General features: G+C 60.6%; 53 protein-coding genes (2 of these 53 running past the window's edge). 26 read left to right on the plus strand and 27 right to left on the minus strand.

The features are described from left to right. From HCI85_RS18430 to rpsU, 4 genes are all read right to left on the minus strand, one after another. Nucleotides 1-1937 carry the 5' portion of a bifunctional diguanylate cyclase/phosphodiesterase gene (locus HCI85_RS18430; protein WP_167146942.1) on the minus strand. It extends 1798 nt beyond the left edge of the window, so only the first 1937 of its 3735 coding nucleotides appear in the window; its start codon is at nt 1935-1937; its stop codon lies beyond the left edge, outside the window. Between the two features lie 105 nt (nt 1938-2042). Beyond that, nucleotides 2043-3887 (minus strand): RNA polymerase sigma factor RpoD, encoded by a 1845-nt coding sequence (gene rpoD, locus HCI85_RS18435; RefSeq protein WP_090256058.1) that lies wholly within the window; start codon nt 3885-3887, stop codon nt 2043-2045. Nucleotides 3888-3954: 67 nt separating this feature from the next. Further along, nucleotides 3955-5931, minus strand: coding sequence for a DNA primase (gene dnaG, locus HCI85_RS18440; RefSeq protein ID WP_160089462.1), 1977 nt, complete (start codon nt 5929-5931; stop codon nt 3955-3957). A gap of 139 nt (nt 5932-6070) precedes the next feature. Next, on the minus strand, nt 6071-6286 hold the full coding sequence (gene rpsU / locus HCI85_RS18445; protein WP_003296736.1) for a 30S ribosomal protein S21: 216 nt from the start codon (nt 6284-6286) through the stop codon (nt 6071-6073). Nucleotides 6287-6490: 204 nt separating this feature from the next. On the opposite strand from rpsU, the gene tsaD reads away from it, so the two are divergent. Next, complete coding sequence (gene tsaD / locus HCI85_RS18450) at nt 6491-7516, plus strand: tRNA (adenosine(37)-N6)-threonylcarbamoyltransferase complex transferase subunit TsaD (RefSeq protein WP_167146945.1); 1026 nt, start codon at nt 6491-6493, stop codon at nt 7514-7516. A 24-nt stretch (nt 7517-7540) separates the two neighbouring features. On the opposite strand, the gene plsY is transcribed toward tsaD, so the two are convergent. After that, the gene (gene plsY / locus HCI85_RS18455) at nt 7541-8110 is read right to left on the minus strand and encodes a glycerol-3-phosphate 1-O-acyltransferase PlsY (protein ID WP_167146948.1); all 570 of its coding nucleotides are present in this window, start codon (nt 8108-8110) and stop codon (nt 7541-7543) included. A 74-nt stretch (nt 8111-8184) separates the two neighbouring features. Here plsY and folB point away from each other — a divergent pair, with 74 nt between their 5' ends. Both folB and folK read left to right on the plus strand, forming a co-directional pair. Beyond that, complete coding sequence (gene folB, locus HCI85_RS18460; protein ID WP_090256062.1) at nt 8185-8541, plus strand: dihydroneopterin aldolase; 357 nt, start codon at nt 8185-8187, stop codon at nt 8539-8541. Continuing rightward, on the plus strand, nt 8532-9068 hold the full coding sequence (folK, locus tag HCI85_RS18465; RefSeq protein ID WP_167146951.1) for a 2-amino-4-hydroxy-6-hydroxymethyldihydropteridine diphosphokinase: 537 nt from the start codon (nt 8532-8534) through the stop codon (nt 9066-9068). Before folB ends, folK begins: the two co-directional genes overlap by 10 nt. Here folK and HCI85_RS18470 read toward each other — a convergent pair. The 12 genes from HCI85_RS18470 to HCI85_RS18525 form a co-directional block, all read right to left on the minus strand. After that, entirely contained in the window at nt 9065-10309 is a 1245-nt protein-coding gene (locus tag HCI85_RS18470) for a multifunctional CCA addition/repair protein (RefSeq protein ID WP_167147103.1), read from the minus strand. The genes folK and HCI85_RS18470 overlap by 4 nt on opposite strands. A 103-nt stretch (nt 10310-10412) precedes the next feature. After that, on the minus strand, nt 10413-10925 hold the full coding sequence (locus tag HCI85_RS18475) for a DUF4136 domain-containing protein (protein WP_167146954.1): 513 nt from the start codon (nt 10923-10925) through the stop codon (nt 10413-10415). A 62-nt stretch (nt 10926-10987) separates the two neighbouring features. After that, nucleotides 10988-12556: a SpoVR family protein gene (locus HCI85_RS18480; RefSeq protein ID WP_167146957.1), complete on the minus strand. Its 1569-nt coding sequence runs from the start codon at nt 12554-12556 to the stop codon at nt 10988-10990. After that, nucleotides 12553-13824: a YeaH/YhbH family protein gene (locus tag HCI85_RS18485; protein ID WP_167146960.1), complete on the minus strand. Its 1272-nt coding sequence runs from the start codon at nt 13822-13824 to the stop codon at nt 12553-12555. Before HCI85_RS18485 ends, HCI85_RS18480 begins: the two co-directional genes overlap by 4 nt. Nucleotides 13825-13920: 96 nt before the next feature. Next, nucleotides 13921-15843, minus strand: coding sequence for a PrkA family serine protein kinase (locus tag HCI85_RS18490; RefSeq protein ID WP_160089444.1), 1923 nt, complete (start codon nt 15841-15843; stop codon nt 13921-13923). Nucleotides 15844-16117: 274 nt separating this feature from the next. Next, entirely contained in the window at nt 16118-16447 is a 330-nt protein-coding gene (glpE, locus tag HCI85_RS18495; RefSeq protein WP_090256069.1) for a thiosulfate sulfurtransferase GlpE, read from the minus strand. After that, a complete protein-coding gene (locus tag HCI85_RS18500) occupies nt 16444-17265 on the minus strand; it encodes a symmetrical bis(5'-nucleosyl)-tetraphosphatase (RefSeq protein ID WP_167146963.1) in 822 nt (273 codons plus the stop codon). The genes glpE and HCI85_RS18500 overlap by 4 nt, the downstream gene beginning before the upstream one ends. Next, the gene (gene apaG / locus HCI85_RS18505) at nt 17265-17645 is read right to left on the minus strand and encodes a Co2+/Mg2+ efflux protein ApaG (RefSeq protein ID WP_090256071.1); all 381 of its coding nucleotides are present in this window, start codon (nt 17643-17645) and stop codon (nt 17265-17267) included. The genes HCI85_RS18500 and apaG overlap by 1 nt, the downstream gene beginning before the upstream one ends. Before the next feature lie 39 nt (nt 17646-17684). Next, nucleotides 17685-18488, minus strand: a complete 804-nt coding sequence (gene rsmA / locus HCI85_RS18510; protein WP_090256072.1) for a 16S rRNA (adenine(1518)-N(6)/adenine(1519)-N(6))-dimethyltransferase RsmA — start codon at nt 18486-18488, stop codon at nt 17685-17687. A 108-nt stretch (nt 18489-18596) separates the two neighbouring features. Further along, on the minus strand, nt 18597-19598 hold the full coding sequence (gene pdxA, locus HCI85_RS18515) for a 4-hydroxythreonine-4-phosphate dehydrogenase PdxA (RefSeq protein ID WP_167146966.1): 1002 nt from the start codon (nt 19596-19598) through the stop codon (nt 18597-18599). A 174-nt stretch (nt 19599-19772) separates the two neighbouring features. Next, entirely contained in the window at nt 19773-21065 is a 1293-nt protein-coding gene (locus HCI85_RS18520; RefSeq protein ID WP_167146969.1) for a peptidylprolyl isomerase, read from the minus strand. Beyond that, complete coding sequence (locus HCI85_RS18525) at nt 21046-23841, minus strand: LPS-assembly protein LptD (RefSeq protein ID WP_167146972.1); 2796 nt, start codon at nt 23839-23841, stop codon at nt 21046-21048. The genes HCI85_RS18520 and HCI85_RS18525 overlap by 20 nt, the downstream gene beginning before the upstream one ends. Before the next feature lie 125 nt (nt 23842-23966). On the opposite strand from HCI85_RS18525, the gene HCI85_RS18530 reads away from it, so the two are divergent. The 3 genes from HCI85_RS18530 to HCI85_RS18540 are packed head-to-tail and all read left to right on the plus strand — an operon-like array spanning nt 23967 to nt 26414. Beyond that, complete coding sequence (locus HCI85_RS18530; RefSeq protein WP_167146974.1) at nt 23967-24983, plus strand: aminoglycoside phosphotransferase family protein; 1017 nt, start codon at nt 23967-23969, stop codon at nt 24981-24983. Then, nucleotides 24980-25651 (plus strand): N-acetylmuramate alpha-1-phosphate uridylyltransferase MurU, encoded by a 672-nt coding sequence (gene murU, locus HCI85_RS18535; RefSeq protein WP_167146977.1) that lies wholly within the window; start codon nt 24980-24982, stop codon nt 25649-25651. Before HCI85_RS18530 ends, murU begins: the two co-directional genes overlap by 4 nt. A gap of 1 nt (nt 25652) precedes the next feature. Continuing rightward, entirely contained in the window at nt 25653-26414 is a 762-nt protein-coding gene (locus tag HCI85_RS18540) for a DnaJ domain-containing protein (protein WP_167146980.1), read from the plus strand. Between the two features lie 2 nt (nt 26415-26416). Here the strand turns inward: HCI85_RS18540 and HCI85_RS18545 are convergent, their stop codons facing one another. Further along, nucleotides 26417-27445 (minus strand): alpha/beta hydrolase family protein, encoded by a 1029-nt coding sequence (locus HCI85_RS18545; RefSeq protein WP_167146983.1) that lies wholly within the window; start codon nt 27443-27445, stop codon nt 26417-26419. 177 nt (nt 27446-27622) lie between these two features. Between HCI85_RS18545 and HCI85_RS18550 the strand changes: the two genes are divergently transcribed. From HCI85_RS18550 to trpC, 14 genes are all read left to right on the plus strand, one after another. Further along, nucleotides 27623-29995, plus strand: coding sequence for a PAS domain-containing sensor histidine kinase (locus HCI85_RS18550; protein WP_446730797.1), 2373 nt, complete (start codon nt 27623-27625; stop codon nt 29993-29995). Next, complete coding sequence (locus HCI85_RS18555) at nt 29992-30621, plus strand: response regulator (RefSeq protein ID WP_160089422.1); 630 nt, start codon at nt 29992-29994, stop codon at nt 30619-30621. Before HCI85_RS18550 ends, HCI85_RS18555 begins: the two co-directional genes overlap by 4 nt. Nucleotides 30622-30854: 233 nt before the next feature. Then, nucleotides 30855-31964 carry an ABC transporter ATP-binding protein gene (locus HCI85_RS18560; RefSeq protein WP_167146991.1) on the plus strand — a complete coding sequence of 370 codons (1110 nt, stop codon included), beginning with the start codon at nt 30855-30857 and terminating at the stop codon, nt 31962-31964. 44 nt (nt 31965-32008) lie between these two features. Continuing rightward, complete coding sequence (locus HCI85_RS18565; RefSeq protein ID WP_167146994.1) at nt 32009-33043, plus strand: ABC transporter substrate-binding protein; 1035 nt, start codon at nt 32009-32011, stop codon at nt 33041-33043. A gap of 91 nt (nt 33044-33134) precedes the next feature. Next, nucleotides 33135-34394 carry an ABC transporter permease gene (locus HCI85_RS18570; protein WP_160089416.1) on the plus strand — a complete coding sequence of 420 codons (1260 nt, stop codon included), beginning with the start codon at nt 33135-33137 and terminating at the stop codon, nt 34392-34394. Nucleotides 34395-34479: 85 nt separating this feature from the next. Then, nucleotides 34480-35307, plus strand: a complete 828-nt coding sequence (locus tag HCI85_RS18575) for an ABC transporter permease (protein ID WP_167146997.1) — start codon at nt 34480-34482, stop codon at nt 35305-35307. A gap of 29 nt (nt 35308-35336) precedes the next feature. Then, on the plus strand, nt 35337-36788 hold the full coding sequence (gene gabD, locus HCI85_RS18580) for an NADP-dependent succinate-semialdehyde dehydrogenase (RefSeq protein ID WP_176600654.1): 1452 nt from the start codon (nt 35337-35339) through the stop codon (nt 36786-36788). Nucleotides 36789-36868: 80 nt separating this feature from the next. Continuing rightward, entirely contained in the window at nt 36869-38149 is a 1281-nt protein-coding gene (gene gabT, locus HCI85_RS18585) for a 4-aminobutyrate--2-oxoglutarate transaminase (protein ID WP_167147003.1), read from the plus strand. A gap of 179 nt (nt 38150-38328) precedes the next feature. Then, on the plus strand, nt 38329-39003 hold the full coding sequence (gene rpe, locus HCI85_RS18590) for a ribulose-phosphate 3-epimerase (RefSeq protein ID WP_167147006.1): 675 nt from the start codon (nt 38329-38331) through the stop codon (nt 39001-39003). Continuing rightward, nucleotides 39000-39695 (plus strand): phosphoglycolate phosphatase, encoded by a 696-nt coding sequence (locus tag HCI85_RS18595; RefSeq protein ID WP_167147008.1) that lies wholly within the window; start codon nt 39000-39002, stop codon nt 39693-39695. The genes rpe and HCI85_RS18595 overlap by 4 nt, the downstream gene beginning before the upstream one ends. Before the next feature lie 236 nt (nt 39696-39931). Continuing rightward, entirely contained in the window at nt 39932-41425 is a 1494-nt protein-coding gene (gene trpE / locus HCI85_RS18600; protein ID WP_167147011.1) for an anthranilate synthase component I, read from the plus strand. Nucleotides 41426-41436: 11 nt separating this feature from the next. Further along, nucleotides 41437-42030 carry an aminodeoxychorismate/anthranilate synthase component II gene (locus HCI85_RS18605; RefSeq protein WP_090256090.1) on the plus strand — a complete coding sequence of 198 codons (594 nt, stop codon included), beginning with the start codon at nt 41437-41439 and terminating at the stop codon, nt 42028-42030. Next, nucleotides 42030-43079: an anthranilate phosphoribosyltransferase gene (gene trpD, locus HCI85_RS18610; RefSeq protein ID WP_167147014.1), complete on the plus strand. Its 1050-nt coding sequence runs from the start codon at nt 42030-42032 to the stop codon at nt 43077-43079. The genes HCI85_RS18605 and trpD overlap by 1 nt, the downstream gene beginning before the upstream one ends. Next, complete coding sequence (gene trpC, locus HCI85_RS18615) at nt 43076-43912, plus strand: indole-3-glycerol phosphate synthase TrpC (protein WP_090256092.1); 837 nt, start codon at nt 43076-43078, stop codon at nt 43910-43912. The genes trpD and trpC overlap by 4 nt, the downstream gene beginning before the upstream one ends. A 63-nt stretch (nt 43913-43975) precedes the next feature. On the opposite strand, the gene crp is transcribed toward trpC, so the two are convergent. Beyond that, on the minus strand, nt 43976-44620 hold the full coding sequence (crp, locus tag HCI85_RS18620) for a cAMP-activated global transcriptional regulator CRP (RefSeq protein ID WP_090256093.1): 645 nt from the start codon (nt 44618-44620) through the stop codon (nt 43976-43978). 230 nt (nt 44621-44850) lie between these two features. Between crp and HCI85_RS18625 the strand changes: the two genes are divergently transcribed. Further along, complete coding sequence (locus tag HCI85_RS18625) at nt 44851-45276, plus strand: OsmC family protein (protein WP_160089400.1); 426 nt, start codon at nt 44851-44853, stop codon at nt 45274-45276. A 68-nt stretch (nt 45277-45344) separates the two neighbouring features. Here HCI85_RS18625 and coq7 read toward each other — a convergent pair whose 3' ends face one another. The 3 genes from coq7 to HCI85_RS18640 form a co-directional block, all read right to left on the minus strand. After that, entirely contained in the window at nt 45345-45992 is a 648-nt protein-coding gene (gene coq7, locus HCI85_RS18630; RefSeq protein WP_160089398.1) for a 2-polyprenyl-3-methyl-6-methoxy-1,4-benzoquinone monooxygenase, read from the minus strand. A gap of 96 nt (nt 45993-46088) precedes the next feature. Further along, complete coding sequence (locus HCI85_RS18635; protein WP_167147017.1) at nt 46089-46919, minus strand: formylglycine-generating enzyme family protein; 831 nt, start codon at nt 46917-46919, stop codon at nt 46089-46091. Further along, a complete protein-coding gene (locus HCI85_RS18640) occupies nt 46904-47242 on the minus strand; it encodes a histidine triad nucleotide-binding protein (RefSeq protein WP_167147020.1) in 339 nt (112 codons plus the stop codon). The genes HCI85_RS18635 and HCI85_RS18640 overlap by 16 nt, the downstream gene beginning before the upstream one ends. A gap of 57 nt (nt 47243-47299) precedes the next feature. Between HCI85_RS18640 and HCI85_RS18645 the strand changes: the two genes are divergently transcribed. After that, on the plus strand, nt 47300-48781 hold the full coding sequence (locus HCI85_RS18645; RefSeq protein WP_167147023.1) for an AAA family ATPase: 1482 nt from the start codon (nt 47300-47302) through the stop codon (nt 48779-48781). Here the strand turns inward: HCI85_RS18645 and HCI85_RS18650 are convergent, their stop codons facing one another. The 5 genes from HCI85_RS18650 to hemJ form a co-directional block, all read right to left on the minus strand. Continuing rightward, nucleotides 48782-49576 carry an SDR family NAD(P)-dependent oxidoreductase gene (locus tag HCI85_RS18650; RefSeq protein ID WP_167147027.1) on the minus strand — a complete coding sequence of 265 codons (795 nt, stop codon included), beginning with the start codon at nt 49574-49576 and terminating at the stop codon, nt 48782-48784. A 57-nt stretch (nt 49577-49633) separates the two neighbouring features. Continuing rightward, nucleotides 49634-50578, minus strand: a complete 945-nt coding sequence (locus HCI85_RS18655; protein ID WP_167147030.1) for a DUF805 domain-containing protein — start codon at nt 50576-50578, stop codon at nt 49634-49636. Between the two features lie 107 nt (nt 50579-50685). After that, a complete protein-coding gene (locus HCI85_RS18660) occupies nt 50686-51948 on the minus strand; it encodes an alanine racemase (RefSeq protein WP_167147034.1) in 1263 nt (420 codons plus the stop codon). After that, a complete protein-coding gene (locus tag HCI85_RS18665) occupies nt 51945-52907 on the minus strand; it encodes an NAD(P)H-dependent flavin oxidoreductase (RefSeq protein ID WP_167147037.1) in 963 nt (320 codons plus the stop codon). Before HCI85_RS18665 ends, HCI85_RS18660 begins: the two co-directional genes overlap by 4 nt. Nucleotides 52908-52928: 21 nt before the next feature. Next, complete coding sequence (gene hemJ, locus HCI85_RS18670) at nt 52929-53357, minus strand: protoporphyrinogen oxidase HemJ (RefSeq protein WP_090256103.1); 429 nt, start codon at nt 53355-53357, stop codon at nt 52929-52931. Nucleotides 53358-53503: 146 nt separating this feature from the next. Between hemJ and argC the strand changes: the two genes are divergently transcribed. From argC to erpA, 4 genes are all read left to right on the plus strand, one after another. Continuing rightward, entirely contained in the window at nt 53504-54538 is a 1035-nt protein-coding gene (gene argC / locus HCI85_RS18675) for an N-acetyl-gamma-glutamyl-phosphate reductase (RefSeq protein ID WP_167147040.1), read from the plus strand. Continuing rightward, on the plus strand, nt 54538-55269 hold the full coding sequence (locus HCI85_RS18680) for a DUF6776 family protein (RefSeq protein ID WP_167147043.1): 732 nt from the start codon (nt 54538-54540) through the stop codon (nt 55267-55269). Before argC ends, HCI85_RS18680 begins: the two co-directional genes overlap by 1 nt. Nucleotides 55270-55278: 9 nt before the next feature. Then, a complete protein-coding gene (locus HCI85_RS18685; protein ID WP_160089380.1) occupies nt 55279-55689 on the plus strand; it encodes a bactofilin family protein in 411 nt (136 codons plus the stop codon). A gap of 76 nt (nt 55690-55765) precedes the next feature. Next, nucleotides 55766-55982, plus strand: the 5' portion of a protein-coding gene (gene erpA, locus HCI85_RS18690) for an iron-sulfur cluster insertion protein ErpA (protein ID WP_090256106.1). Its footprint extends 134 nt past the window's final position; 217 of the gene's 351 nt are visible here — the first part of the coding sequence; the start codon lies at nt 55766-55768; its stop codon lies beyond the right edge, outside the window.

Consider the following 55982-nt stretch of genomic DNA (forward strand, 5'->3'; position numbering starts at 1 on the left):
AGCGAGCCGTTGCGGGTGCGAATAAGCGCGCGGAAGTCGCGGACCGATCCGTGCTGTTGCACGTGCTCGAACATCCGTGTGCGGTCATCCGGGTTGTCCCAAATGCCCAGTTGCAGGGTCGAGCTGTCGGTTGCCTCGTTCGTGCTGTAGCCGGTGATGCGGCTGAAGCCTTCGTTGACATCGAGCAATCGACCATCACTTAAGCGGGTGATCAGCAGGCCATCTGGTGAGGCATGGAAGGCCTTGGCGAATTTGTCTTCGGAGAGTTTAAGGCGCTGTTGGGTATCTTTCAGTTCGCTGATGTCGCGTACGGCCACGACCAGCGTAGTGGTGTCATCCACGGTGACCGGTTGCGCGGAGATGAGTGCAGTGAACTGGCTGCCGTTGCGACGGCGAAAGGCGCTCTCGATGTTGTGCACGTTGCCTTGGCGCAGCATGTCCAGAATGCGCGGGCCGATGCCTTGCTCGCTCCACAGATCGAGCTCCGAGCTTGTATGGCCGATGGCCTCGGCGGCGCTGATGCCGAACTGTTGTTCGAAGGTTTTGTTGACAGCGAGCAGGCGGCCGTCGTGCTGATTGAGCAGGGCGATGATGTCCGGGCAGTTGTGGAAGACTGAGGCAAACTTCTGCTCCGAGAGTGCCAGGGCCTGCTCGGTGCGTTTGGTTTCCGTGATGTCGATCAGCAGGCCACGCAGCGTCTGGCTGCCATCTAGGGGTGACAGCGTGACAATGTCGCGTACCCAAACTTCACGGCCGTCCGCAGCGAGCATGCGGTAATCCATGCTGTGATCGCGGCCAGCTTGGGTTTCGCTGCGGCAATAGTCGATGGCGCAGCGTGCATCATCCGGGTGCAAGACGCGCTCGACAAAACCAGGCGTTAGCCAATCGTGCGCGGGGTAGCCGAGGAGCTTTTCCGCCTGGGGGGCAACGTAAGTGTAGCGAAGGTTGCTAGGGTCCATCTGCCAGGCGACTGCGTTGAGGCTTTCCACCAGACCACGGTAATGCTGCTCGCTGTTGCGTAGTTCGTTTTCCAGCTGTTCGCGGTTGTGCATTTCACTGCGCAACCGATGGTTGATGCGCAGGATGCTGACGATGATCAGCAGGGCTGCCAGCAGGCCTGGAAGGCCAAACAGCAGTAGGCTGCGCCAGAATGGTCGTGAGTCGAGTGGATCACTCACCCAGCGCTGCTGAATTTCGGCGATTTCACTGGGTGTGAGTTCGGCCAAAAGTCTGTCGAGTATCCCGGCCAGGATGGCTTGATCTTTGGGCACGGCCATGGCCAGTTGATAGCGGAGTGGGGTTTGGCCGCTGATGACAATGCCGTCGAGCTTGAGTTGGCGCAGGTGCCAGATGCTGGAGGCGAGGTCACCGACCATGGCATCGGCCTGTCCTGAGGCCAGTGCTTGTAAGGCAGCGGCTACGCTGGGGCGCGGCCAGAGGCGCAGCTCGGGGTGTTTGTCGCGCAGAAGTTCGTGGGTGGCGTAGCTGTCGACCACGGCTACACGCAGCCCTCGTAGGTCACGGATTTTGCTGGGTTGCGGGCCTTGTTCCTGGCTCAGGATGACAATCGGGAAGTCGAGGTAGGGGTGTGTGAACGTCAGATACTGCTCGCGCTCGGGGGTGGCCATCAGGCTGGGCAGCAGGTGCAGCTTGCCGGTTCGGGCATCGGCCAGCACTTCGCTCCAGTTCTGCGCGGGAGCCGGGCGCAGAGTAATGGCCAGGCGCTCCTCGATCAGCCGTACATAGTCGGCGGCGAGTCCCTGGTACTGTTCGTCACTATCGATGAACTCGTACGGCGGCCAGTCACGGTCCACGCCCAAGCTCAGTTGCGGGTTTTCGGCTAGCCAGGCCTGTTCTGTGGGCGTCAGTTCAAGGCTGAGGACGGGCGCAGCCCAGCATGCCAAACACAACAGGAGGGTGGCTGCAACACGCGGCATGGATGGGCTCGTTCGCTAGGCAATAAGCAAAAGTGTAGACCTGCCTGGCAAGCCTTGGTAGTTGCCCAGAATGCAAAACCCCCGGCAGGGCCGGGGGTTTTGGTGTTACTCGTCGAGGAAGGAGCGCAGATGCTCGCTTCTCGTCGGGTGGCGCAGCTTGCGTAGCGCCTTGGCTTCGATCTGACGAATCCGCTCACGGGTTACATCAAACTGCTTACCGACTTCCTCAAGGGTGTGATCGGTATTCATGTCGATGCCGAAGCGCATGCGCAGTACCTTGGCTTCACGCGCGGTGAGGCCGGAGAGTACTTCGCGGGTCGCTTCTTTAAGGCTCTCAACGGTGGCGACATCGATTGGCGACTGCATGGTCGAGTCTTCGATGAAGTCGCCCAGATGAGAGTCTTCGTCATCACCGATTGGGGTTTCCATGGAGATCGGCTCTTTAGCGATCTTCAGTACCTTGCGGATCTTGTCCTCGGGCATTTCCATGCGTTCACCCAGCTCTTCCGGCGTCGGTTCGCGACCCATTTCCTGCAACATCTGCCGGGAAATACGGTTGAGCTTGTTGATCGTCTCGATCATGTGCACCGGGATGCGGATGGTCCGCGCCTGGTCAGCAATCGAGCGGGTGATCGCCTGGCGAATCCACCAAGTGGCGTAAGTCGAGAACTTGTAACCGCGACGGTATTCGAACTTGTCCACCGCTTTCATCAGGCCGATGTTGCCTTCCTGAATCAGGTCGAGGAACTGCAGGCCACGGTTGGTGTACTTCTTGGCAATCGAGATCACCAGGCGCAAGTTCGCTTCAACCATCTCTTTCTTCGCGCGACGGGCCTTGGCCTCGCCGATCGACATGCGACGGTTGATGTCCTTGATTTCAGCCAGGGTCAGTTCGCACTCGGCTTCCAGTGCCGTCAGCTTCTGCTGGCAGCGCTGGATGTCAGCTTGCACATTACCAATGGCTTCGGCGTATTTAGCCTTGCCTTTGGCCAGGCCAACGGACCACTCGGCATCAATTTCATTGCCAGGGAACAGCTTGAGGAAATCGGCGCGCGGCATACGTGCATCACGCACGCAGAGTTGCATGATGGCGCGTTCCTGAGCGCGCAGGCGCTCAAGGGAGCTACGTACGCGGACAACCAGAGCGTCGTACTGTTTAGGTACCAGCTTGATCGGCATGAACAGCTCGGCCATTTCTTTCAGCGCGGCAGTGCCTTGCTTGCTGTTACGGCCATGCTTTTTCAGGGCTTTCTTGGCGAGTTCCAGGGCGTCACCGATCGCGGTGAAGCGGCGCAGAGCCTCTTCAGGGTCCGGGCCGCCGTCGCCTTCTTCTTCCTCGTCATCGCTGGCTTCGGCGTCGTCGTCGTCAGTCTCTTCGGCGGCATCGCCGTCTTTAACTGGAACAGGCGCAGCCGCTTCAGCGGGAACAATGCCGTCATCCGGATCGATATAGCCGCTGAGGACTTCAACCAGGCGACCACCATCGGTGGTGACACGGGTGTACTCGGCCAGAATGCTGTCGACTGTGCCGGGGAAATGGGCGATAGCGCCCATCACTTCACGGATGCCTTCCTCGATGCGTTTGGCGATTTCGATCTCGCCTTCGCGGGTCAGCAGTTCCACGGTGCCCATTTCACGCATGTACATGCGCACTGGGTCCGTCGTGCGGCCGATATCGGTCTCCACCGCTGCCAGCGCTGCAGCGGCTTCTTCAGCGGCTGCCTCGTCGGTATCGGCGTCGGCCAACATAAGGGCGTCCGCATCCGGAGCACTCTCGTGTACGGGGATCCCCATGTCGTTAATCATGCGGATGATGTCTTCCACCTGCTCCGGATCAGAAATATCTTCCGGTAGGTGGTCGTTGACCTCTGCGTAAGTCAGATACTTCTGCTCACGACCCAGGGTGATCAACTCTTTGATACGAGACTGCTGTTGCGCTTTTCCGGACATAACACCCTATCCACTGAAGGTCTTGGCGGGCAAAAAACAAGCCGCGGATTATACCCGAGTAACACCCCTAAGCGCCAGTTGAGCTCGGGATTACCGGTGATGCATTACGGCTCAGCAAGCTGCGCAGCTGGTCTTTCTCTTCTGCGCTCAACTCACTTTGACGGGCTTTGCGCAGCAAATGTTCCAGGCTGCGCTCGCGTTGGCGGGCTACTAGACTAGTTATAGTGTCGAAAAACTGTTGTTCAAGGTTGTCGGCTGAAATCAGCCACTCCTTTTCTGCCAGGGCGCGTAATAGGCGGCCCTGTTCGGTGCCGTGCCAGCGTGCGATCAGTTGCAGTGAGCGCAGGTTGGGGCTCTTTTGCAGGGCGCCAAGCAGGGCGACCAGCAGCTGGGCGTAAGTGTCGTCTTCGGCGGCGAAGTGGCTGACATCTTCGACTTTCTGTGCCAGTTGCGGGTGATGCAGCAGGGTGCGCAGGGCGCTCAGGTGCGGCGATTCGACGCTGACGGCAGTGCGTGGTGCGCGTGGTGCGAACTCACCCTGGCCCTTCTTGCTCCACTTGCCGCCGTCTTTCTTCCAGTTGCCCTTGCCTTTATTGCGTTCAAATTCCGGGGCGGGGCTGGGGTTTTCGTATTCGTTGCGGCTTGGCTCGACATCGTAATAGGCGCTGTCGGGAATATCGGGGTAATCCGGGTAGTCGCTGAGTGGGGCGCTGTTCTGGCTCGACTGGCTGCTGCGGGCGGTTGGCGCCATTTGCTGCAGGGCTTCGCTGGATAAACCGGTAATTTCGCTCAGGCGCTGGCGCATCAGGGCGCGCAGGTTGTTGCCGGGGATCTTGTCGATCAGTGGCGCGGCCAGGGTCATCAGGTGCGCCTTGCCTTCCAGTGAGCGCGGGTCGGCCTCTTCGCTCAGCTGCTGGAAGAAGTAGTCGGCCAGTGGCTGCGCGTGTTGGTTGATCCGTGCGCGGAAGGCGTCAGTGCCTTCGCTGCGTACCAGGGTGTCCGGGTCTTCGCCGTCAGGCAGAAACAGAAAGCGCGCGCGGCGCCCGTCCTGCAGGCTCGACAGGGTCGCCTCCAGAGCGCGCCAGGCGGCGTTGCGGCCGGCTGCGTCGCCATCGAAGCAGAACAATACGCTCGGCACGACGCGAAACAGGCGCTTGAGGTGTTCTTCGCTGGTGGCGGTGCCGAGGGTGGCGACGGCGTTGCGCAGGCCTTGTTGGGCTAGGGCGATGACGTCCATATAGCCTTCGACCACCATGATCTCGTCGAGATCGCGATTGTGCTTGCGTGCCTCGAACAGGCCGTAAAGCTCCTGGCCTTTGTGGAATACCGGGGTTTCCGGGGAGTTCAGGTATTTCGGTTTTTCGTCACCCAGCACCCGGCCGCCGAAGGCAATCACTCGGCCGCGGCTGTCGCGGATCGGGAACATGATGCGGTCGCGGAAGCGGTCGTAGCGCTTGCCGCTTTCGGCATTCTCCACCAGCAGGCCGGCGTCAATCATCGCCTTCTGCTGCAGGCTGTCGCTGGCCAGGTGCTTCAGCAGGTTGTCCCAACCAGGCGGGGCGAAGCCCATGCCGAAGTCGCGGGCGATCTCGCCGGACAGGCCGCGGCCTTTCAGGTAGTCAATCGCGGCTTTGCGCTGCGGATGACTTTTCAGTGCCTGTTTGTAGAACTCGGCGGCAGCAGTCAGCAGCGGGTAAAGCGGTGAGTCGGTGGGTTGGCGCGGTTTGTTGTTGCGTCCGCCTTCCTCGCGAGGCACTTCCATGCCGGCGCGCTTGGCCAGGTCCTCGATTGCCTGGGGGAAGTCCAGTTGGTCGTGGTCCATGATAAAACCCAGTGCGTTGCCGCCGGCGCCGCAGCCAAAGCAGTAATAGAACTGTTTGTCCGGGCTGACGCTGAACGAGGGGGTTTTTTCTTTATGGAAGGGGCAGCAGGCGGTGTAGTTTTTGCCGGCTTTTTTCAGCTGAATGCGCGAGGCGACCACGTCGACGATGTCGGTGCGGTTGAGCAGATCATCGATAAAAGACTGTGGGATCAGGCCGGCCATAGGCGCTCAGAATACTGTCATGCGCTGGGGCAGAACAGGGTGGGGCAAAAACTAAAAGACTCCGATCGTCACCCGAGGGTGGCGCGGAGTCTAAAAGCGAAACCCGGCCAGGCCGGGTGTCAGGCGTTGCTTGTACTGATTAGTACAGGCGAACGCTGCGGCGCTGCTCGCGCTGCACTTTCTTGGCGTGACGCTTAACAGCGGCTGCTGCTTTACGCTTACGCTCGGAAGTTGGCTTTTCGTAGAATTCACGGCTGCGAACTTCAGCCAGAACACCGGCTTTTTCGCAGGAGCGCTTGAAACGACGCAGAGCTACGTCGAAGGGTTCGTTCTCTTTAACTTTGACGGCTGGCATCCAGGGCTTACCTTCTTTATTACCGGGGGTAACGTTACTCCTGGCAGATGGCGCTGGAGAACGTAGGTTTTTAAGGGTTGCGGATGTTACCGCCTCATCGCGAGGAATGCAAAGCCTCTGATCGAAAAGCGCTGGCCGGCTCGCGCTAGCGGCCATTATCATGCGCGCCTTCGAAGTTGCACACACTACTACAAGGCACTGCCCATGCTGGTTCTGGGATTGGAAACCTCCTGCGACGAAACCGGTGTCGCGCTGTATGACAGCGAGCGCGGCCTGCTGGCCGATGCGCTCTTCAGCCAGATTGATCTGCACCGTGTGTATGGCGGCGTAGTGCCGGAGCTGGCTTCGCGCGATCACGTCAAGCGCATGCTGCCGTTGATCCGCCAGGTGTTTAGCGAGGCCGGCTGCGTTGCGACTGACATCGACGCTATCGCCTATACCGCCGGCCCCGGCCTGGTAGGTGCACTCCTCGTGGGGGCGTCCTGTGCTCAGGCATTGGCGTTTGCCTGGGATATCCCTGCGCTCGGTGTGCATCATATGGAAGGCCATTTGCTGGCGCCGATGCTGGAAGAACAGCCGCCGGCTTTTCCGTTCGTCGCTTTGTTGGTGTCGGGCGGGCATACCCAGTTGGTTCGGGTCGATGGCATCGGTCAGTACCAACTGCTCGGCGAGTCTCTGGATGATGCGGCGGGCGAGGCATTCGACAAGACCGCCAAGTTGATGGGGTTGCAGTATCCCGGTGGTCCGGAGATTGCCCGTTTGGCGCTGAGCGGTACGCCTGGGCGCTTCAAGTTTCCTCGGCCAATGACTGATCGCCCGGGGCTGGAGTTCAGCTTCAGCGGCCTGAAGACCTTTACCCTGAATACCTGGCAGCAGTGTCAGGCGGCGGACGACAATTCCGAGCAGACTCGCTGCGACATCGCCCTGGCGTTCCAACAGGCCGTGGTCGACACCCTCACTATCAAATGCAAGCGTGCCCTCAAGCAAACAGGGTTGAACAACCTGGTGATCGCCGGCGGTGTGAGTGCCAACCAGGCGCTGCGGCAGTCGCTGGAAAAGATGCTCGCTGAGCTTAAGGGCGGCGTGTTCTACGCTCGTCCAGCGTTCTGCACCGATAACGGCGCAATGATCGCCTATGCCGGCTGCCAGCGTTTACTGGCGGGGCAGCATGAGGATTTGAGCATCAAGGTGCAGGCACGCTGGCCGATGGAGCAACTGCCGGCGCTGTAAGCCGGCTGGGTTCGTTCATTCGATTTAGAAATGCCGCTCACGGCCGGCGAACAGATCGCGTAAATTGCTGCGGTGGCGCCAGACGATCAGTCCGGTCAGCGCGCAGACCGGCAACAGGGCGTCGGGTTGTTGCCACGCCAGCAGCGGCAGGGTCAGCGGTGTGGCGATCAGTGCAGCCAGCGAGCTGGTGCGAGTCAGAACAAAGGTCAGTAACCAGGCGCCAACGGCCAGTAAAGCGGCTGGCGGGTAAAGCCCCAAGAGCATGCCGGCGGCCGTGGCGACACCTTTGCCGCCACGGAAGTTGAAGTACAGTGGGTATAGGTGACCGACAACGGCGGCCATGCCAACCCAAGCTTGTTGTTGCAGATTCAAGTTGAGCAGGCTGGCGATCAGCACCGGCAGCAAGCCCTTGAGCAGGTCGCCGATCAGCGTGAGGACAGCCAGGCGTTTACCGGCGACCCGAAGCATATTGGTGGCTCCGGGGTTGCCCGAGCCGCTGGCGCGCGGGTCCGGCCCGCCGCTTAGGCGGCTGAGCAGGATGGCGAAGGACAACGAGCCGAGCAGGTAGGCGAAGGACGCCAACAGCCAAAACATGGTATCCATTCCGGGGCAAGGGAGCCCTGATTCTAACTAGGTGCGACAGCCTTGTCGTGCCACGGAGAGCGTGCTTGGACACAGTTTTTATCGAGGGCCTGGAAGTCGATACGGTGATTGGTGCCTACGACTGGGAGCGTACCATTCGCCAGTGTTTGCGCCTGGACCTGTACCTGGGCTGGGATAATCGTCCCGCTGCTGCCGGTGACGAGCTGGACAAGGCGTTGGATTACGCCAAGGTTTCGCAGCGGATTCAGGCATTTGCCAGCGAGTCGCAGTTTATCCTGGTGGAAACCTTTGCCGAGCGGTTGGTCGAGTTGCTGATGGCTGAGTTTCAAATCCCTTGGGTGCGGCTCAAGCTGACCAAGCCCGGTGCCGTGCCGGCGGCCAGTGGTGGGGTAGGCGTGGAGATCGAGCGCGGATGTCGCTAACTCCCGTACTACTCGGTCTGGGCAGCAATATCGGCCGCGAAGCACACCTGTGTGCCGGCCTCGATGCGCTTGATGGTCTGCTCAGTGAGATGCGCTGCTCGCCGGTATTCGAAAGCCAGGCGGTGGGCATCAAGAGCGGGCCATTTTTCAATCTGGTGGTGGCCGGCTATAGCGACCTGCCGTTAGGTGAGCTGGACCGTCGGCTGAAATTTATCGAAGCCGATAACGGTCGCTATGCGCCTGAGCGCAAGGGACTGCCGCTGGATATCGACGTGCTGCTGTATGGCGACCGGGTCGGCAACTTCGACGGCTTGATCCTGCCGCGTGCAGAAATCCTCAAGAACGCTTTCGTCCTTTGGCCCCTGGCCCTGTTGGTGCCGGATGTTCTGCACCCTGCGCAGCAGCGCAGCTTTGTCGAGCTCTGGCATGCGGCGCAGATTGACCAGCAGCTGTGGCCGGTGGCATTCAGCTGGCGTGAGCAAGCGCTCACCCCGACTGAACTGATAGCCGCTTACCCGGCTTCTTAGTCTGGAGTGAGGCTGGCGCAAGCGGCAGCTTTGAATGTTGTCAGTGCCTTCAGGCGCTCTTTGTTGAGCGCTTCACCTAACTCGGCGCCTTTCAAACCTTGCGCCAGTAGGGGTTGCACTGCCACTGCACGGGCGGCGTGCATGGCGGCCCGCAGGTGGTCAGCCTGCGGGTAGGCGCGTTGTTCCAGGCCGAGGCGGCCGCGGGCGTCCATTTCACAAGCCGCGATAAATTCTTCGAAGCGTTGCGGGCGACGGAACACGTCGAAGCCTTGCAGCAGTTTGAGCAGGGTCGAAGCCTTCAGCTCCAGAGCGCGGTGGCCGTGGGTGTGGAATTCGCCGACCTGCAAAGCCAGTTCCTGGCAATCCTTGGGCGCCTTGCAGCGCTGGTTGATCGCGCGGATCAGCTTCAGTCCGGTGTGTTCATGGGCGATATGCCGGGGCCATTCAGCCTCCGGCGTCAGACCTTTGCCGACATCGTGCAGCAGGCAGGCCCAGCGTACGGTCAGCGGCTGCTGGTGCTCGGCGCACTGGCGCAGCACGCTGAGTACATGCTCGCCGGTGTCGATCTCCGGATGATGGGCGGCGGGTTGTGGCACACCGAACAGCGCGTCGACCTCGGGCAGCAGTTCGCGCAAAGCGCCGCAGTCGCGCAGCACCTGGATAAATACATCCGGGCGCGGCTCCATCAGGGCGCGGGAGATTTCTTTCCAGCTGCGTTCCGGTGTCAGCGCGTTGAGTTCGCCGGACTCGCTCAGTTCGCGCATCAGCACCAGGGTTTCAGGCGCTACGCTGAAGCCCAGAGGTGCGTAACGGGCGGCAAAGCGGGCGACGCGCAGCACGCGCAGCGGATCTTCGGCGAAGGCCGGGGAAACATGGCGCAGCAGTCGGGCGTCGAGGTCGCGCTGACCACCGTAGGGGTCGATCAAGTTGCCCTGATCGTCCTCGGCCATGGCGTTGACGGTCAGGTCGCGGCGGATCAGGTCTTCTTCCAGCGTCACTTCCGGGCTGGCGAAGAAGGTGAAACCGCCGTAACCGCGCCCGCTTTTGCGCTCGGTGCGGGCCAGGGCGTATTCCTCGCCTGTCTGCGGGTGCAGAAATACCGGAAAGTCCGCGCCCACTGGGCGATAGCCCAACTCAAGCATCTGTTCGGCGCTGGCGCCGACGACGACCCAGTCGATCTCGCTGACTTCACGACCCAACAGGCGATCACGTACTGCTCCGCCGACTTTGTAAATCTGCATCATGGTTCCTCCGCTGAGTGCGGAGGATAGCGGCTGGCCACTGACGAGGGGTAGCCTGGATGCAGTTCTGAGTGGTCCAGCGTATTCCCGGATTGCATCTGGACTACTGGCTGGCTAGGGGGATTTGCTGCAAGAGTGCTTGGGTGGCGCGTTCGAGCAGTTCAGCGCTGTCTTTGGCGGGGCTCAGGCCGGTATTGACCAAGCCTTCCCAGAGGATGTGCTGCGCCGGAGTGGTCAGGCGGACGCGCAAGGTGCCGGTTTCATCGCGCAGGCGGTGGATCGCCTGGTAGGGGCCAAGCGGGGTAGGTGGGGCGGCCTCAACCTTGAAGTCCAGTGGGCTGTCCTGCACTGCCAGCCAGTAATACACCTGAATCTCTGCCTGCGGGGTGGCCCGGTAACCACGGGCGCTCAAGCCCTCGCGCAATAACTGTTCAAGCTGTGTATAGCGCTCGGAAAAGGGCACATCGCCGTCTACGGCCTGTTCGGCGGCGATCAGGCTGAAGCTATGTCTGCCGGTCAGTTCGGCGCTGGCGGGTGTCAGTACCTGGGCGCGCGGCAGCTGGCTGCTGCAGGTGGCCAGTGCCAGGCACAGCAGTAATACGATAAACAGGCGCATCAGCAGATTCCCGGTTGGTCTGCTGCGCATGCTGGTGCTTGGCATCGTGGGCGCGCAACCGATCAAATGGGCGGGATCATAAGGTCGAGACGCGGGTAGTCGCTGTCATGTTCGGTTTCATGCTTTGGCGGTACATGCTGGGTGCCGATCAGTTGTTCGCCCTGGTACATCTCCAGATGAATATTGAAACCCCATAGGCGGTGCAGGTGTTTCAGCACTTCCTCGGTGGAGTTGCCCAGCGGTTTACGATCATGCTGCTGGTGGCGCAGGGTCAGTGAGCGGTCGCCGCGGCGGTCGATACTCCAGATCTGCACATTGGGTTCACGGTTGCCCAAGTTGTATTGCGCGGCCAGGGTTTCCCTAATCTGCTGGTAGCCGGGCTCGTCATGGATCGCGGGTACAACCAGCTCGTCTTTCTGGTCGTCATCAAGGATGCTAAACAGCTTGAGGTCGCGGATCACTTTGGGTGACAGATACTGCAGGATAAAGCTCTCGTCCTTGAAGCTGTTCATGGCGAATTTCAGGGTTGTGAGCCAGTCGCTGCCGGCAATGTCGGGGAACCAGCGGCGATCTTCCTCAGTAGGCGCTTCGCAGATGCGGCGAATATCGCGGTACATGGCAAAGCCCAGCGCATAGGGGTTGATGCCGCTGTAATAGGGGCTGTCGAATGGCGGCTGATAGACCACGCTGGTGTGCGACTGCAGGAACTCCATCATAAAGCCTTCGGTCACCAGGCCTTCGTCGTACAGATCGTTCATGAGGGTGTAGTGCCAGAAGGTCGCCCAGCCTTCGTTCATCACCTGCGTTTGGCGTTGTGGGTAGAAGTACTGGGCAATCTTGCGCACGATGCGAATAATCTCGCGCTGCCAGGGCTCGAGCAGCGGGGCGTGTTTTTCCAAGAAGTAGAGGATGTTTTCCTGTGGCTCGGCAGGGAAGCGTTTGTTGTCTTTGCCGTCGCCTTTACTGGCGCTTTTCGGAATGGTCCGCCAGAGGTCGTTGATCTGCTTCTGCAGGTGTTCTTCACGGTCCTTCATGCGCCGCCGTTCTTCCTCGGCGGAAATCGGGTAGGGGCGTTTGTAGCGGTCGACACCGTAGTTCATCAGCGCGTGGCAGGAGTCGAGCAGGTCCTCCACCGCGTCGATGCCGTGGCGCTCTTCGCACTGCATGATGTACTGCTTGGCGAACACCAGGTAGTCGATGATCGAGCTAGCATCGGTCCAGGTGCGGAACAGGTAGTTGCCCTTGAAGAAGCTGTTGTGGCCGTAGCAGGCATGGGCGATCACCAGGGCCTGCATGCAGATGGTGTTTTCTTCCATCAGGTAGGCGATGCACGGGTCGGAGTTGATCACGATCTCGTAGGCCAGGCCCATCTGCCCCCGCTTGTAGCCCTTCTCGGTGCTGAGGAAGTGCTTGCCGTAGGACCAGTGGTGGTAACCCAGCGGCATGCCGACCGAGGCGTAGGCGTCCATCATCTGCTCGGCGGTGATCACCTCGATCTGGTTGGGGTAGGTGTCCAGCGCATAGCGTTCGGCGATGCGGCCGATTTCGCGGTCGTACTGGCGGATCAGCTCGAAGGTCCACTCCGAACCCGTGGAGATCGGCTGGCGGCGCTTGTCTTTGCTCGTACTCATGTGGCTAGCCTCCGCTGGAACAGGTCGCGGAATACCGGGTAAATGTCACCGGCCGCCACCAGCTGCTGCTGGGCAAAGGTGTCGGCGAATGTCTCACTCACGTGCTCATACTCAAACCACAGCGCCTGATGCTCGCGCGGGGTGATCTCTACGTAAGTGAAGTACTGCACGAACGGCATAATCTGGTTGATCAATATGTCCCTGCAGATCGGCGAGTCATCATTCCAGTTGTCACCATCCGACGCCTGGGCGGCGTAGATATTCCATTCGTTGATCGGGTAGCGCTCGACCATGATCTCCTGCATCAGTTTCAGCGCGCTGGAAACGATGGTGCCGCCGGTTTCCCGTGAATAGAAAAACTCTTCCTCGTCGACCTCTTTGGCACTGGTGTGGTGGCGGATAAACACCACCTCGATCTTGTCGTAGTTCCGCTTGAGGAACAGGTACAGCAGGATAAAGAAGCGCTTGGCGATGTCCTTGGTCGACTGGGTCATGGAGCCGGAGACGTCCATCAGGCAGAACATCACCGCCTTGGAACTGGGGTTGGGCTGTTTGACCAGCAGGTTGTACTTGAGGTCGAAGGTATCGAGGAAGGGAATGCGTTTGATCCGCGCACGCAGCTTGCTGACTTCTTCTTCCAGTGCGTGGATATCGCCAAGGTTATCCGGCTGCTCCAGCTTCAGACGTTCCAGTTCGGCCTGAGCGCTCTTGAGTTTGTTGCGGCTGCTGCCGGACAGAGCAATGCGCCGCGCGTGGGCCGAGCGCAGGGTGCGCACGATATTGATGCGCGAGGGGTTGCCTTCATTGCTGATGCCGGCGCGTACGCTCTTGAAGGTGTCGCAGCCGGTAAGGTGGCGTTTGATCAGGTTAGGTAACTCAAGGTCCTCGAACATAAAGTCGAGGAATTCTTCCTGAGTGATCTGGAAGACGAACTCATCCATGCCTTCGCCCGAGTTGCTCGCCTTGCCGGCGCCCTGGCCGCTGCCTCCACCTTGCGGGCGGGCAATCTTCTCGCCGGTGGTGAATTCACGGTTGCCCGGGTGCACGGTGGTCTGGCGGCCGCCGCGACCATGGTGCAGCACTGGCTCGTCGATATCGCGGCCGGGAATGCTGATCTGCTCACCGTGCTCCATATCAGTGATGGAGCGGCGGCTGACCGCCTCTTCCACTGCCTTCTTGATGTGGTCACGGTAACGCCGCAGGAAGCGCTGGCGGTTCACCGTGCTCTTGTTCTTACCGTTCAGGCGTCGGTCGATCACATGGCTCATAACTGCCCTCCGTGCACTGCAGGCATCAGGCGCAAACGCGGGCAGGGCACTGTGCCGCGCGCTGCGCTGCTGCGTGGTCTGTTGCGTCAGGCCGCTCTATTGCGATTTACGAACCCGCAGATACCACTCGGAGAGCAGGCGTACCTGCTTGTCGGTGTAACCGCGCTCGACCATGCGGGTGACGAAGTCGTTGTGCTTCTGTTGATCCTCCTTGCTTGCTTTGGCGTTGAAGCTGATGACCGGCAGCAGGTCCTCGGTGTTGGAGAACATCTTCTTCTCGATCACCACCCGCAGTTTTTCGTAGCTCAGCCACGTCGGGTTCTTGCCATTGTTGTTGGCACGGGCGCGCAGCACGAAGTTGACGATCTCGTTGCGGAAATCCTTCGGGTTGCTGATGCCGGCTGGTTTTTCGATCTTTTCCAGCTCTTCATTGAGGGCTACACGGTTGAGAATCTCGCCGGTTTCCGGATCGCGGTATTCCTGATCCTGAATCCAGAAATCGGCGTACAGCACGTAGCGGTCGAAGATGTTTTGCCCGTACTCGCTGTAGGACTCCAGATAGGCCGTTTGGATTTCCTTGCCGATAAACTCGATGTAGCGCGGCGCCAGGTACTCCTTGATAAAGCGCAGGTAGCGCTCACGCGTTTCTGCCGGGAACTGTTCCTGCTCGATCTGCTGCTCCAGCACATAGAGCAGATGCACCGGGTTGGCGGCCACTTCATGGGGGTCGAAGTTGAACACCTTGGACAGGATCTTGAAGGCGAAACGGGTCGACAGGCCGTTCATCCCCTCATCGACGCCCGCCGTATCGCGGTACTCCTGAATCGACTTGGCCTTAGGGTCGGTGTCCTTGAGGTTTTCGCCGTCGTACACGCGCATCTTCGAATAGACGTTGGAGTTTTCCGGCTCCTTCAGGCGGCTGAGGGTGGAGAACTGCGCGAGCATCTTCAGCGTGTCCGGTGCGCAATGGGCTTTGGCCAAGGAGCTGTTGAACAGGAGCTTGTCGTAGATTTTGATCTCGTCACTTACGCGCAGGCAGTACGGCACCTTGACGATATAAATGCGATCAATGAACGCTTCGTTGTTCTTGTTGTTGCGGAAACTGTGCCATTCCGATTCGTTGGAGTGCGCCAGCAGGATGCCGCTGTAGGGAATCGCACCGAGGCCTTCGGTGCTGTTGTAGTTGCCTTCCTGAGTGGCGGTGAGCAGTGGGTGCAGCACCTTGATCGGTGCCTTGAACATCTCGACGAATTCCATCAGGCCCTGGTTGGCCCGGCACAGTGCGCCTGAATAGCTGTAGGCGTCGGCGTCGTTCTGCGGGTATTCCTCGAGCTTGCGGATGTCCACCTTGCCGACTAGGGCGGAGATGTCCTGATTGTTCTCATCGCCTGGTTCGGTTTTGGCGACGGCGATCTGGTTAAGGATCGAAGGGTAGAGTTTGACCACGCGGAACTGGCTGATGTCGCCGCCGAATTCCTGCAGGCGCTTGGTGGCCCAGGGCGACATGATGCTATTCAGGTAGCGCCGGGGGATGCCGTAGTCCTCTTCGAGGATGGCGCCGTCTTCGGCGTCGCTGAACAGGCCGAGCGGTGACTCGAACACCGGGGAGCCCTTGATCGCATAGAACGGCACTTTCTCGATGAGGTGCTTGAGCTTCTCCGCCAGCGAGGATTTACCGCCGCCCACTGGGCCAAGTAAGTAGAGGATTTGTTTCTTCTCTTCGAGGCCTTGGGCTGCATGGCGGAAGTAGGACACGATCTGGTCGATGCACTCTTCCATGCCGTGGAAGTCAGCAAAAGCCGGGTAACGGCGAATCACCTTGTTGGAGAAGATGCGCGATAGCCGTGGATCAGTCGAGGTGTCGAGCAGTTCAGGCTCGCCAATGGCCAGCAACAGGCGTTCGGCTGCCGAGGCGTAGGCGCTGCGATCCTGTTTGCACAGTTCGAGGTACTCCTGGAGGGTGAACTCCTCCTGGCGAGTCGCTTCGAAACGTTGTTGGAAGTGGCTGAAAATGCTCATGACTTCACCTCGCTCGATGCGCAGAGCCGGTGCGGGGTCGGTCAGGTGCTTGGCAGCTCCGGTGCGGATGCAGCCGGGTAAAACCCCCAGAACACCAAATAGTCATACCGATGGCCCGATGCCGTTTGGCCGGCTCTACCTTGTTTTGGATGGCCTGGGCTAAAGGATAGTTCGGAATCGGCGGGGTCAAGTGGCGGGGAACGATAACAGGATATTACCGTTGGTCAGTGGAGGCCGGCAGGCCGCTGCTGGTGCGGCCTGTGCGGTGAAAAAATTATTCTTCGGCGGCTTGTGCGGTGTCGCTGGGGAAGGTCGCACGCCACAGCTCGAAACCACCATCGAGGCTGTAGACATCACTAAAGCCCTGGCCGACCAGATAGGCCGCGGCGCTTTGGCTGGAGTTGCCGTGGTAGCAGGTGACGATCAGCGGCGCATCGAGATCAGCTTGAGTGATAAAGGCATGCAGTGAGTGGTTGTCGAGGTGCTGCGAGCCGCTGATGTGGCCGGCGGCGAAGCTCTGCGGGTCACGGATGTCGACCACTACTGCGCCTTGCTGGCGCAGGGCCTGAGCCTGCTCGGGGGGGATGCGTTTGAATTCGCTCATGCTTGCTCCTTACAGTCGCAGCTGTATTTTTCGCCACTATCGATATTCATCAAGGTCATGCTCGCGCCCCATACGCAACCGGTATCCAGGGCAATTACGTCGGGTTCAGTGGATTGTCCTTCGAGCGCCGCCCAGTGGCCGAAGATGATCCGTTGGCCACGGGTTTTGCGCTGTTTGTAGCTGAACCAGGGGGCGTAGCCCGGTGGTGCTGAGCCGACGCCTTCCTTGCTTTTCAGGTCGAGGGTGCCGTCGGCTTTACAGAAACGCATGCGGGTGAAGTAGTTGGTGATAACCCGCAGGCGCGTAATGCCTTGCAGGTCGCCGTGCCACTTGGCCGGTTCGTTGCCGTACATGCCGTCGAGAAACAGCGGCAGGCGCGCGTCATCACGCAGGGCTTCTTCCACTTCGGCAGCGCGGCGGAGGGCTTTGTCCATGTTCCACTGTGGCGGGATGCCCGCGTGCACCAGGGCGGTATCGCGGGCTTCATCGTAATGCAGGAGTTTCTGCTGGCGCAGCCAGTCGAGCAGGTCAGTCGCATCCGGCGCGTCGATGATTTCGCGCAGGGTATCGCCTCTCTTCAGTCGCTCGATATTGTGCGCTACGGCCAGCAAGTGCAGGTCGTGGTTACCCAATACGCAGGTCAATGCATCGCGGATGCTGTAGAGGAAACGCAGCGTCGCCAGGGATTCAGGGCCGCGGTTAACCAGATCACCGACCAGCCATAGTTTGTCCTTCGCTGGATCAAAGGCCACGCGTTCAAGCAGGCATTGCAACGGTTTCAGACAGCCTTGCAGGTCGCCGACAGCGTAGGTGGCCATCAGTGCAGCGAGCCCGGCACCGCAAGACGGAAGGGCGCGATCAGTGCGTCAAAGCGTTTACCGTCTTCGGCGAGCATCTGATAGCTGCCCTGCATGATTCCGACGCGAGTGGCCATCACCGTGCCGCTGCTGTAGGTGTGGCTGGCGCCTGCCTCGATCAGCGGCTGTTGGCCGATGACGCCGGCGCCACGCACTTCCTGCACACGGCCGTCACCGTCGGTGATCACCCAGTGGCGCGAGAGCAGTTTGGCTGGCAGTTCACCCTTGTTGCTCACCGTGACGGTGTAGGCGAACGCAAAACGGTTCTGCTCCGGCTGCGATTGCTCCGGCAGGTAGCGGGTAACGACGCTGACGTCGATGTTGTAGCGCGAATCGCTCATGCGTAATTAACTCGGTAGGCAGAAGCAGTCTAGCCGCTGTCAGTCGGCGTTGGGGTGTTCGGCCAGTTTGTCCGCCAGGCGTACAAACGCAGCCAGATCCAGTTGCTCAGGGCGCAGGCTGCCATCGACGCCCGCCGCTTCGATGGCATCGGCCGGCAGTAAGTTCTTCAAGGTGTTGCGCAGGGTCTTACGCCGTTGGTTAAAGGCTTCGCGCACCACACGCTCAAGCAGGTGGTGGTCCTTGGCCGGGTGCGGCAGCACCTCGTGTGGCACCAGGCGGACGATCGCCGAATCAACCTTTGGCGGCGGATTGAACGCGCCAGGACCGACATTGAAAAGGTGCTCCACACGGCAGTGGTACTGCACCATGATCGACAACCGGCCCCAGTCACCGCCGCCGGGCACTGCTGCCATGCGCTCGACCACTTCCTTCTGCAGCATAAAGTGCATGTCGCGAATCAATGCGGCATTGCTCAGCAGGTGGAAGATCAGTGGCGTGGAGATGTTGTAGGGCAGGTTGCCGACCACACGCAGGCTGCGTGGTGCAGCCTGCAGCTGGTTGAAATCGAATTTGAGGGCGTCGCCCTGGTTCAGGCGAAAGCGCGGGTTGCTGCCGAACTGGTGTTGCAGGATCGGCACCAAGTCACGGTCGAGTTCAATCACGTCGAGCTGCGCGCCGCTGCTCAGCAACCCTTCGGTCAATGCGCCCTGGCCTGGGCCGATTTCCAGCATGTGTTCACCTTCGCGGGCGAAGATGGCGCGCAGAATGCGGTGAATCACCCCGGCGTCATGCAGGAAGTTCTGGCCGAAACGCTTGCGCGCGCGGTGTTGGTATTCGGACATGCAGCAGCTCCAGGCTTCAAAGCATCGGCTTGAAGCGAATTTAACGCGGGTAGAAAGCCCGACAGTTTAACAGCATTGGCGGCGTACGCCCCGTGCCGGGCGTTGCAGTCAGGCGCTTTTCACCTGGCTGGCGGCCATTTGATAGGCCGTTTGCAGGGCGACCTGCAGGCTGCCGCTGTCAATTTTGCCGCTACCCGCCAGGTCCAGCGCCGTGCCGTGATCGACCGAGGTGCGGATGATCGGTAGCCCCAAGGTGATGTTCACCGCAGCGCCAAAGCCTTTGTATTTGAGTACCGGCAAGCCCTGGTCGTGGTACATCGCCAGCACCGCATCGCAGTGCTCAAGGTGTTTGGGAGTGAACAGCGTGTCGGCGGGTAGTGGGCCGATCAGGTTGATACCTTCGCTTCGTAACTGCTGCAGGGTGGGCTCTATCACCTCGATTTCTTCCATGCCCAAATGGCCGCCTTCACCGGCGTGCGGGTTGAGACCGCAAACCAGAATACGCGGGGCAGTGATGCCGAATTTCGTGCGCAGGTCATGGTCGAGAATACGTGTGACGCGACTGAGACGCTCTGGGGTGATGGCTGCTGCTACATCCTTGAGTGGCAAGTGTGTGGTCACCAACGCCACACGCAGGCCGTGGGTAGCGAGCATCATCACCACCTGCTCGGTGTGGGTCAGTTCGGCGAGAAACTCGGTGTGCCCGGAGAAGGCAATCCCGCTTTCGTTGATCATGCCCTTGTGCACGGGGGCGGTAATCATGCCCGCGAAGTGGCTGTCGAGGCAGCCCTGGCCGGCGCGGGTCAGTGTTTCCAGTACGTAGGGCGCGTTACATGCGTTCAGCTGGCCAGCAACCACGGCCGCGGCGAGTGGTGTATCCCAGACGTACAGACTACCTGCCGCCGCAGCCTGGCTTGGCCAGGCACCGGGGCTGACGTTGATCAGGTCAATGCTTAACCCAAGCAGCTGGGCGCGCTCAGCTAACAAGTCGCGACTGGCGATGGCAATCAGCGCATGCGGCTGTGCGTGACGCGCCAGCAGTAGGCAGAGGTCGGGGCCTATGCCGGCTGGTTCGCCAGGTGTTAGCGCAAAAAGACGGGCGGTGTTCATGGAGGAGCTCTCACGTCTGTGCCATAAGGGTTAGCCCATCAGGTGGCGAGGGCGGTGAGGCATTATGCGTTGCCCTGGCGAGTAGCTGCCAGGTTTGAGCGGCCACAAAAAAGCCTGGCTCTGCAGATGCATCAGCCAGGCTTTTCGGTTGTCTGCGCGAGCGCGATGCGCCTGTCAGAGTTTGGTTTCGACGTAGGCTTCGTCGCGGATCTGGCGCAGCCACGCTTGCAGCTCTTCATCATACTTGCGGTTACGCAGTACGGTCATTGCCTGCTGCTCGCGGTACTGTGCGCTGCTGTCCGTGGCGCGGCGGCCCATGACTTCGAGAACATGCCAGCCGTAAGGGCTCTTGAAAGGTTTGGACAGCTCGCCAGCTGGCGTGTTGTTCATCACTTCGCGGAATTCAGGCACCAGTACATTTGGGTCGATCCAGCTCAGGGTGCCGCCGTTCAGCGCCGAGCCTGGGTCTTCGGAGAAGTTCTTCGCCAGTTCGGCGAAATCTTCCCCGGCCAGGATCCGCTGGTGCAGACGTTCAACCAGGCGTTTGGTTTCAGCTTCGCTACGGATTTCGCTGGGTTTGATCAGGATGTGGCGAACGTTCACTTCGTCGCGTACCTGGCTGTCACCGCCGCGCTTTTCCAGCAGCTTGATCATGATAAAGCCGCCGGGAGTCCGCATCGGCTCTGTCACCTGGCCAACCGACAAGGCGCTAAGCATGCTGTCGAAAGGCGGTGGCAACTGCCCGGCTTTACGCCAGCCCATTTCGCCACCTTCCAGCGCGGTTTCGCTGGCCGAGCGTGCAATAGCCAGCTGGGCGAAGTCGGCACCCTGTTGCAGCTGCTGGTACAGCTCACGAGCCTGACGCTCTGCCGCCTGAATATCTTCCGGAGATGCAGCTTCAGTGACCGGGATCAGGATGTTAGCCAGGCGGAATTCTTCCGACAGCTGCATCTTGCCCATGTCTGAGGCGAGGAAGTTTTGCACTTCCTGATCGGTGACCTGGATGCGTTCAGCCACGCGACGTTGACGCACGCGGCTGATGATCATCTCGCGGCGCACTTGGTCACGGGCATCGGTGTACGAGAGGCCATCTGCCGCCAAGGCGGCGCGGAACTGCTCGATGCTCATGCCATTACGCTGGGCGATGGTACCAATGGCCTGGTTCAGCTCTTCATCCGTGATGCGAATGCCAGAGCGTTCGCCAATCTGTAGCTGGATGTTCTCGATGATCAGGCGCTCAAGCACTTGCTGGCTGAGCACATGCTCCGGCGGCAGGGCTGCACCGCGCTGGGTGATGGTTTGCTGCACTTCACGCAAGCGTGAGTCGAGCTGGCTTTGCATCACCACGTCATTGTCGACAATCGCTACAACGCGGTTGAGAGGTTGAACCGCCGCATTTGCCGCGGTACCCAGAAACAGCGCGCCCAACAGCAGGGGGCGCACGCAATCAGAAAGCTTGATCTTCACGTTCACGATAACCTTGAATGCCTTGGTCGAGGAAAGTCTCAACTTTATTGCCGACTACGCCACCCAAACCTTTGAGTACGATCTGCAAGAAGATGCCGCGATCAGCCTGGTCGTTCAGTGACGGATTCAGGCTGACTTCGTCGTAGTCAATCCAGTAGCGGTTGATCAGGCGCAGTTTCCAGCAGCAGCTGTCGTACTCGAAGCCTGCGAAGGCCTCCAGCGTACGGTCGCGGCCGTAGTCATACTGCCAGCGAGAGATCACGCTCCACTGCGGAACGATTGGCCAGATGACCGAGAAGTCGTGCTGGCTGATCTTGTAGTAGTCCTTGATGTAGTTCGGGCTGCCCTCTGTGCCGTAGTCGCCGCCACCAACAACCCAGTTGCCGGTCGCTTCGTCATAACGCACGGTGTCATTGCGATAGCGATAACCGGCGTTGACCACCTTGTTCGGGTTGTCTTCTGGCTGGTAGTGGAACATAGCGCTACCCGAGCGGGTGCTGCCGCTATCCGGATCCCAGTTGAAGTCCGAAGTGAAGCGCCAGTCGCGGTTAAAGCGATATAAGTATTCAAGCGCATAGGGCGATACAGCTGCCGTTGCGTCGGCGCGGGTGCGGTAATCAATGCCTGGTAGCTGTACTTGGCGATCTTCGAAGTAGAAGGACTGGCCGATGCTAAAGCGCTGGCGCTCAAAGCCATTCGGTTCGATCCAGCGGTTGGTTACACCTAGAGACAGCTTGTTCTCGTCGCCGATACGATCCTTGCCGGAGAAGCGATTTTCACGCCACAGCGAGGAGTAGCTGAATGTACTTTCGCCAGAGTCAAAGACCGGGATATCAGTCTGGTCTTCTTCAGGTACATAAAGGTAGAACAGGCGCGGTTCTAGCGTCTGGCGGTAGTTTTTGCCGAACCACTGGGTGTCGCGGTCGAAGTACAGGCCGCTATCCAGGCTAAACATGCCTATGCCGCGGCTTTGGCTGCTCTTGTATTCCTGTTCTGCCAAGAAGCTGCCTACAGGGGCCTTGGCAATATCGGCCTTGCCTTTAGCGTCAAGGCTCAGGTCATAGTTGGTCTGCAGGTACTTAACTTGCGGCGTGACAAAACCCCAGCTCCAATTCAGTGGCAGGCTTGCAGCGGGTTCAACATGCAGTCGCTCACCATTGGCGCGCGCCAGGCCTTGAACGAAGGTGTCGTACCACTGTTGCTCAACTACGCCATCTTCATTAATGAAATTGCCCTTACGCAGGCTGCGGTCGAAGCGCACATATTCCGTGCCATAACTGAAGTTAACGCCTGCGGGTTTAAATGGCAGCATGCCATCCAGGGTCAGCTGCGGCAGACGGTTATACGGGGTAATGTCGGTGATATTTGCCAGCTCATAAGCATGAGCATTCAGGCTGGCTGTGTAACTGTCGCCACGGTAGGTCAAAGTGCCGCGCTGATTGACGTAACCCGTTGCGCTAACACCCAGGTCAGTATTCAGGTCCTGGAAGTAGTAAGGGTCGCTGATGTCGGTGTAATCAACTTCAGCCAGGAGGCGCGAAGTCAGGCCTGTTTTGTGCTGCCAGCTGTACATCCAGCGCTGATCTTCGTACTCCGACTGCAGTTTGCGGTCGTCGTTACTGTCATCGAGATACGCGCCGCCAACCTGGCCTTCGCTGTTCTTGGTGAGGTAGCGGAATTCGCCTTCCATCATCAAGCCGCGATCGCTCATATAGGTCGGGTACAGCGTTGCGTCATAGTTTGGCGCAAGGTTGAAGTAGTACGGCGTTTGCAGGGTCAGGCCATTATCGCTTGAGCTGCCGATGCTCGGCGGCAGGAAGCCGGACTGGCGACGGTCATCAATCGGGAAGTAGATATAAGGTGTGTAGAACACCGGAATATTCTTCACCCGCAGAGTGACGTTGGTCGCCGTGCCGAAACCGGTGGCCGGGTTCAGGGTGATGTTGTTGCCCTTGAGGTGCCAGGCGTTACTGCCGGGCTCACAGCTGGTATAGGTGCCGTCTTTCAGGCGGATAATCGCGCTTTCTTCGCGCTTGGCGTAGAGCGCGTTGCCGCGGATATGGCTCTTGTGCAGGACGTATTCGGCGTTGTCGACTTTGGCTTCACCATTGTCCAGCTGCAGCTCGGCGCGGTCACCCACCACCAGCATGCCCTGATCACGCAGGCGCACATTGCCGATCAGCTCGCCGCGGTTTTCCGCCTGGCGCAGGTTGGCTTCATCCGCTTCGACCTGCATGCCCGCTTGGCGCAGAACCACGTCACCTGCGAGGGTGGCGACTTGCTCTTCTTGCTCATAACGCGAGGCTTTGGCCGATACGAACATCGGTGCCTCGTCCATCGGCGTTTTGTCGTCCATGCCCGGGCGCGTCGGCTCTACATACGCGCCTGCGCAGTAAGGGCCGGCTTCAGCTAACTGAGCAGCGCTGAGGTTTTCGCGCGGCACCCAGTCCAGGTGGCTGAAGTCAGCGCTGCGCGAAGCAAGGCCTTTGCCACGGCTTTCAGTCACCAGGGTCGCTTGCGCGGCTTTCCCTTCAGGTGCTTCGGTGCTGCTTTCACCAGCGTTGCTGCTGGCGACCGAATCACGTTGTACTGGCCGTGCTGGCAGTGCAGCATTGCTGGTCTTCGGGGCACATGCCCAGCCGCCGGTGGCGGAAACCTGGCAATCATACTGCTCAGCAGCGATAGCAAAAGGAACGGCTAAAGGTTGTAGCGCCAGAAGGCTGCCAGTGACCAGTAGAGGGAATTTTTTACGAAACGCGGGGTATTTTACTGCCATCTTATTTTTTCCGGGCTTCCTGCGCGCCATTGGCCCTGAGGCCGCACGCCTCTCGATGGGCTTGAAAAGATGCTGGATAATAAAGCATGACCCGCGCAACGGCTAGCGCCGTCGGAGACCTTGTAATGCCTGATGAAGATGTACGCTTAAAACTTCTCGAAAACTGGCTGGATCAGCAGCTGCTTGTGCTGTTTGCTAAACAGGGTTGGGGCGCTGTACCCGCCGCCACGCTTACCTCTGCCAGCAGTGACGCCAGTTTTCGTCGCTATTTTCGCTGGCAAGGTGCTGGGCGCAGCCTGATCGTGATGGATGCGCCGCCGCCGCAGGAAGATTGCGCGCCGTTCGTAAAAGTGGCGCACTTGCTCGCTGAAGCGCACCTCAATGTGCCGCATATTCTTGCCGCTGACCTTGAGCGAGGTTTTTTATTGCTCAACGATCTTGGCCGGCAGACCTACCTGGATGTGATCAACGAAGACAATGCTGATGAGTTGTTTGCTGATGCGCTGCAAGCGCTATTGGCGTTTCAGCGACTGCCAATGACCACGCCACTCCCCCACTATGATGACGCTCTGCTGCGCCGTGAACTGCAGCTCTTCCCCGAGTGGTATGTACAACGCCACCTGGGCGTCGAATTCAGCGAGCAGCAGCAGGCTCTCTGGCAACGTGCCAGTCAGTTGTTGATCGACAGCGCCCTGGCCCAGCCCAAGGTGCTGGTGCACCGTGACTACATGCCACGCAACTTGATGCTCAGCGAGCCGAATCCGGGTGTGCTGGATTTTCAGGATGCCGTCTATGGCCCGGTGACGTATGACGTCACTTGTCTCTTCAAGGATGCCTTCCTCAGTTGGCCCGAGGTGCGCGTAAGCAGCTGGTTGGAGCAGTACTGGCAGCAGGCGCTTGAGACAGGTGTGCCGGTTCAGCCGGTGCTGGATGATTTTCTGCGAGCCAGCGACTTGATGGGGGTGCAACGCCACCTCAAGGTAATAGGCATCTTTGCGCGTATTTGCCATCGTGATGGCAAACCCAAGTACTTGGGGGACGTGCCGCGTTTCTTCTCCTATATAGATGCGGTATTGGCTCGTCGGCCGGAGCTGGCTGAATTGGCTGAGTTGCTCGGCAGCTTGCGACGGGAGCCCGTATGAAGGCGATGATTCTGGCGGCCGGCAAAGGTGAGCGGCTGCGTCCGCTTACCCTGCATACACCCAAACCATTGGTGCGTGCGGCCGGCGTGCCCTTGATCGAATACCACGTACGCGCGTTGGCGGCGGCCGGGTTTACCGAGCTGGTGATCAATCATGCCTGGCTGGGACAGCAGATCGAGGATTACCTGGGTGATGGATCGCGCTTCGGCGTCAGCATTGCCTATTCCCCTGAGGGTGAACCGTTGGAAACCGGCGGCGGGATCTTTCAGGCCTTGCCTTTGCTGGGCGATCAGCCGTTTGTGCTGATCAATGGCGATATCTTCACCGACTACCCCTTTGCCGAGTTGCGCCGTCCGTTATCCGGCCTGGCGCACCTGGTGCTGATCGAGAACCCTGGCCATCACGTCAAGGGCGACTTCTGTCTGCAGAAAGGACAGGTTACGGATGCGCAAGCAGGGCAGGACAGCCTGACCTATAGCGGCATGGCGGTGTTATCCCCCGCGCTGTTCAGTGATTGTCAGCCGGGCGTCTTTTCGCTGGCACCGCTGTTGCGTGCCGCGATGGCAACCGGACAGGTAACCGGTGAGCGGTTTGATGGTTGCTGGGTGGATGTGGGAACCCATGAACGTTTGGCCCAGGTCGAGCAGTTGCTAGAGGCGCGGCGCTGAGATGCTTTGGCCTGCGACCTTGCTGGGCGCGGTTGCGGGGCTGGCAGTGGCCAGTATTCCGGGCGCCATGCTCGGCGGTTTGCTCGGGCAGGTGCTGGATAGGCGTCTGCGCCTAGAATCGTGGGCAGCCTTGCGTGAACGCTTAGGTGGTCGCGCAGAGTCGCGTGATGAGTGGCTACTTTTCGTCTTGCTGGGGCGTTTGGCCAAGAGTGGCGGCCGTGTTCTGCCCGTGCATATTCAGCAAGCGCGGGCAGAAATGACGCGTCTTGGGCTGGACACCGAGGGGCAGCGTCAGGCGATAGCGGCCTTCGCGCAGGGCAAGGTGGGCCGTGACAGCCTGCGAGCGCCACTGCGGCGCCAGCGTGCACGTCGTGAAGCATTACTGCGTGCCTGCTGGCGGATGGCCTGGGTGGATGGCCAGGTCAGCCAGGCCGAGCGTGAGCTCATCATGCTCTGGGGCAAATGGTTGCAGGTTTCCTCGGCAACCCAAGCGCAGCTGAGTGACGCTTATGCGCCGCAACAAGGCCCGCTGGTGTCGACGGCCAGCAACGCCTATCAGCGTGCCCTCGCGTTATTGAATGTGACTGCCGATGCCGAGCCTGCGCAGATCAAGCAGGCATACCGGCGTTTATTGAGTCGCCACCACCCGGACAAGCTGGCGGGCAGCGGCGCCACGCCTGAGCGTGTGCGCGAAGCCACTGAGCGCACCCGTGAATTGCACCAAGCCTATGATTTGATTCGCCAGCGCCACAGTTTTCGCTGAGGCTACTTTGCCTCCAGTTTCAGCGTCAGCCAGCCCCGAATACGACGGTAGAGCTGCTCTTGTTCGGCTTCGCGGTTGCCCGGCAAAGCTTTCATGGCGATCTGTATGTAGCTGGGATGTTTCTGGCGTTTGCTGGCTTGCGAGCGTTTGAGTGCGGCTTGTCGGTCGGTGGCGAGGTCCTTGTAGTAGAAGTCGCCAGTGGCCAGTTGCAGTTGTGGGATCAACTCATCAAGCGGCGGGGTGTAGCCTGCAGGCAGCTGTGCGGCGACCAGCAGCAAGTTTTTGATTTGATCAGGCTTGCGCTCTGCCAAGTAGCGTGCAGCCCAGTAAGCGCCACTGCCATGACCGAGCAACACAATGCGCTGGGCTTGTTGTTGTTCGGCAAAGCCGATAGCCGCCTCGATACGTGCCAAAACGCGCTCGGCATGCGCCTTGCGCTGTTCCTCAATGGCTTTCAGTTTAGTTTCCGCTGTTTCGGCGCTGTCGAGCGGGCTGTCGGTGGTTTTCGCAGCGGCTTCATCTGCCGCAGGGCTGTTCTCGGCCGCGTTCTCTGCTGGCGTTGGCGCGGCATCGGCGGCGGGCTCTTCGGTGGGCACTGGTTCGGCGATGCGCACTGGCGGTGCATCACTGTTGGGGTCGGGCAGGGTCAGGCTTAAGCTGTGCCAGCCACCATTGGGTAATTTGCTGCGCAGGGGACCGACGCCTTGTGGCCAGTCGGCACTCTCATCATCGCCCGGGACAATAATCACCGCGCCGCTGGGCTCGGCCACGTTGGCTGGCAGCCAGAGTGCCAGAAAGGGTTCCTCGCCCGCCTTCAGCTGTTGCTGCTCCTTCTGCTCCACCCGTTGCTCCAGCGCCGTTGCGTCCACTTCGCTGCGTTCGGGCAGGGGCGCGCGAGGTGTCTCGGCGGGAGTCTCTGGGCTGGCTTCAGGGGTGGCGCTGTCGCTCTCCTCAGCCTGCAGGGGGTGAACCAGCAGCAGTGCTAAGAGCAGGCTGAACAGGGTGGGCCATGTGGGGCTAACGCGGCGCATCAGGCATTCCTTCTCGGGGCAGGCCACTGAAGCCTAATACCTGGGCGTGCCTTTGTCAGGGCTGAATAGCTCTAAGCCCTTCAGGACTGGAGTAAGGTAAGGGTTGCTGGATCCTGCTCGGTCGTTTCCCCCCTGTGGAGTGTGGTTGCGTTGAAGCGCCTGTTGATTGTTCTTTTACTGTGGCCGGCGCTGCTGTGCGCGGCCGAGAGTAATGTGTTGCCCCTGAGGCCGGCCTATAGCGCCGAGCAGCGTGCGTGGCTGAGCGATCACCAAACCCTGCGGGTTGGTCTGGTGATGCAGGCGCCCTGGGCGCAATTTGATCGCCGCCAGCAGCGCCTATCAGGTGCCAACGTGGACCTGATGAATCGCCTGCTGCAAGGCATGGGTGTGCAAGGGCAGTGGCTACGTTTTGCCGACCAGGACGCGCTGGAAGCCGCCCTGCAACGCGGCGAAGTCGACCTGGCCCCCGGTCTGCAACAAACCCCGCAAGGCCTAAGGCGTTGGCGCTTTTCTGATCCGTACTTGCGCGTACCGCATCTGGTAGTGGGCGAGCGGCGCGGCAGCAGTGCGGTGGACCTAGACCGAATCGGCCGCGATGAAAAAGTTGCTGTGCGTGCGCCCAGTGCCGTACAGGAATACCTGCGCGTAACGCACAGCAATGTGCAGTTGCAGCCGGTGGGAAATGAACGTGAGGCGCTGGATCTGTTGTTGCGCCAAGAGGTCAGTTACGCGGTGGTAGACGAGGCGCGGCTGAGCTTGTTGCTGCGTGAAACCCAGTTTGCCGGCTTGAGCATCATCGGTGACATTGGCTTGCCGCAGTTGCTGCGCATTGGCAGTCGCCGCGATGCACCGCTGCTCGCCGATATTCTCCAGCGCACCTTACAAGCGTTGCCTGGTGGAGAGCTTGAGCAGCTGCAAGCGCGCTGGTTTCCCCTGTCAACGCGTCAGTTGGGCAACCCACTGGCGTTCTGGAAAGGCGTCAGTGTGTTTCTCGGTCTCATCCTGCTGACGCTGGCCGCGATTGTCCGCTACCTGTTACTGCAGCGCCGCAGCCTGGAGCGTCAGTTGCTGGACGCTCGCGCAGTGCTGAGCCAGCGCGAGGCTGCCGAGCAGGCGCTGCGGCTGAGCCAGTTCTCGATTGATAACAGCACCGTGGGCATTCTCTGGGTCAATTGGGACAGCCATGTGCGTTATGCCAACCTGGCGGCTGAACGCATGCTGGGCTATTGCCGCGACGCGTTGGTCGACATGCCGCTGGTGCAACTGGAACCTGCGCTGAGCATGGACCGTTGGTTGACTCTCTGGCGGCAGGCTCGTGGCAGCCAGGAGCCTTTGCCTGGCTTTGAGATCGACTGTCAGCGCGCCGATGGCAGCCGCTTGCCGGTGGATGTGTCATTGAGCTTTTTGCGCTTTGACCAATCGGAATACCTCGTGGTTTTTATCACTGATGTCACCGAACGGCGCCGCGCACAGGCCGCCTTGCAGGAAAGCGAAGCGCGCCTCAAAGGGATTGCCGGCAACGTGCCGGGGCTGGTGTTCCGGCTGGAGCGGGCCAGCGCCGAGCAACCGGTGGAGTTTGCCTACATCAGCGAAGCCAGCCTGGAGTTGGTGGGCTATCCAGCGGCCGAGTTGCAGCGCGAAGACCGTGGCATCCGCAGCCTGGTCCACCCTGACGATCAAGCGCGCTATCACCAGACCCAGGATGCCGCGCTGCTGGGCGACTGCGATTGGCAATGGCAGGGCCGCATTCTGACTCGCGACGGCGAGCTGCGCTGGGCTGACATCAAGGCCACAGCGCGTAGTTTGGGCGAAGGGCGGGTGGTGTGGGACGGCATCGTCTGGGACATCACCGAGAATAAGCAGGTCGAGCTAGCGTTGGCTGAGTCCCGTGCCCACCTGCGCGAACTGGCGGCCCACCTGGAAAGCGTCCGCGAGGAAGAAAAAGCCCGGATTGCCCGCGAAGTGCACGACGAGCTCGGCCAGGTGCTGACCGTGCTCAAGCTGGAAACCGCCATGTGTGAGCTGGCCTTTGCCGGCCAGGTCGCGGGCCTAGATGAGCGTCTGACCAGCATGAAAAAGCTGATCGCTAATCTGTTCCAGTTGGTCCGCGATGTGGCCACGGCATTGCGCCCGCCGATTCTGGATGCAGGCATTGCCTCGGCCATCGAATGGCAGGTGCGCCGCTTTGAAGCGCGCACCCAGATTCCCTGCCTGGTGGAGGTGCCCGACCACCTGCCGCCACTCAGCGATGCCAAGGCTATTGGCTTGTTCCGCATCTTGCAGGAGGCACTGACCAACGTGATGCGCCACGCCGGTGCGCACAGCGTGCAGGTTTACTTGCGCGTTGAGCAGGGCGAGCTGTGCCTGTGTGTGATTGACGACGGTAAGGGCTTTGCGCAGGTACCCCGCAAAGCCGGGCAATCGTTCGGCCTGGTTGGCATGCAGGAACGGGTATTTATGTTGGGCGGGCGGTTACAGATTGACAGCCAGCCAGGCGAGGGCACTACGCTGCTGGCGCATGTGGCGCTGGATGAGGAGGCACTGACGTGATTCGGGTATTGGTGGCAGAAGACCACGCCATCGTGCGTGAAGGCATCAAGCAGCTGATTGGTATGGCGCGCGACCTTGAGGTAGTGGGGGAGGCGAGCAATGGCGAGCAGTTGCTGGAGACCTTACGCAAGGTTGAGTGCGATGTGGTGCTGCTGGATATTTCCATGCCCGGCGTCAACGGCCTTGAGGCCATTCCGCGGATCCGGGCGCTGCTGCGGCCACCGGCGATTTTGGTGCTGTCCATGCACGATGAAGCGCAGATGGCGGCGCGTGCGTTGAAGATCGGAGCGGCCGGTTACGCGACCAAGGACAGCGATCCGGCGCTGCTGATCGCCGCCATCCGCAAGGTGGCCAGTGGCGGCCGTTACATTGATCCGGAACTGGCCGACCGCATGGTCTTTGAGGTGGGCCTGACGGATTCACGCCCACCCCATGTGCAGCTGTCCGAGCGTGAGTTTTCCGTGTTCGAGCGGCTGGTGCGCGGTGAAGGGGTCAATGACATTGCCCTGCACCTGGCCGTCAGCAACAAGACCGTCAGCACCCACAAAGCGCGGCTGATGCAGAAGCTCGGGCTGCACTCGGTGGCAGACCTGGTGCGCTATGCCATGGAGCATAAACTGCTCTAAAACGGTGCTTTAAGGATGCTTTGATGTGTCCTTGCCCGGCTTGCAAGGCCCGGCCGGCGTGGCGTGCGCACGACTTCTGTGCGCGCTGAGTGAGGGCTGGTTTTTGTAGGGCAATTCCTACAGAAGGTTCTCCTGCTGCCTGACAGCAGGTTGTCATCCAGCCCGATTATGCCCCCGCTTTAACCCCCCTAGTCTTGTGCCATCAGCGTGCAGACAACAACAAGGGTGTGGCGATGAGCGGGTCTCAGGCAAACGATGTATTGGTGAGCTTTCGTGGTGTGCAAAAAAGCTACGACGGCGAAAACCTGATCGTCAAAGATCTCAATCTGGATATCCGCAAGGGCGAGTTTCTCACCCTGCTGGGGCCGTCCGGTTCGGGTAAAACCACCAGCCTGATGATGCTGGCCGGTTTCGAAACCCCCACGGCTGGCGAGATTCTGCTCGACGGTCGCTCGCTCAATCGCCTACCGCCGCACAAGCGTGACATCGGCATGGTGTTTCAGAACTACGCCTTGTTCCCCCATATGACCGTTTCCGAAAACCTGGCCTTTCCGCTTAGCGTGCGCGGTTTGTCGCGCACCGACAGCACCGAACGGGTGAAGAAAGCGCTATCCATGGTGCAGCTCGACAGCTTCCGTAACCGCTACCCCGGCCAGCTGTCCGGTGGTCAGCAGCAGCGTGTGGCGTTGGCCCGCGCCTTGGTCTTCGAGCCGCAACTGGTGCTGATGGACGAACCCCTCGGCGCGCTGGACAAGCAACTGCGCGAGCACATGCAGATGGAGATCAAGCACCTGCACCAACGCTTGGGCGTGACCGTGGTGTACGTCACCCACGACCAGGGCGAGGCGCTGACCATGTCGGACCGCGTGGCGGTGTTCCACCAAGGCGAGATCCAGCAGATCGCTGATCCGCGGACCCTCTATGAGCAGCCGAGCAACACCTTTGTCGCCAACTTTATCGGTGAGAACAACCGCATCAGCGGCCAGCTGATCAGCCGCGACGGTGAACGCTGCGTGGTTGGCCTGGCCCGTGGTGAGCAGGTTGAGGCGCTGGCGGTCAACGTCGGTGCGCTGGGGGAGTCCGTAACCCTGTCAATTCGTCCTGAGCGCGTGCGCCTCAATGGCCACAGCGATGCCTGCCGCAACCGTTTCTCCGGGCGTGTGGCCGAGTTCATCTACCTGGGCGACCACGTGCGTATCCGCATGGAGGTGTGTGGCAAACAGGATTTCTACGTCAAGCAGCCCGTGGCCGAGCTGGATGCCAACCTCGCGGTGGGCGATCTGGTGCCGTTGGGCTGGCATGTCGAGCACGCCCGCGCCCTCGACCCGCTGCAGGCCGACTGACCGAACACTAACCCGTCCCAAGTGACACAGAGGAGCTAACAACAATGATGAAATCCCTGAAACTCGCGGCCCTGGCCGCTGGCGTGGCCTGCGCAATGCCCGCCCTGGCGGTGGACCTGACCGCCATTTCGTTCGGTGGCGCGAGCAAGGATGCGCAAGTTAAAGCCTTTTACGAACCCTTTGAAAAAGCCACAGGTAACAAGATCCTCGCCGGCGAGTACAACGGCGAAATGGCCCGTGTCAAAGCCATGGTCGACACCAACAGCGTGAGCTGGAACCTGGTGGAAGTGGAGTCGCCTGAGCTGGCCCGAGGCTGCGACGAAGGCCTGTTCGAGACCCTAGACCCGGCCCAGTTCGGCGACCAGAGCAACTTCGTCAAAGGCGCCATTCAGCCATGCGGCGTAGGCTTCTTTGTCTGGTCCACCGTGCTGGCGTACAACGCCGACAAACTGGCCAAGGCACCAACCGGTTGGACGGACTTCTGGGACGTTAAGCAGTTCCCCGGCAAGCGTGGCCTGCGCAAGGGTGCGAAATACACCCTGGAATTTGCCCTGATGGCGGACGGTGTTGCCCCGGCCGAGGTGTACAAGGTGCTGGCCACCCGTGATGGGGTTGACCGGGCCTTCCGCAAGCTCGATGAGCTCAAACCGCATATCCAATGGTGGGAAGCCGGCGCACAGCCTCCGCAGTACCTGGCCTCGGGTGATGTGGTGATGAGCTCGGCCTACAACGGCCGTATCGCTGCCGTGCAAGCCGAGAGCAACCTGCAAGTGGTGTGGACCGGCGGCATTTATGACTTCGACTCCTGGGCCATCCCGCGTGGGGCGAATAACCAGGAAGTGGCTAAGGAATTTATCGCGTTCTCGGTACAGCCCGAGGCGCAGAAAGTCTTTTCCGAGAACATCGCCTACGGTCCGGCCAACAAACAAGCCATTGATCTGCTGGCCCCTGAGCGCCTGAACGTGATGCCGACCACCCCGGAGAACATCAAGGATCAAGTGGCCATCGATGTGGTGTTCTGGGCCGACTACGGCGAGCAGCTGGAGCAGCGCTTCAATGCTTGGGCCGCGCGTAACTGAGTGTGTGACCTCGCGCCTGGCCGGCCTGTAACCGGCTGGGCGACCTGAATTCTTCGTCGCCTGTGGGCGACACCTGTTTGCGGAGTTGTTCATGGCCAGTGTCCTGTCCGCCACTGATACCGATTTGCAAGGGGCCGGCCCCAGCCTCAAACAGAAGTTGGCGCGCGCCGAACGGTTCAACCGCCTGAAGTCCAAGGCGTTGATTCTGCCGCTGGTGATCTTCCTGCTGCTGACCTTTATCGTGCCTATCGTGGCGCTGTTGTGGCGCAGTGTGGATAACCCCGAAGTGGTCAGCAGCCTGCCGCAAACCGTGGCCGCGATTGAGGCGTGGGACGGTCGCGGGTTGCCCGATGAGGCGGTCTACCGCGCCATGGCCCTCGATATTGCTGAGGCGCGTCAGCAGCGGGTATTAGGCGACGTGTCCAAACGCCTGAACATGGAGCTGGCGGGCTACCGCAGCCTGATCAACAGCACCGCGCGCAAGCTGCCGTTTGCGGATGAACCCGAATCTTACAAAGCGGCGCTCGAAGCCCTGGATGAGCGTTGGGGTGACCCCGCTTACTGGCAGGTGGTGCGCCGCAACACCAGCAGCCTGACGCCTTACTACCTGCTGGCCGCGCTGGACCACCGGGTTGATGACCTGGGCGAGTTGGCCAGTGCCACGCCGGATCAAGCTATTTACCTGGATATCTTCACTCGTACCTTCTGGATGAGCCTGGTGATTACCGCCATCTGCCTGGTGTTGGCGTATCCGCTGGCCTACCTGCTGGCGATTCTGCCGACCCGGCAAAGCAACCTGTTGATGATCCTGGTGCTGCTGCCGTTCTGGACCTCGATTCTGGTGCGGGTCGCCGCGTGGATCGTGCTGCTGCAGTCAGGTGGGCTGATCAACAGCGCGTTGATGTCGGTCGGCATCATTGATGAACCCATGCAGTTGGTGTTCAACCGCAGCGGCGTCTACATCGCCATGGTGCACATCATGCTGCCCTTCATGATTTTGCCGATCTACAGCGTGATGAAGGGCATTTCGCCCACCTACATGCGTGCGGCGGTTTCGCTGGGCTGTCACCCGTTCGCCAGCTTCTGGCGGGTGTACTTTCCGCAGACCCTGGCTGGCGTCGGCGCTGGGTGCCTGTTGGTGTTCATCCTGTCGATTGGCTACTACATCACCCCGGCACTGCTGGGCAGCCCGAACGATCAGATGATCAGCTACTTCGTCGCCTTCTACACCAACAGTTCGATCAACTGGGGCATGGCCACTGCCCTCGGCGGCCTGCTGCTGACTGCCACGCTGGTGCTGTACGTGGTGTACAGCTGGTTGGTCGGTGCCAGCAAGTTGCGCCTGGCCTAAGAACAGCCTGCGCCGCAGGTCTATGAATATCCCTCGCCCGTTGAGTGGGCGAGGGGAGCTGAATGCTCACCTGGAGTAAACCGTCATGCTCAGCCCGTATATGTCCCCCATCGAGCGCATCTGGCACTACAGCCAGCGCACCCTCTGTGCGTTGGTGTTGCTGTTTCTGATTCTGCCCGTGTTGGTGATCATCCCGCTGTCGTTCAACTCCGGCAGCTTTCTGGTGTACCCGCTGCAGGGATTCTCTCTGCGCTGGTATGAGGACTTCTTCACCTCGGCTGAGTGGATGCGCTCGCTGAAAAACAGCTTGATCATCGCCCCGGCCGCCACACTGCTGGCGATGGTGTTCGGCACGTTGGCCGCGATTGGCCTGACCCGTGGCGAGTTTCGTGGCAAGGCCCTGGTGATGAGTCTGCTGATTTCGCCCATGGTGGTGCCGGTGGTAATCGTCGGGGTGGCCAGCTACCTGTTTTTCGCACCGCTGGGTCTGGGCAACAGCTACCTGTCACTGATCGTGGTGCACGCGGTGCTCGGTGTGCCGTTTGTCATCATCACCGTGTCGGCCACCCTGCAAGGGTTCAACTACAACCTGGTGCGTGCGGCCGCCAGCCTCGGTGCTTCGCCGCTGACTGCGTTTCGCCGTGTCACCTTGCCATTGATCGCGCCGGGGGTGATCAGCGGAGCGCTGTTTGCTTTTGCCACGTCCTTTGATGAAGTGGTGGTGACCCTGTTCCTCGCCGGCCCCGAGCAAACCACCCTGCCACGGCAGATGTTCAGCGGCATCCGCGAGAACCTGTCGCCCACCATCGCTGCCGCCGCGACCCTGCTCATCGGTTTCTCCATCCTCCTGCTGTTGACCCTGGAATGGCTGCGCGGCCGTAGCGAGAAGCTGCGCACCCAGCAGCCGTCCTGAACCACCCAGAACAAGAGAGCCCCATGAGCCTGCAATTGAATGACCCCAGCCTGCTGCGCCAACAGGCCTATGTGAATGGCCACTGGTGCGAGTCCGACAGCGGAGCGCGCACCGAGATTCGCAATCCTGCCAACGGCGAGCTAATTGGCAGCGTGCCCAATATGGGCCGCGCGGAAACCCGCCGCGCTATCGAGGCTGCTCAAGCCGCTCAACCGGCCTGGCGTGCCCTGACGGCCAAGGAACGGGCCAATCGCCTGCGCCAATGGTTCAACCTGATCATGGCTAACCAGGAAGACCTGGCGCGGATCATGACTGCCGAGCAAGGCAAACCCTTGGCCGAGGCCCGTGGCGAGATTGCCTACGCGGCCTCGTTTATCGAATGGTTTGCAGAAGAAGCCAAGCGCGCCTACGGCGATGTGATTCCCGCCCATGCCGGCGATAAGCGCATCCTGGTGCAAAAAGAACCCGTGGGCGTGACGGCAGCCATCACCCCGTGGAATTTTCCCAGCGCGATGATCACCCGCAAAGCCGGCCCAGCGCTGGCCGTTGGCTGCGCGATGGTACTCAAACCTGCGCCGCAAACGCCGTTCTCCGCGCTGGCGCTGGCCGCACTGGCTGAGCAAGCGGGCATTCCGGCGGGCTTGCTCAGCGTGATCCCGGCCGATGTGGACGCCAGCCGTGAGGTGGGCGGTGAACTGTGCGACAACCCCATCGTGCGCAAGCTGAGCTTCACCGGCTCCACCGGCGTGGGCATCAAACTGATGCAGCAGTGCGCGCCGACCTTGAAGAAACTCTCGCTGGAACTGGGCGGCAACGCGCCGTTTATCGTCTTTGATGACGCCGACCTGGATGCCGCCGTGGAAGGGGCGATCATTTCCAAGTACCGCAACGCCGGGCAGACCTGCGTGTGCGCCAACCGCCTGTACATTCAGGACGGCGTGTATGACGCCTTCGCCGCCAAGCTGCAAGCCGCAGTGGTCAAGCTCAAGGTCGGCAATGGCATGGACGAGGGCATCACCACCGGCCCTCTGATCAACGCCGACGCCGTGACCAAGGTGCAACGCCACCTGCACGACGCCTTGGAAAAGGGTGCGACCCTGCTGGCGGGCGGCAATAGCTTGGGCGGGAATTTCTTTGAACCAACCATCGTTACCGGCGTGACGGCCGAGATGGCCGTGGCCCGTGAAGAAACCTTCGGTCCGCTGGCCCCGCTGTTTCGCTTTAGTGATGAGGCTGAAGTGATTCGCCAAGCCAACGACACCGAATTTGGTCTGGCCGCCTACTTCTATGCCCGTGATCTGGGCCGTGTATTCCGTGTGGCCGAGGCGCTGGAGTACGGCATGGTCGGCATCAACACCGGGGTGATCTCGACCGAGGTCGCGCCGTTTGGCGGGATGAAGTCCTCCGGCCTGGGCCGTGAAGGCTCCAAGTACGGGCTGGATGAGTACCTGGAGATCAAATACCTGTGCCTCGGAATCTAAGCGTGGCCTGAATCCATAAGGTGGAAGACCGCAACGCGTTTTCCACCTCCTGAACAACCTGCACTCCTAACGAGGATCGCATGAGCAAGACCAACGAATCTTTGATGCAACGCCGCACCGCTGCCGTTCCACGCGGCGTGGGCCAGATCCACCCGATCTTCGCTGAATCGGCAAAGAACGCCACCGTAACCGACGTTGAAGGCCGCGAGTTTATCGACTTCGCCGGCGGCATCGCGGTGCTCAACACCGGCCACCTGCACCCGAAAGTGGTGGCGGCGGTGCAAGAGCAACTGACCAAGCTGACCCACACCTGCTTCCAAGTGCTGGCGTATGAGCCGTACGTTGAGCTGTGCGAGAAAGTTAACGCACGCGTGCCAGGCGACTTCGCCAAGAAGACCCTGCTGGTCACCACCGGCTCCGAAGCCGTGGAAAACTCGATCAAAATCGCCCGCGCTGCCACCGGTCGTGCTGGCGTGATCGCCTTCACTGGCGGTTACCACGGCCGCACCATGATGACCCTGGGTCTTACCGGTAAAGTCGTGCCGTACTCGGCCGGTATGGGCCTGATGCCGGGCGGTATCTTCCGCGCTCAGTACCCGTGTGAACTGCATGGCGTGAGCACCGATGACGCCATCGCCAGCATCGAGCGCATCTTCAAGAACGATGCTGAGCCGCGCGACATCGCCGCGATCATCATCGAGCCAGTGCAGGGCGAAGGCGGTTTCTACGTCGCGCCGAAAGATTTCATGCTGCGCCTGCGCGCGCTGTGTGATCAGCACGGCATCCTGCTGATCGCTGACGAAGTGCAGACCGGTGCTGGCCGTACCGGAACCTTCTTCGCCATGGAACAGATGGGCGTCGCCGCCGACCTGACCACCTTTGCCAAATCCATCGCCGGCGGTTTCCCGGTGGCGGGCGTGTGCGGCAAGGCTGAATACATGGACGCCATCGCCCCAGGCGGTTTGGGTGGCACCTACGCCGGCAGCCCGATTGCCTGCGCCGCGGCCCTGGCCGTGATGGAAGTGTTCGAGGAAGAGAAGCTGCTGGATCGCTGCAAAGCAGTGGGCGAGCGCCTGGTCACTGGCCTCAAAGCCATTCAGGCCAAGCACAACAGCATCGGCGAAGTGCGCGCCCTGGGCGCCATGATTGCCATGGAGCTGTGCGAAGGTGGCGACGTGCACAAACCCAATGCCGCGCTGACCGGGCAGATTGTTGCCAAGGCGCGTGAGAAGGGCTTGATCCTGCTGTCGTGTGGTACTTACGGCAACGTCCTGCGCGTGCTGGTGCCGTTGACCGCTGAAGATGCCCTGCTCGACCGTGGCCTGGCGATCATCGCCGAGTGCTTCGACGAACTGGCGTAAGCCCACAGCGCTCACACAAAAGACCCGCTTCGGCGGGTCTTTCCTTATCTGCGTTATCGTAGGGTGGATGAAAAGGCGCCATCCACCCTCCGTGCCACCTGCCGACCATCGTCCCAGCGACGCCTGAGAATCCGCTCGGGTACAATGCGCGCCTTTCGTGAATGCCACCGAGGTGCGTTATGCAACCCTTCGCCATTGCCCCGTCGATTCTCTCCGCTGATTTCGCCCGCCTGGGGGAAGAAGTCGACAAGGTGCTCGCCGCCGGTGCCGACATCGTGCACTTCGATGTGATGGACAACCACTACGTGCCCAACCTCACCATCGGCCCGATGGTCTGCGCCGCGCTGCGTAAATACGGCATCACCGCGCCGATCGACGCGCACCTGATGGTCAAGCCGGTTGACCGCATCATCGGCGACTTTATCGAGGCCGGTGCCACGTACATCACTTTCCACCCGGAAGCCTCTGAGCATATCGACCGCTCGCTGCAGTTGATTCGCGACGGCGGCTGCAAGGCCGGTCTGGTGTTCAACCCGGCCACCCCGCTGGATGTGCTCAAGCACGTGATGGATAAGGTCGACATGATCCTGTTGATGAGCGTCAACCCAGGCTTCGGTGGGCAGAAATTTATTCCCCATACCCTGGAAAAGCTCAAGGAAGCCCGCGCGCTGATCGATGCCTCTGGCCGCGAAATCCGTTTAGAGATCGACGGTGGGGTGAATGTGCAGAACATCCGCGAAATCGCCGCTGCCGGTGCCGACACCTTTGTCGCCGGTTCGGCGATCTTCAATCAGCCGGACTACAAAGCGGTGATCGACGCCATGCGTGCTGAATTGGCTCAGGCTCGCGGATGAGTCTGCTGCGCGAACTGTTCCTGGGCGAGTTGCCACGCCTGGTGATGTTTGATCTGGATGGCACCCTGGTGGATTCGGTACCGGACCTGGCCGCAGCCATCGACAAGACTTTGCGCGATCTGGGGCGGCCGGCTGCGGGTGTGGCACAGGTGCGTAATTGGGTCGGTAATGGCGCGAGGGTGCTGGTACGCCGCGCCCTGGCGGGCGGGCTGCAACATGAGCATATAGATGATGCCCTCGCCGAGCCGGCGCTGGAGCTGTTTATGCAGCATTACGCCGAAAACCACGCGCTGACTCAGGTTTATGCCGGTGTAAAGCCGACCCTGGACTGGCTGCGTGAGCAGCAGGTGGAGCTGGCGATTGTCACCAACAAGCCCGAGCGTTTTGTTGCGCCCTTGTTGGATGAAAAGGGCTTGGGCGGCTATTTTCGCTGGATTGTTGGCGGCGACACCCTCCCTCAGCAGAAACCCGATCCGGCAGCGCTGCTGCATGTGCTGCAACTGGCCCGAGTGGACGCTGCGCACGCGTTGTTTGTCGGTGACTCGCGTAATGATGTGTTGGCGGCCAGAGCTGCCGGCGTGCCCTGTGTGGCGCTGAGTTACGGCTATAACCACGGCCGACCGATTGCCGAGGAGAATCCTGCGCATGTGCTGGATTGTCTGAGCGGCTTGCTGCGCCCGGCTGAGCCCTGATTTTGCCGGGGTTTTCGGGTTGATTCGGGTCCGGCCCTGCGCTAGTGTGACCGAACTTCAATCCCGCCTGAAATAAGAGAGCTTCGTGGTGGTTACCTGCATGCGCTGGTCGGCAAGCACCGACATGAAAATCATCAAGGCCCTGGCCCGTTGGCGCTGGCGCCCCTGATCTGATCTTGGCCGCTTAGGCGGCGCGTTTGCACTCGACCGAATTACCTCAAGCCACGAGGCTGATCATGACCCGCGAAGAATTCCTGCGTTTAGCCGCTGCCGGCTATAACCGCATTCCTGTTGCCTGCGAAACCCTGGTGGATTTCGACACCCCGCTGTCCATTTATCTGAAGCTGGCCGATGAGGCCAACACTTACCTGCTGGAGTCCGTGCAGGGCGGTGAGAAGTGGGGGCGTTACTCCATCATTGGCCTGCCGGCACGCACCGTGTTGCGTGCGTACGAGCATGACGTAACCATCAGCGTCGACGGTGTCGAAGTGGAGCGTCATCACTGCGAAGACCCACTGGCCTTTGTCGAGCAGTTCAAAGATCGCTACAAGGTACCGACGCTGGCAGGCTTGCCGCGCTTCAACGGCGGCCTGGTTGGCTACTTCGGCTATGACAGCGTGCGCTACGTCGAGCCCAAACTGGCCAAGGGCGTTAACCCCGATGCCTTGGGAACACCGGACATTCTGCTGATGGTGTCCGATGCGGTGGTGGTGTTCGACAACCTGGCCGGCAAGATGCACGCCATCGTGCTGGTTGATCCGAGCGATGCCGATGCGCTGGAGCAGGGCCAAGCGCGCCTGCAGGAAATCCTGCACAAGCTGCGTCAGCCGATTACCCCGCGCCTGGGTGTGGACCTGGCCGCACCGACCGGTGCCGAGCCGGACTTTATTTCCAGCTTCAAGCGCGATGACTACGAAAATGCAGTTAAGGCGATCAAGGAGTACATCCTCGCCGGCGACTGCATGCAGGTGGTGATCTCGCAGCGCATGTCGATCCCGTTCAAGGCGGCGCCGATTGATCTGTACCGCGCGCTGCGCTGCATCAACCCGACGCCTTATATGTACTTCTTTAACTTCGGCGACTTCCACGTGGTCGGCAGCTCGCCGGAGGTGCTGGTGCGCCTGGAAGATGGTCTGGTCACCGTACGTCCGATTGCCGGCACGCGCCCGCGTGGTGCTAATGAAGAGGCTGACCTGGCCTTGGAAGAGGATCTGCTGTCCGATGCCAAGGAAGTCGCCGAGCACCTGATGCTGATCGACCTGGGCCGTAACGATGTCGGCCGGGTAGCCAGCACCGGTAGCGTCAAACTCACTGAGAAGATGGTGATCGAGCGTTATTCCAATGTGATGCACATCGTCTCCAACGTCACCGGCCACCTCAAAGAAGGCCTGACGGCGATGGACGCGCTGCGCGCCATTCTGCCGGCGGGCACCTTGTCTGGCGCACCGAAGATTCGCGCGATGGAAATCATCGATGAGCTGGAGCCGGTCAAGCGCGGTGTCTACGGCGGCGCCGTGGGCTACCTGGCGTGGAACGGCAATATGGACACCGCCATCGCCATTCGTACCGCGGTGATCAAAGACGGCGAGCTGCACGTGCAGGCCGGTGCCGGCATTGTGGCCGACTCGGTGCCCGCGCTGGAGTGGGAGGAGACGCTGAACAAGCGTCGCGCCATGTTCCGTGCTGTGGCGCTCGCCGAGCAAACCGTCACTGACCCGTCCACGCGCTGAGGAGTCCCGCCATGCTTTTGATGATCGATAACTATGACTCCTTCACCTACAACGTGGTGCAGTACCTGGGTGAGCTGGGCGCAGACGTGCATGTGATTCGCAATGACGAACTGTCGATTGCCGAAATCGAGGCGCTTAAGCCCGAGCGTATCGTGGTCTCGCCTGGCCCATGCACGCCGACCGAAGCGGGGGTGTCCATTGAGGCGATTATGCATTTCGCCGGCAAACTGCCGATTCTCGGTGTGTGCCTGGGCCACCAGAGCATCGGCCAGGCTTTCGGCGGCGATGTCGTGCGTGCGCGCCAGGTGATGCATGGCAAGACCAGCCCGGTGTTTCACCGCGATCTGGGCGTCTTTGCAGGCCTGAACAACCCGTTGACGGTGACCCGCTATCATTCCCTGGTGGTCAAGCGCGAAACCTTGCCGGACTGCCTGGAAATCACCGCCTGGACACAGCATGAAGATGGTTCGGTGGATGAGATCATGGGCCTGCGCCACAAGACCCTGCATATTGAGGGCGTGCAGTTCCACCCTGAGTCGATTCTCACCGAGCAGGGCCATGAGCTGTTTGCCAACTTCCTCAAACAACAAGGAGGCCAGCGCTGATGAACATCAAGGAAGCCCTCAATCGAGTGGTCAACCAGCTCGACCTGAGCACCGAAGAAATGCAGGACGTCATGCGCGAGATCATGACGGGCCAGTGTACGGATGCGCAGATCGGCGCCTTTCTGATGGGCATGCGCATGAAAAGCGAGACCATCGACGAGATCGTCGGTGCCGTTTCGGTCATGCGTGAGCTGGCCAGCCATGTGCACTTGCAGACCCTCGATCATGTGGTGGATGTGGTCGGCACCGGTGGCGATGGCGCGAACATCTTCAACGTCTCCACGGCGGCAAGCTTTGTGGTTGCGGCTGCAGGCGGCAAGGTGGCCAAACACGGCAATCGTGCCGTTTCTGGCAAGAGCGGCAGTGCTGATCTGCTGGAGACTGCAGGGATCTACCTGAGTCTGACGCCTGTGCAGGTGGCGCGCTGTATCGAGAGCGTCGGGGTCGGCTTTATGTTTGCCCAGGTGCATCACTCGGCGATGAAATATGCTGCCGTGCCACGTCGTGAGCTGGGCCTGCGTACCCTCTTCAATATGCTTGGCCCACTGACCAATCCGGCCGGGGTCAAGCATCAGGTGGTGGGCGTTTTCAGCCAGGCGCTGTGCCGGCCGCTGGCCGAGGTACTAAAGCGCCTCGGCAGCCAACACATCCTGGTGGTGCATTCGCGCGATGGCCTGGATGAATTCAGCCTGGCGTCGGCGACCCATGTCGCCGAATTGAAGGATGGGCTCATCACCGAATACGAAGTGCTGCCGGAAGACCTCGGGCTGAAGAGCCAGAGTTTGGTCGGCCTGGCGGTGGAAAGCCCGGAGGCCTCGCTGGCGCTGATTCGCGATGCCCTGACGAAGCGCAAGACCGAAGCCGGGCAGAAAGCGGCCGACATGATTGCCCTGAATGCCGGTGCTGCTCTGTATGCGGCGGACCTGGCGAGCAGTCTCAAGCAGGGCGTGCAGCTGGCCCATGACGCCTTGCACACTGGCCTGGCCTGGGAAAAATTGCAGGAGTTGGTGTCCTTTACCGCTGTATTCAAAGAGGAGAATGCCGGGTGAGTATTCCAACCGTTCTGGAGAAGATTCTCGCGCGTAAGGCTGAAGAAGTCGCCGCACGCCGCGCCGTTGTTTCGCTGGCCGAGCTTGAGCAGCAAGCCCGTGCTGCCGATCCGGTGCGCGGTTTTGCCGAGGCGCTGATCAGCCAGGCCAAGCGCAAGCAGCCGGCGGTGATCGCTGAAATCAAAAAAGCCTCGCCGAGCAAGGGCGTGCTGCGCGAGCAGTTCGTGCCAGCCGAGATTGCCGAGAGTTATCAGGCCGGTGGCGCCACCTGCCTGTCAGTGCTGACCGATATCGATTTCTTTCAGGGCGCGGATCGTTACCTGCAGGAAGCCCGTGGGGCGTGTTCACTGCCGGTGATTCGCAAGGATTTCATGATCGATCCGTACCAGATCGTTGAAGCCCGTGCCTTGGGTGCCGACTGTGTGCTGTTGATCGTCTCGGCCCTGGAAGACGCGCAGATGGCCGAGCTGGCCGCGACGGCTAAAGCCTTCGATCTTGATGTGCTGGTGGAAGTGCACGACGGCGATGAGCTGGAGCGGGCGCTGAAAACCCTGGATACGCCGCTGGTGGGGATCAACAACCGCAACCTGCACACCTTCGAGTTGAGCCTGGAAACCACCCTCGACCTGCTGCCCCGCATTCCGCGTGACCGCCTGGTGGTGACCGAGAGCGGCATCCTCAACCGTGCCGATGTCGAGTTGATGGAAATCAGTGAGGTGTTTGCCTTCCTGGTCGGCGAGGCGTTTATGCGTGCCGACAATCCAGGGGCTGAGCTAGAGCGTCTGTTTTTTCCGGAGCGCAAGCGAGTGATCGCGGCTCCTGACGTGGACTGAAACCATCAAGCCATAAAAAAGCCGACGCATGCGTCGGCTTTTTTATGGCTGCAGCTTTGGTACTCAGCGCGTGCCGAACACCACCATGGTCTTGCCTTTGACGTTGACCAGGCCCTGTTCTTCCAGAGCCTTGAGCACGCGGCCGACCATCTCACGCGAGCAGCCGACGATGCGGCCGATTTCCTGACGGGTGATTTTGATCTGCATGCCGTCCGGGTGAGTCATTGCATCGGGTTGCTTGCACAGGTCGAGCAGGGTGCGCGCAACACGACCGGTGACATCCAGAAAGGCCAGGTCGCCCACTTTGCGCGTGGTGTTGCGCAGGCGTTCAGCCATCTGGCTGCCCAGGGCGTAGAGAATGTCCGGGTCTTGTTGGGTGAGTTCGCGGAATTTGGCGTAGCTCAGCTCCGCCACCTCGCACTCAGTCTTGGCGCGCACCCAGGCGCTGCGTTCTTTCTCGGCTCCGTCCTTCTCGAACAGGCCCATTTCTCCGAAAAAGTCGCCGGAGTTGAGGTAAGCAATGATCATTTCACGACCATCATCGTCTTCGATCAGGATAGTGACCGACCCTTTGACGATGAAGAACAGCGTTTCGCAGCGATCGCCCGCGTAGATAATGGTGCTTTTGGCGGTATAACGACGGCGGTGGCAATGTGCGAGAAGCTTGTCGAGATTTTTTATTTTAGGTGTAAGGGTAATAGCTACCATGCCCGAATCCCGAATGTATAAAGGTGAGCCGTTGTGCGGCTAGTTCTAATAATAGTTATCCGTACAAGTGTGCCAGTAATCAGGCGCCAGCTTAACAAACCCTCTGTAGCGAGGTCCTGTTTTGCGACCTGGCTAACATTCAGCCCGGAACTTTTTACACGCTGACTGCTGGGTGGCGAGTAAAAGCGCTGTGCTAAGCTGCCTCCCTTTTTAACAGCGGAGCCTGGGTAATGAAAGCGCGTATTCAGTGGGCCGGTGAAGCCCTGTTTATCGGAGAGTCAGGTAGCGGCCATGCGGTGGTGATGGATGGCCCGCCGGAGAGCGGTGGACGCAACCTGGGCGTGCGCCCGATGGAAATGGTGTTGATCGGCCTCGGCGGCTGCAGCAACTTCGATGTGGTCAGCATCCTGAAAAAATCCCGCCAGGCGGTCGAGAGCTGTGAAGCCTTTCTGGAAGCTGAACGCGCCACTGAAGAGCCCAAGGTGTTTACCAAGATTCACCTGCATTTCGTGGTCAAGGGCCGCGGTTTGAAGGAGGCTCAGGTGAAACGTGCGGTTGAGCTGTCCGCCGAGAAGTACTGCTCCGCTTCAATCATGCTGGGCCGCGGCGGGGTTGAAATCACCCATGACTACGAAATTATCGAGCTGGGCGAGTAGCCTGCTGCGATAAAGCCGTTAATGCAAAAGGGCACGTCAGTGCCCTTTTTTGTGCCGCCGATTCAGCTTTATACGCGGTAAGTGGTGCTGGTCATCACCTTGGCCAACAGACTCATGCCGAACTTCACCGGCGCCGGGAAGCGCAGGCCGCCTGCATCCAAAGCGTTGCAGGCATGTTGTTCTTCATCGGCGCGCATCTGTTCGAGTATCGCGCGGGATTTCTGGTCTTCCTGAGGCAGCTGCTGCAGGTGGTCGTCGAGGTGCTTGACCACCTGATCTTCGGTGGCGGCGACAAAACCCAGGCTGACCCGGTCGCTGATCAGGCCAGCCGCAGCGCCGACGCCGAAGGACAGACCGTAGAACAGCGGATTGAGGATGCTCGGTTGGCTGCCCAGCTGACGGATGCGCTGTTCGCACCAGGCCAGGTGGTCGATTTCTTCATCAGCCGCATGCTCCATGGCCTGGCGCACCTGCGGCAGTTTGGCAGTCAGCGCCTGGCCCTGATAGAGCGCCTGAGCGCAGACTTCGCCCGTGTGGTTGATACGCATCAAACCCGCGATGTGTTGCGCTTGCTGCTCATCCAGCTCGCTTTCCGGTTGCACGATGGCCGGCGATGGCCGCGTCGGTTGACCGCTAAAGGGCAGCAACGTGCGCAGGGCGGCATCGGCTTGCAGCAGCAGGCGATCAACGGGTGAGAAGTGACGTTCGCTGGCCATAAGGACCTCCGGCGATGATGACGGCGTTCAGTTTACTCCACGCGCGGGAGAAGGTCTGTTGACGTTTCGTCGCAGCCTTGCCGCACGTCGGCCTCATTAGAGTTCGCGCAACACGCGAAAACCCAGAGCGTAGTCCTTGTGCTGGGGCTGCTTCATGTCGCGTTGGCTGCTGCGCAGGTAGGTCGGGCCACTGTTCCAAGCGCCGCCACGAACTGCTCGCGGGCTCTGATCGATTAAACCGGCGCTGCGTTGCTCACTGCCATCGAACGGGCTGGCGAAGCGTGAAGCGGTCCACTCCCAGACATTGCCGGCGGTGTCATGCAGGCCGAAGGCATTGGCGGCGAACTGGCCGACACGTTCGGTCTTGCTCTGGATCAGCCGTGAGGTGGCGCAGCCACGGCAATGCGCACGCGGCCGAGTTTCTGGGCTGTCGAGCTGCTCGCCCCACCAGTAATAGCTGGTGCTGCCGGCGCGGGCGGCATATTCCCATTCGGCTTCGGTGGGCAACCGGTAGCGCTGGCCGGTGACCTTTGAGAGCCATTGGCTGTAGGCCGCGGCCTGATGCCAGGACACATGGATTGCCGGCCGCTGCGCTGACAGGCCCCAGCCTTCGTTATCTGGCATTGGCGTCGCGGTGGCCTCGGCATACTGCTGCCAGTCGCTGAACGTCACCTCATAACGACCGATGGCAAATGGCTGAGAAATTTCGATCGGAGTCAGCGGGCGTTCGTTATGGTTGCCGCGGCCACTGTGATCACCGAGCAGATAGCGCCCGGCAGGCACCACCACCAACTGTGGCCCTTGCTTGCCCTTGGGTAAGGCGTCGCTGAATACGCTGCCAACCGTATGTGCCTGCGCGGTGTTGATGACCAGCAGGGCGAGCACGGTCAGTGCGCCGAGTAAGGAACGACTCAACCCGGTGGCCATGCCATCTGCCGTTGACCCAGCACGTGCATATGGATGTGGTGCACCGTTTGGCCGCCCAGGTCATTGCAGTTCATCACCATGCGAAAGCCTTCCTCGCAGCCTTGCTCCTTGGCCAGGCGCTGCGCGGTAAAGAGGATATGCCCAGCCAGCGGCTTGTCTGCCTCGCTCAGGTCATTGAGGGTACTGATGTGTTTTTTCGGGATAACCAGAAAGTGCACTGGTGCCTGCGGGCCGATATCGTGAAAGGCAATCACCTGATCATCTTCATAAAGCTTGCGCGCCGGTATTTCACCAGCGACGATCTTGCAAAATAGACAGTCCATGGACAGTCTCCCGGCCGGTATTTAAAGAGGCCCGAGTTTAGTGGACAAGGAGCGTGGGTGAAAAACGATATTCATGATTTGGGCTTGGTACTGGACTCCAAGACCAAACTGGTGCTGATCGAATCCTGGGATGAGCCGCGGGTGCTGGAAACTCTGACCAGCTTGGCCGTGCGCCGCAGCCTTGGTTTGCAGGTGTGGTCGGTGACCGAAGGCTTGCAGCGTGTGGGCTATTCCATTCAGGAACCGGTCGACAGCACCACCCTGGAGCCTGAAACCGCGCTGCGTCTGATCAAAGCGGACACGCAGCCGACGCTGTATGTGTTGTGCGATCTGCATCCGTTTCTAGAGGACAACCCCAAACTGGTGCGCCTGCTCAAGGAAATAGCCATGAGTGAGGAGCCCAGCAAGCCGACGCTGGTGCTGGTGTCCCATGCCTGCAAGTTGCCGCCTGAGGTGCAGCGATACGCTTCACGCTTCAGCCTGTCTCTGCCTTCCGAGGAGGAGTTGCTGGCCATCGTGCGCGAGGAAGCCACCGGCTGGAGTGCACGTAACCGCAATGCCCGGGTGCGCACCGATAACCGCACCTTGCAGCAAGTGGTGAAAAACCTCCGTGGTCTCAGCCATGCAGAAGCCCGTGCGCTGGCGCGCAATGTAATCTGCGATGACGGCGCTATTACCCAGGAAGACCTGCCGGAGCTGAACAAGACCAAGTTCAAGCTGCTTGATCTCGATGGTGTGTTGAGTTTCGAGTACGACACGGCGCGTTTCGCCGAGGTTGGTGGGCTGAGCAACCTCAAGCGCTGGTTGGGTGACCGGCAGAGCATTTTTCTTGAAGGTAAAGGTGTCGATCTGCCCAAAGGCGTGCTGCTGGTGGGTGTGCAGGGCGGCGGTAAGAGCCTGGCCGCCAAGGCCATTGCTGGTCTGTGGGGCCTGCCCCTACTGCGTCTGGACTTTGCCTGCCTGTACAACAAGTTCTTCGGCGAGACCGAGCGCAACCTGCGTGAAGCCTTGAAGCTTGCTGAGCAGATGGCACCTTGCGTGCTGTGGATAGACGAGATCGAGAAAGGCCTGGCCAGTGGTGATCACGATGGTGGCGTCAGCCAGCGCGTACTCGGCACCCTGTTGACCTGGATGGCCGAGCGCAAGGCACCGGTGTTTATGGTGGCGACCGCTAACGTCATCTCGCGGCTACCACCGGAGCTGGTGCGCAAGGGCCGTTTCGATGAGCTGTTCTTTGTCGATTTGCCGGACGCGGCGGTGCGGGCCGACATCTTCCGTATTCACCTGGCGCGGCGTGAGCTGGATGTGGCGGGGTTTGATCTGAGCCAGCTGGCCGCCGCTTGTGATGGCTTTTCCGGTGCGGAGATCGAGCAGGCGGTAGTCAGTGCCCTGTATGCCGCGCAAGCCCAGCAACAAACGGTCAATCAGGCGTTGCTGCTGCAGAGCATTCAAAGCACCGCGCCGCTGTCGGTGGTGATGGCCGAAGACCTGGCGGCCCTGCGTGCCTGGGCGGACGGACGCACGGTCAACGCCGGCTAGCTACCTAACCGGCTTGCCGAACTGGCGATTGAGCCGTGCGCTGATACGCCGTACCAGCCAGCGCGGTCCTAATCTAGGGCTGAGCGCAATCAGGCGATTGCGCCAGCCCGGGATGATGATCGCGCGGTTCTTCTCCAGCGCCTTGACGGTGATCAGGGCCACTTCCTCGGCATTCATCATCAGCTTGCTGCCCTGCAGGGCCTGTATATCCATCTGTGCAGTGCGGAAAAACGCACTGCGGGTTGGTCCCGGGCAGAGTACGGAGACTTTGACGCCATACGCTTTAAGCTCTTCGCGCAGGCCTTCGGAGAAGTGCAGCACATAGGCCTTGCTCGCGTAGTAGTTGCTCATGCCAGGTCCTGGCTGAAAGCCGGCGACCGATGCGACGTTGAGAATCTGTCCGCTGCCCTGGCCGGCCATGATAGTGCCGATGGCGTGGCACAGGCGGGCGAGTGCCAGGATATTCAGTTCGATCAGCTGTTGCTCGCGAGCCCAGTCCTGCGCCACGTAGGCACCCGAGGTGCCAACACCGGCGTTGTTTACCAGCAGGTCGATGGTGCGTTCGCCTTGCTCCAACTCATGCAGTAGGCCGCTGACCTGCAGTGGCTGGCTAAGGTCGCAGACGCGAAACAGCACCTCCACGGAAAAGCGTTGAGTCAGTTCGCAGGCAATGCTTTCCAGCGCATCGCGCTGGCGCGCCACCAGAATCAGATTGCGGCCACGCCGAGCCAGTGCTTCGGCCAGGGCTAGGCCAATACCGCTGGAGGCTCCGGTAATAAGCGCGTAACGGGTCATAGGGTTCTCCGTGATGGGGCCTTTCGACCCCATGTACCGCGCAAGGTTGCGAGTGGGTTACAGGCCGGCGTCGGCATAACCCATATAGGCAGGCAGGGCGATGGCCGCAACAATACCGATGACGATGATGGCCACCCAGAGCAGGGCGAGGATTTTCACCGCGCGGCTATTCGGCGGTGGTGGCGGACCAAAGCGGTTAGCGGCGGTGCTGCCGGGGATGATAAACATCAGCAGGGAGAATACCCCGCCGACAATCGGCACCAGGGTGACCAGCAGCAGCCAGCCCGACCAGCCGATGTCATGCAGGCGCTGCACACCGATCATGATGCCGACTACCGCCACGGCGATACCCACGACCACCATCAGCAGACCGCCGAGAATCTCCGATGCGGCGAAGAACCCACCGGCGATGCCGAACAACGGCAAGCAGGCCAGCATCAGTACCATCGACCAGGCCAGGTAGCGCAAGCGGCCGATTCGTCCGTCGGTGGTAAAAGCTTTCAGCTCGCCGAACTCCGGCAGGGTTTCTGCCACCGCCGCTTTCGGTGTGGCGTAGGGCGTTGCCGCTGCGCTGACCACTTCAGGCGGGTTTTCTGCGAGCATGGCCTGGCGGGCGATAAATTTCTCGATAACGATGCCGCAGGCCGAGCATTCGATGGCTTTGCTTTGCTGGTGACCGCACTTTGGGCAGGTCATCAGTACGTTGCTTTCAGCTTCGCTGCTTTCCGTACGATGATCATCTGTTTCCACCAGGCTCAGGCTGGCGGCCAGGTCCTGTTCCTTGCGCACTTTGGCCCCGGCGCTCTGCAGTGCCTTGAGGTACTGGTCTGCCTCGTTTTCGCTGAGGTCGCGCTTGATATCGACATTGCCGCCGCTAAACAGCGAGTTGATCCGGGTCAGGTCGCTCTTGAACAGGCGGGCGAGGTTTTCTTTGGCTGTTTCCAGGCTGACGTCAGGCATCAACTCGCCGTTAAACACAATCTTGAAGCGGGCTTGGGTCATGTCGGCGTCCTTGTCGGTGCCAGGGTAGAGTTGCGCTACAGACTAGCCGGCCTGCAGGCCAGTAAACAAGCCGCCTGCGCGCAAATGTGCCTGGGTCTAGAGGCGCTTCACGCTCTGCTGGCGGACCAGCTGCCTACCAAGCGGCCGTTGCGCAGAAGAACGAGTTGGTTGAATAACTCGAACAGGCCCTCCGAGCGCTGTGGGCGGAGAAACACCCAGTCGTCGACCTGTAAGCCTGTGCCGGCTGAGCCGATCAGGCGTTCCTGGTTGGCGCTGCGTCCATACAGTGAGTCATAACTGAGCCCCGCCGGGGATACCGGAGTTGCTGGCCATTGCCCGCCATACAGGTAGTAAGCCTGCTGGCGATTGGGATTCCAGCGCTGCAGCAGTTGCTGTGAGCCGTCGAGAAACGGTAGCTGCCCGGGTAACGCTTTGAGCACCGGGCTGGCAATCCACAGGGCGGCTTGTTGGGCGGCCAGCAGGTCGCTGTCGAAATCACTGGGTTTGAGCAGTGCGGAGCCGATTGCGACTTCATTCAGCGGCGTATCGAGCTGGGTGTGCAGGGCATAGGTCAGGCTGCCAGCGCCATTGAGCAGCGGTTGTTGCGGCCATAGCTCGCTGAATGCGGCGGCGCTGGTGATAAATGCGCGGTAGCGTACGGCGCTCTGGGTAAAGGCGCTGGTTTGGTCGGTCCAGAACGGCGTATGGGCGAGGTGCGCGTCATAGCCCATCAGGCCGCGTATGCGTAGCCGGTTGGGCGTATTACGCAGCCAGGTGAGTGCGGCGCCAAGTTCTGCGGGCGTCGCAAAACCGCCGCGGGCCAGGCCGATGTCGATTTCAAAGGCAATCTGTAGCGGTTGGTTGAGGGCGTTGGCCAGTGCGGCGTATTCCTGCAGACGGTTTTGGCTGTCGATCAGCCAGGTCAGCTGCTCGGCCGGGACAAAGCCGCTGCCCTGCGGCAGTTGTTGGTAGAAGCTCAGGGCCGCAGCGCTGGGCAAGGGCTTGCCGAGTAGCAGGTCGGACTGGGGGAAGTTGACTGCCAGCTGATTGATCTGTGGCTGGTGAAACACCATAAAACGCTGCGTGCCGAGTTTCTTCGCCAGGTAGTCGAGCAAGCCGGTGGAGGCCAGCGATTTGGCCACCAAGCGCAGCGGGAGTTGCTTACCGAGCTGGCTAGCCAGCAGCTCGGCGTTCTGATCAAGGCGTTCCAGGTCAACGACCAGCAAAGGCAGACCGGCCCCTGCGCGTCGCAGCAGTTGGTTGAGTGCCGCAAAATAAGGTGTGTGTGGCTGGCCGAGGTCATCCGGGCGCAGTGCCCAGCCGGCCAGCAGCCCGAACGCCCCAATGCCGATCAGGCTGCGTCGCTTCATCGCGCCCAGCGTTGTTGCAACTGCAGGCTTTGCTTGAGGGCGGCCCGGTATTCGCTGTCGAGGCGGGCGATCAGCTGCTCGACGCTGGGCAGGTCGTTGATAGTGCCAACACCCTGGCCGGCCGACCATACGGTTTTCCAGGCCTTGGCTTCTTCATCCATCGGTTTGAGCTTCTCGCCGTAGTTGACCTCGCCTTTGTTCTGCAGCTGCTTGAGGTCGTAGCCGGCCAGTTCCAGGCTCTGGCGCATAAAGCTTGCGGGCACCCCGGAGACCGCCGGGGTGTGGATGATGTCGGCGGCTTTGGCGTCGAGGATCATCTGCTTGTAAGCAGCGGAAGCGGCGTTTTCCTGGGTGGCAATCAGGCGGGTGCCAAGGTAAGCGAGGTCGGCGCCGAGCAGCTGGGCGGCCAGCACTTCATGGCCCTGATTGAGGCAACCAGCCAGTAGCAGGGTCTTGTCGAAGAACTGGCGGATCTCGGCGATCAGCGCAAACGGGCTCCAAGTGCCAGCATGTCCGCCTGCGCCAGCGGCTACCGCGATCAGGCCGTCGACGCCGGCTTCGGCGGCTTTCTCAGCATGCCGGCGGGTGGTCACGTCGTGAAACACCAGACCGCCATAGCTGTGCACCGCATCGACCACGTCCTTCACCGCGCCGAGGCTGGTGATCACGATGGGCACGCGCTGTTCAACGCAGATGGCCAGGTCCGCCTGCAGGCGCGGGTTGCTACCGTGCACGATCAGGTTAACCGCATAGGGTGCAGCGGCGCTGTCCAGGCCTGCTTCGATCTCCTGCAGCCAGTCCTTGAAGCCGCTGCTGTCACGCTGGTTGAGCGCCGGAAAGCTGCCGACTATGCCGCTGTTGCAGCAGGCCAGAACCAGTTGTGGGTTGGACACCAGAAACATCGGCGCCGCGACGACGGGTAGGCGCAGGCGTTGTTCGAGCAGGGCCGGAAGCGACATGCGGTAATCCTCTTGGAGTATTTAGAAAGGGCGAACCACGACCAGAATGACAATGCCGAGTAAGGCCAGCACGGGCGCTTCATTGAACCAGCGGTAGAACACATGGCCGCGTTGGTTCTCGCCACGGGCAAAGGCTTTGAGCTGGGCGCCGCACATGAACTGGTAGACCACCAGCAGCGCCACCAGGCTCAGCTTGGCGTGCATCCAGCCTTGGCTGAAGTAGTAGCTCGGGTTAAGGCTGAGCAGCCACAGACCTAGGCCGACGGTAAGAATCAGTGATGGCCACATGATCCCGCGGTAGAGCTTGCGCTCCATGATGCAGAAGCGTTCGCGGCTGACTTCGTCGGTGCTCATGGCGTGGTAGACGAACAGGCGCGGCAGGTAAAACAGGCCGGCGAACCAGCAGACCATGGCGATGATGTGAAAAGCCTTGAGCCATAGATAGAGCATCGTGCGCACTCGTTGCAGGAAAGTGCCCCGATAGTAGTGTGCATGACCGCCTCCGTCATCACATGCGGCGCTCAAGTGTTGGCCCCTGGCCGAAGCGGCCGTATCATCGGCAGCTTTCCACTGCTGGTATTGCAAAGGGGCAAGTGATGATCAAGGTCGGAATCGTCGGTGGCACGGGGTATACCGGTGTCGAGCTGTTGCGTTTGTTGGCGCAACACCCGCAAGCGCAGGTCGAGGTGATTACCTCACGCTCCGAGGCCGGCATGCGTGTCGATGAGATGTACCCGAACCTGCGCGGTCATTACGACAACCTGGCGTTCAGCGTGCCGGACGTTGCTACCCTGGGCGCCTGCGATGTGGTGTTCTTCGCCACCCCGCATGGTGTTGCGCATGCCCTGGCCGGTGAGCTGCTGGCCGCCGGCACCAAGGTGATCGATCTGTCAGCCGACTTCCGCCTGCAGGACGCCGATGAATGGGCCAAGTGGTACGGTCAGCCGCACGGCGCGCCGGACCTGCTGCCGGAAGCGGTGTATGGCTTGCCGGAAGTTAACCGTGAAGCGATCAAGCAGGCGCGACTGATCGCCGTGCCGGGCTGCTACCCCACTGCCGCGCAACTGGCGCTGATTCCGCTGCTAGAGGCTGGGCTGGCTGATACCGCGCAGGTGATCGCTGACTGCAAATCCGGGGTTAGCGGTGCCGGGCGCGGTGCCAGTGTGGGTTCGCTGTTCAGCGAGGCCGGTGAGAGCATGAAGGCTTATGGGGTGAAAGGTCATCGGCATCTGCCGGAGATCCGTCAGGGTCTGCGCCGGGCTGCCGGTAAGGATGTCGGCCTGACCTTTGTGCCGCACCTCACGCCGATGATCCGCGGTATTCACGCCACGCTTTACGCCACTGTGGTCGACCGCTCGGTGGATCTGCAGGCGTTGTTCGGGCAGCGTTATGCCAACGAGCCTTTCGTTGATGTTATGCCCGCTGGTAGCCACCCGGAAACGCGCAGCGTGCGCGGTGCCAACGTCTGTCGGATTGCCGTGCACCGTCCACAGGATGGCGACCTGGTGGTGGTGCTCTCGGTGATCGACAACTTGGTCAAAGGTGCTTCGGGCCAGGCAGTGCAGAACATGAACATCCTCTTTGGCCTCGATGAGCGCCTGGGCTTATCTCACGCGGCCATGCTGCCCTGATGGCGGGCTGGGAGGTCCGCCTCAGCGACCCCGGGCGCGCCAGGCGCCGGCGTGTATTCGTCCTGCTGCTGGTGCTGTGTATTCCGCTGGCGTTTTATGCGGGCAGTTGGTGGCAGCATTACACGCAACCTGCCGTGACGGTGGGACAGCCAGTCGAATCAGAGCGCGATGAGCAACTGCTGCGTGACCTCGAAGAGCTGCGGCAGCGTGTGGCGGTATTGAGCAGCGCAGAAAAACTCAGCCAGCAGGCCAACGAGCAGAGCCGGCTGAGTATCAAGCTGCTGGAAGAGCAGATCTATAAACAGCAGCAGGATCTGGCCTTCTACAAAGGTGTATTGGCCCCCGCCAGTCGTCGTGAAGGTTTGCGCATCCGGGCCTTTGAGCTGCAGGCCACGGACAGTCCCGAGCTTTTCCGCTACAAGATACTCCTCAGTCGCGTGGGCAAAGGTGAGGCGCCGCTGGAAGGGCAGCTGCATGTGTCGATCGTCGGCAAGCAAGGCGAGCAGGACGTTACGCTCGAACTGGCTGCGCTGTCTGCGGACCTGCCTGATGCGTTGCCTGAGCAGCCGATTACCTTCGTGTTCAAGCACTTTCAGGCTATTCCTGAAGCTGGGCGGTTTGCCGAGCTAAAGTTGCCAGAAGGGTTTGTCCCGCGCGAGATCAAGGTGCGTGCCGAGGTGCAGGGCGAGAAGCCTCTGCTGCGTACATTCAAGTGGAACAAAGAGGAGTAACTGTTCCTTATGTGGAATAAAGACAAGGCGCGTACCGACGTGCAGCGTTTCGCGGGCAAGACCAGCCTGATTGCGGTAGGTGCCGAGCTGCATGGCGATTTGCGCTTTCAAGGCGCGGTGCAGGTCGATGGCAAAGTCATCGGTAACCTGGTCGCCAGCGAAGGCATGGTGCGCGTCAGTGTGCAGGGACGGGTTGAAGGTGAGCTTCGTGCCCCCCATATCGTGATTGACGGTGAGGTGATTGGCGATGTGCACGCCAGTGGTCACCTTGAGTTGGGCGCGCGAGCGCGAGTGCGCGGCAATCTGTATTACGCGTTGATGGAAATGGCCATGGGTGCGCAGATCGAAGGCCGCCTCTGCCGCTTGCAGGACGAACCGCGGCCGTTGGAATTACCAGAAACGCTGGATGCTGCACAATAGTTGACCGCTTTTCTCGGGTAAGCGGATAATGCCGATCAGAATGCAGTATGGCGCGTAGCGCCGGGAGTTAATCAGCATGAGCGTCGAAACCTTCACCCCCAGCGCTATGCAATTTACGCAGGGCGCAGCGAACAAGGTGAAGAGCCTGGTCGATGAGGAAGGCAACCCGCGCCTGAAATTGCGCGTGTTTGTAACGGGAGGCGGTTGTTCCGGCTTCCAGTACGGCTTCACCTTCGATGAAGAAGTCGCCGAGGATGACACCATCATCGAGCGCGAAGGCGTGAGTCTGGTGG

Source organism: Pseudomonas sp. OTU750018 (assembly GCF_011636575.1).
Classification (GTDB): domain Bacteria; phylum Pseudomonadota; class Gammaproteobacteria; order Pseudomonadales; family Pseudomonadaceae; genus Aquipseudomonas; species Aquipseudomonas peli.

What these genes read in the sequence shown, in the direction of transcription:
- rsmA (WP_090256072.1), bottom strand. Translation starts at nt 18,488, where the DNA reads ATGTCCGAATACCAACACCGCGCGCGCAAGCGTTTCGGCCAGAACTTC.
- dnaG (WP_160089462.1), bottom strand. Translation starts at nt 5,931, where the DNA reads ATGGCCGGCCTGATCCCACAGTCTTTTATCGATGATCTGCTCAACCGC.
- HCI85_RS18625 (WP_160089400.1), top strand. Translation starts at nt 44,851, where the DNA reads ATGAAAGCGCGTATTCAGTGGGCCGGTGAAGCCCTGTTTATCGGAGAG.
- plsY (WP_167146948.1), bottom strand. Translation starts at nt 8,110, where the DNA reads ATGTTTTGGCTGTTGGCGTCCTTCGCCTACCTGCTCGGCTCGTTGTCC.
- argC (WP_167147040.1), top strand. Translation starts at nt 53,504, where the DNA reads ATGATCAAGGTCGGAATCGTCGGTGGCACGGGGTATACCGGTGTCGAG.
- HCI85_RS18480 (WP_167146957.1), bottom strand. Translation starts at nt 12,556, where the DNA reads ATGAGTACGAGCAAAGACAAGCGCCGCCAGCCGATCTCCACGGGTTCG.
- trpE (WP_167147011.1), top strand. Translation starts at nt 39,932, where the DNA reads ATGACCCGCGAAGAATTCCTGCGTTTAGCCGCTGCCGGCTATAACCGC.
- coq7 (WP_160089398.1), bottom strand. Translation starts at nt 45,992, where the DNA reads ATGGCCAGCGAACGTCACTTCTCACCCGTTGATCGCCTGCTGCTGCAA.
- crp (WP_090256093.1), bottom strand. Translation starts at nt 44,620, where the DNA reads ATGGTAGCTATTACCCTTACACCTAAAATAAAAAATCTCGACAAGCTT.
- rpoD (WP_090256058.1), bottom strand. Translation starts at nt 3,887, where the DNA reads ATGTCCGGAAAAGCGCAACAGCAGTCTCGTATCAAAGAGTTGATCACC.
- HCI85_RS18650 (WP_167147027.1), bottom strand. Translation starts at nt 49,576, where the DNA reads ATGACCCGTTACGCGCTTATTACCGGAGCCTCCAGCGGTATTGGCCTA.
- HCI85_RS18605 (WP_090256090.1), top strand. Translation starts at nt 41,437, where the DNA reads ATGCTTTTGATGATCGATAACTATGACTCCTTCACCTACAACGTGGTG.
- HCI85_RS18680 (WP_167147043.1), top strand. Translation starts at nt 54,538, where the DNA reads ATGGCGGGCTGGGAGGTCCGCCTCAGCGACCCCGGGCGCGCCAGGCGC.
- HCI85_RS18545 (WP_167146983.1), bottom strand. Translation starts at nt 27,445, where the DNA reads ATGCGCCGCGTTAGCCCCACATGGCCCACCCTGTTCAGCCTGCTCTTA.
- HCI85_RS18500 (WP_167146963.1), bottom strand. Translation starts at nt 17,265, where the DNA reads ATGGCCACCTACGCTGTCGGCGACCTGCAAGGCTGTCTGAAACCGTTG.
- gabT (WP_167147003.1), top strand. Translation starts at nt 36,869, where the DNA reads ATGAGCAAGACCAACGAATCTTTGATGCAACGCCGCACCGCTGCCGTT.
- HCI85_RS18685 (WP_160089380.1), top strand. Translation starts at nt 55,279, where the DNA reads ATGTGGAATAAAGACAAGGCGCGTACCGACGTGCAGCGTTTCGCGGGC.
- HCI85_RS18570 (WP_160089416.1), top strand. Translation starts at nt 33,135, where the DNA reads ATGGCCAGTGTCCTGTCCGCCACTGATACCGATTTGCAAGGGGCCGGC.
- glpE (WP_090256069.1), bottom strand. Translation starts at nt 16,447, where the DNA reads ATGAGCGAATTCAAACGCATCCCCCCCGAGCAGGCTCAGGCCCTGCGC.
- HCI85_RS18525 (WP_167146972.1), bottom strand. Translation starts at nt 23,841, where the DNA reads ATGGCAGTAAAATACCCCGCGTTTCGTAAAAAATTCCCTCTACTGGTC.
- HCI85_RS18470 (WP_167147103.1), bottom strand. Translation starts at nt 10,309, where the DNA reads ATGCAGATTTACAAAGTCGGCGGAGCAGTACGTGATCGCCTGTTGGGT.
- murU (WP_167146977.1), top strand. Translation starts at nt 24,980, where the DNA reads ATGAAGGCGATGATTCTGGCGGCCGGCAAAGGTGAGCGGCTGCGTCCG.
- HCI85_RS18540 (WP_167146980.1), top strand. Translation starts at nt 25,653, where the DNA reads ATGCTTTGGCCTGCGACCTTGCTGGGCGCGGTTGCGGGGCTGGCAGTG.
- HCI85_RS18565 (WP_167146994.1), top strand. Translation starts at nt 32,009, where the DNA reads ATGATGAAATCCCTGAAACTCGCGGCCCTGGCCGCTGGCGTGGCCTGC.
- trpD (WP_167147014.1), top strand. Translation starts at nt 42,030, where the DNA reads ATGAACATCAAGGAAGCCCTCAATCGAGTGGTCAACCAGCTCGACCTG.
- HCI85_RS18560 (WP_167146991.1), top strand. Translation starts at nt 30,855, where the DNA reads ATGAGCGGGTCTCAGGCAAACGATGTATTGGTGAGCTTTCGTGGTGTG.
- tsaD (WP_167146945.1), top strand. Translation starts at nt 6,491, where the DNA reads ATGCTGGTTCTGGGATTGGAAACCTCCTGCGACGAAACCGGTGTCGCG.
- HCI85_RS18490 (WP_160089444.1), bottom strand. Translation starts at nt 15,843, where the DNA reads ATGAGCATTTTCAGCCACTTCCAACAACGTTTCGAAGCGACTCGCCAG.
- HCI85_RS18660 (WP_167147034.1), bottom strand. Translation starts at nt 51,948, where the DNA reads ATGAAGCGACGCAGCCTGATCGGCATTGGGGCGTTCGGGCTGCTGGCC.
- HCI85_RS18595 (WP_167147008.1), top strand. Translation starts at nt 39,000, where the DNA reads ATGAGTCTGCTGCGCGAACTGTTCCTGGGCGAGTTGCCACGCCTGGTG.
- HCI85_RS18640 (WP_167147020.1), bottom strand. Translation starts at nt 47,242, where the DNA reads ATGGACTGTCTATTTTGCAAGATCGTCGCTGGTGAAATACCGGCGCGC.
- hemJ (WP_090256103.1), bottom strand. Translation starts at nt 53,357, where the DNA reads ATGCTCTATCTATGGCTCAAGGCTTTTCACATCATCGCCATGGTCTGC.
- pdxA (WP_167146966.1), bottom strand. Translation starts at nt 19,598, where the DNA reads ATGAACACCGCCCGTCTTTTTGCGCTAACACCTGGCGAACCAGCCGGC.
- HCI85_RS18530 (WP_167146974.1), top strand. Translation starts at nt 23,967, where the DNA reads ATGCCTGATGAAGATGTACGCTTAAAACTTCTCGAAAACTGGCTGGAT.
- HCI85_RS18665 (WP_167147037.1), bottom strand. Translation starts at nt 52,907, where the DNA reads ATGTCGCTTCCGGCCCTGCTCGAACAACGCCTGCGCCTACCCGTCGTC.
- HCI85_RS18655 (WP_167147030.1), bottom strand. Translation starts at nt 50,578, where the DNA reads ATGACCCAAGCCCGCTTCAAGATTGTGTTTAACGGCGAGTTGATGCCT.
- HCI85_RS18575 (WP_167146997.1), top strand. Translation starts at nt 34,480, where the DNA reads ATGCTCAGCCCGTATATGTCCCCCATCGAGCGCATCTGGCACTACAGC.
- HCI85_RS18475 (WP_167146954.1), bottom strand. Translation starts at nt 10,925, where the DNA reads ATGCGCCTGTTTATCGTATTACTGCTGTGCCTGGCACTGGCCACCTGC.
- HCI85_RS18635 (WP_167147017.1), bottom strand. Translation starts at nt 46,919, where the DNA reads ATGGCCACCGGGTTGAGTCGTTCCTTACTCGGCGCACTGACCGTGCTC.
- folK (WP_167146951.1), top strand. Translation starts at nt 8,532, where the DNA reads ATGTCGCTAACTCCCGTACTACTCGGTCTGGGCAGCAATATCGGCCGC.
- rpe (WP_167147006.1), top strand. Translation starts at nt 38,329, where the DNA reads ATGCAACCCTTCGCCATTGCCCCGTCGATTCTCTCCGCTGATTTCGCC.
- rpsU (WP_003296736.1), bottom strand. Translation starts at nt 6,286, where the DNA reads ATGCCAGCCGTCAAAGTTAAAGAGAACGAACCCTTCGACGTAGCTCTG.
- HCI85_RS18485 (WP_167146960.1), bottom strand. Translation starts at nt 13,824, where the DNA reads ATGAGCCATGTGATCGACCGACGCCTGAACGGTAAGAACAAGAGCACG.
- apaG (WP_090256071.1), bottom strand. Translation starts at nt 17,645, where the DNA reads ATGAGCGATTCGCGCTACAACATCGACGTCAGCGTCGTTACCCGCTAC.